The sequence below is a fragment of the Archangium primigenium genome, assembly GCF_016904885.1.
In the GTDB taxonomy this organism is placed as follows: domain Bacteria; phylum Myxococcota; class Myxococcia; order Myxococcales; family Myxococcaceae; genus Cystobacter; species Cystobacter primigenius.
This window is the reverse complement of sequence record NZ_JADWYI010000001.1, coordinates 2561265-2618935: the sequence shown is the minus strand read 5'-3', so window position 1 is coordinate 2618935 and position 57671 is coordinate 2561265. Positions and strand designations below refer to the sequence as shown.

The 57671-nt window shown below is 69.7% G+C and carries 41 protein-coding genes (2 of these 41 cut by a window edge); 22 read left to right on the top strand and 19 right to left on the bottom strand.

All coding sequences use genetic code 11. From position 1 onward, the window contains the following. Nucleotides 1-1039, top strand: partial view of an MXAN_5808 family serine peptidase gene (locus I3V78_RS11125; RefSeq protein ID WP_204486938.1) — the final stretch only. The gene continues 2177 nt to the left of window position 1, outside the view; the window shows 1039 of its 3216 coding nt (coding positions 2178-3216); its start codon lies off the left edge, out of view; it ends in the stop codon at nucleotides 1037-1039. A gap of 168 nt (nucleotides 1040-1207) precedes the next feature. Then, nucleotides 1208-2056, top strand: coding sequence for a hypothetical protein (locus I3V78_RS11120; protein ID WP_204496587.1), 849 nt, complete (start codon nucleotides 1208-1210; stop codon nucleotides 2054-2056). Here I3V78_RS11120 and I3V78_RS11115 read toward each other — a convergent pair. After that, on the bottom strand, nucleotides 2053-2769 hold the full coding sequence (locus I3V78_RS11115) for a glycerophosphodiester phosphodiesterase (RefSeq protein WP_204496586.1): 717 nt from the start codon (nucleotides 2767-2769) through the stop codon (nucleotides 2053-2055). The genes I3V78_RS11120 and I3V78_RS11115 overlap by 4 nt on opposite strands. Nucleotides 2770-2878: 109 nt before the next feature. Here I3V78_RS11115 and I3V78_RS11110 point away from each other — a divergent pair, with 109 nt between their 5' ends. Beyond that, nucleotides 2879-3109 (top strand): twin-arginine translocase TatA/TatE family subunit, encoded by a 231-nt coding sequence (locus I3V78_RS11110; RefSeq protein WP_204486937.1) that lies wholly within the window; start codon nucleotides 2879-2881, stop codon nucleotides 3107-3109. Nucleotides 3110-3130: 21 nt separating this feature from the next. Here I3V78_RS11110 and I3V78_RS11105 read toward each other — a convergent pair whose 3' ends face one another. Both I3V78_RS11105 and I3V78_RS11100 read right to left on the bottom strand, forming a co-directional pair. Further along, nucleotides 3131-3871, bottom strand: a complete 741-nt coding sequence (locus I3V78_RS11105; RefSeq protein WP_204486935.1) for a hypothetical protein — start codon at nucleotides 3869-3871, stop codon at nucleotides 3131-3133. After that, on the bottom strand, nucleotides 3858-6098 hold the full coding sequence (locus I3V78_RS11100; protein ID WP_204486933.1) for a zinc-ribbon domain-containing protein: 2241 nt from the start codon (nucleotides 6096-6098) through the stop codon (nucleotides 3858-3860). The genes I3V78_RS11105 and I3V78_RS11100 overlap by 14 nt, the downstream gene beginning before the upstream one ends. 154 nt (nucleotides 6099-6252) lie before the next feature. Here I3V78_RS11100 and I3V78_RS11095 point away from each other — a divergent pair, with 154 nt between their 5' ends. Next, nucleotides 6253-6933 (top strand): polyhydroxyalkanoate synthesis regulator DNA-binding domain-containing protein, encoded by a 681-nt coding sequence (locus I3V78_RS11095; RefSeq protein ID WP_204486931.1) that lies wholly within the window; start codon nucleotides 6253-6255, stop codon nucleotides 6931-6933. A gap of 79 nt (nucleotides 6934-7012) precedes the next feature. On the opposite strand, the gene I3V78_RS11090 is transcribed toward I3V78_RS11095, so the two are convergent. The 4 genes from I3V78_RS11090 to I3V78_RS11075 form a co-directional block, all read right to left on the bottom strand. Beyond that, nucleotides 7013-8923: an RICIN domain-containing protein gene (locus tag I3V78_RS11090; protein WP_239576386.1), complete on the bottom strand. Its 1911-nt coding sequence runs from the start codon at nucleotides 8921-8923 to the stop codon at nucleotides 7013-7015. Between the two features lie 103 nt (nucleotides 8924-9026). Continuing rightward, nucleotides 9027-10103 (bottom strand): beta-1,3-glucanase family protein, encoded by a 1077-nt coding sequence (locus tag I3V78_RS11085; protein WP_204486929.1) that lies wholly within the window; start codon nucleotides 10101-10103, stop codon nucleotides 9027-9029. Nucleotides 10104-10326: 223 nt separating this feature from the next. Then, a complete protein-coding gene (locus tag I3V78_RS11080; protein ID WP_204486927.1) occupies nucleotides 10327-10689 on the bottom strand; it encodes a VOC family protein in 363 nt (120 codons plus the stop codon). Between the two features lie 43 nt (nucleotides 10690-10732). Then, the gene (locus I3V78_RS11075) at nucleotides 10733-11032 is read right to left on the bottom strand and encodes a hypothetical protein (protein WP_204486925.1); all 300 of its coding nucleotides are present in this window, start codon (nucleotides 11030-11032) and stop codon (nucleotides 10733-10735) included. Between the two features lie 165 nt (nucleotides 11033-11197). On the opposite strand from I3V78_RS11075, the gene I3V78_RS11070 reads away from it, so the two are divergent. The 4 genes from I3V78_RS11070 (at nucleotide 11198) to I3V78_RS11055 (ending at nucleotide 15812) form a co-directional block, all read left to right on the top strand. After that, complete coding sequence (locus tag I3V78_RS11070) at nucleotides 11198-12118, top strand: ArsA family ATPase (protein WP_204486923.1); 921 nt, start codon at nucleotides 11198-11200, stop codon at nucleotides 12116-12118. Further along, nucleotides 12115-13254 (top strand): ArsA-related P-loop ATPase, encoded by a 1140-nt coding sequence (locus I3V78_RS11065; RefSeq protein WP_204486921.1) that lies wholly within the window; start codon nucleotides 12115-12117, stop codon nucleotides 13252-13254. Before I3V78_RS11070 ends, I3V78_RS11065 begins: the two co-directional genes overlap by 4 nt. Before the next feature lie 198 nt (nucleotides 13255-13452). Then, nucleotides 13453-14565: a tetratricopeptide repeat protein gene (locus I3V78_RS11060; protein WP_204486918.1), complete on the top strand. Its 1113-nt coding sequence runs from the start codon at nucleotides 13453-13455 to the stop codon at nucleotides 14563-14565. A 50-nt stretch (nucleotides 14566-14615) separates the two neighbouring features. Beyond that, nucleotides 14616-15812 carry a M48 family metalloprotease gene (locus tag I3V78_RS11055; RefSeq protein ID WP_204486916.1) on the top strand — a complete coding sequence of 399 codons (1197 nt, stop codon included), beginning with the start codon at nucleotides 14616-14618 and terminating at the stop codon, nucleotides 15810-15812. Nucleotides 15813-15825: 13 nt separating this feature from the next. On the opposite strand, the gene I3V78_RS11050 is transcribed toward I3V78_RS11055, so the two are convergent. Together I3V78_RS11050 and I3V78_RS11045 are read right to left on the bottom strand one after the other, a co-directional pair. Beyond that, complete coding sequence (locus I3V78_RS11050) at nucleotides 15826-16356, bottom strand: tetratricopeptide repeat protein (RefSeq protein ID WP_204486914.1); 531 nt, start codon at nucleotides 16354-16356, stop codon at nucleotides 15826-15828. A gap of 8 nt (nucleotides 16357-16364) precedes the next feature. Further along, entirely contained in the window at nucleotides 16365-17483 is a 1119-nt protein-coding gene (locus I3V78_RS11045) for a hypothetical protein (protein ID WP_204486912.1), read from the bottom strand. 204 nt (nucleotides 17484-17687) lie between these two features. On the opposite strand from I3V78_RS11045, the gene ruvX reads away from it, so the two are divergent. Beyond that, nucleotides 17688-18149 carry a Holliday junction resolvase RuvX gene (gene ruvX, locus I3V78_RS11040; protein WP_204486909.1) on the top strand — a complete coding sequence of 154 codons (462 nt, stop codon included), beginning with the start codon at nucleotides 17688-17690 and terminating at the stop codon, nucleotides 18147-18149. A gap of 199 nt (nucleotides 18150-18348) precedes the next feature. Then, a complete protein-coding gene (locus I3V78_RS11035) occupies nucleotides 18349-19245 on the top strand; it encodes a hypothetical protein (protein WP_338023525.1) in 897 nt (298 codons plus the stop codon). 19 nt (nucleotides 19246-19264) lie between these two features. On the opposite strand, the gene I3V78_RS11030 is transcribed toward I3V78_RS11035, so the two are convergent. After that, entirely contained in the window at nucleotides 19265-21730 is a 2466-nt protein-coding gene (locus tag I3V78_RS11030; RefSeq protein WP_204486907.1) for a PAS domain-containing protein, read from the bottom strand. A gap of 104 nt (nucleotides 21731-21834) precedes the next feature. After that, nucleotides 21835-23433: an ArnT family glycosyltransferase gene (locus I3V78_RS11025; protein WP_204486899.1), complete on the bottom strand. Its 1599-nt coding sequence runs from the start codon at nucleotides 23431-23433 to the stop codon at nucleotides 21835-21837. Between the two features lie 160 nt (nucleotides 23434-23593). Here I3V78_RS11025 and I3V78_RS11020 point away from each other — a divergent pair, with 160 nt between their 5' ends. From I3V78_RS11020 to I3V78_RS10990, 7 genes are all read left to right on the top strand, one after another. Continuing rightward, the gene (locus I3V78_RS11020) at nucleotides 23594-24487 is read left to right on the top strand and encodes a tetratricopeptide repeat protein (RefSeq protein WP_204486897.1); all 894 of its coding nucleotides are present in this window, start codon (nucleotides 23594-23596) and stop codon (nucleotides 24485-24487) included. Between the two features lie 205 nt (nucleotides 24488-24692). Next, nucleotides 24693-28202 (top strand): PAS domain S-box protein, encoded by a 3510-nt coding sequence (locus I3V78_RS11015; protein ID WP_239577551.1) that lies wholly within the window; start codon nucleotides 24693-24695, stop codon nucleotides 28200-28202. Between the two features lie 416 nt (nucleotides 28203-28618). Continuing rightward, nucleotides 28619-30688 carry a PrkA family serine protein kinase gene (locus I3V78_RS11010; RefSeq protein ID WP_204486893.1) on the top strand — a complete coding sequence of 690 codons (2070 nt, stop codon included), beginning with the start codon at nucleotides 28619-28621 and terminating at the stop codon, nucleotides 30686-30688. 11 nt (nucleotides 30689-30699) lie between these two features. Continuing rightward, entirely contained in the window at nucleotides 30700-31809 is a 1110-nt protein-coding gene (locus I3V78_RS11005) for a DUF444 family protein (protein ID WP_204486891.1), read from the top strand. A 40-nt stretch (nucleotides 31810-31849) separates the two neighbouring features. Continuing rightward, complete coding sequence (locus I3V78_RS11000; protein WP_204486888.1) at nucleotides 31850-33343, top strand: SpoVR family protein; 1494 nt, start codon at nucleotides 31850-31852, stop codon at nucleotides 33341-33343. 118 nt (nucleotides 33344-33461) lie between these two features. Then, nucleotides 33462-34634, top strand: coding sequence for a peptidoglycan DD-metalloendopeptidase family protein (locus I3V78_RS10995; RefSeq protein ID WP_204486886.1), 1173 nt, complete (start codon nucleotides 33462-33464; stop codon nucleotides 34632-34634). Nucleotides 34635-34805: 171 nt separating this feature from the next. After that, nucleotides 34806-35882 carry a class I SAM-dependent methyltransferase gene (locus I3V78_RS10990; protein ID WP_204486884.1) on the top strand — a complete coding sequence of 359 codons (1077 nt, stop codon included), beginning with the start codon at nucleotides 34806-34808 and terminating at the stop codon, nucleotides 35880-35882. Between the two features lie 18 nt (nucleotides 35883-35900). Here the strand turns inward: I3V78_RS10990 and I3V78_RS10985 are convergent, their stop codons facing one another. Next, nucleotides 35901-36488: a TIGR02265 family protein gene (locus I3V78_RS10985; protein ID WP_204486882.1), complete on the bottom strand. Its 588-nt coding sequence runs from the start codon at nucleotides 36486-36488 to the stop codon at nucleotides 35901-35903. 320 nt (nucleotides 36489-36808) lie between these two features. Between I3V78_RS10985 and I3V78_RS10980 the strand changes: the two genes are divergently transcribed. Continuing rightward, entirely contained in the window at nucleotides 36809-39316 is a 2508-nt protein-coding gene (locus tag I3V78_RS10980; protein ID WP_204486880.1) for a glycogen/starch/alpha-glucan phosphorylase, read from the top strand. 67 nt (nucleotides 39317-39383) lie between these two features. Here I3V78_RS10980 and I3V78_RS10975 read toward each other — a convergent pair whose 3' ends face one another. The 6 genes from I3V78_RS10975 to dnaE form a co-directional block, all read right to left on the bottom strand. Further along, nucleotides 39384-39836, bottom strand: coding sequence for a hypothetical protein (locus tag I3V78_RS10975; protein ID WP_204486878.1), 453 nt, complete (start codon nucleotides 39834-39836; stop codon nucleotides 39384-39386). Between the two features lie 235 nt (nucleotides 39837-40071). Then, nucleotides 40072-44736 (bottom strand): lamin tail domain-containing protein, encoded by a 4665-nt coding sequence (locus I3V78_RS10970; RefSeq protein ID WP_204486876.1) that lies wholly within the window; start codon nucleotides 44734-44736, stop codon nucleotides 40072-40074. A gap of 120 nt (nucleotides 44737-44856) precedes the next feature. Beyond that, nucleotides 44857-45660 (bottom strand): SDR family oxidoreductase, encoded by an 804-nt coding sequence (locus tag I3V78_RS10965; RefSeq protein ID WP_204486873.1) that lies wholly within the window; start codon nucleotides 45658-45660, stop codon nucleotides 44857-44859. Between the two features lie 22 nt (nucleotides 45661-45682). Then, nucleotides 45683-46309 carry a hypothetical protein gene (locus tag I3V78_RS10960; protein WP_204486871.1) on the bottom strand — a complete coding sequence of 209 codons (627 nt, stop codon included), beginning with the start codon at nucleotides 46307-46309 and terminating at the stop codon, nucleotides 45683-45685. After that, complete coding sequence (locus tag I3V78_RS10955) at nucleotides 46306-47811, bottom strand: AAA family ATPase (protein WP_204486869.1); 1506 nt, start codon at nucleotides 47809-47811, stop codon at nucleotides 46306-46308. Before I3V78_RS10955 ends, I3V78_RS10960 begins: the two co-directional genes overlap by 4 nt. Before the next feature lie 75 nt (nucleotides 47812-47886). Beyond that, nucleotides 47887-51453 (bottom strand): DNA polymerase III subunit alpha, encoded by a 3567-nt coding sequence (dnaE, locus tag I3V78_RS10950; protein ID WP_204486867.1) that lies wholly within the window; start codon nucleotides 51451-51453, stop codon nucleotides 47887-47889. A gap of 362 nt (nucleotides 51454-51815) precedes the next feature. On the opposite strand from dnaE, the gene I3V78_RS10945 reads away from it, so the two are divergent. From I3V78_RS10945 to I3V78_RS10930, 4 genes are all read left to right on the top strand, one after another. Continuing rightward, the gene (locus I3V78_RS10945) at nucleotides 51816-52265 is read left to right on the top strand and encodes a Spy/CpxP family protein refolding chaperone (RefSeq protein WP_204486864.1); all 450 of its coding nucleotides are present in this window, start codon (nucleotides 51816-51818) and stop codon (nucleotides 52263-52265) included. Nucleotides 52266-52370: 105 nt separating this feature from the next. Next, complete coding sequence (locus tag I3V78_RS10940) at nucleotides 52371-53150, top strand: M14 family metallopeptidase (protein ID WP_204486862.1); 780 nt, start codon at nucleotides 52371-52373, stop codon at nucleotides 53148-53150. A gap of 183 nt (nucleotides 53151-53333) precedes the next feature. Beyond that, the gene (locus I3V78_RS10935; RefSeq protein ID WP_204486859.1) at nucleotides 53334-54146 is read left to right on the top strand and encodes a hypothetical protein; all 813 of its coding nucleotides are present in this window, start codon (nucleotides 53334-53336) and stop codon (nucleotides 54144-54146) included. Between the two features lie 101 nt (nucleotides 54147-54247). Then, on the top strand, nucleotides 54248-57370 hold the full coding sequence (locus I3V78_RS10930) for a serine/threonine-protein kinase (protein ID WP_204486857.1): 3123 nt from the start codon (nucleotides 54248-54250) through the stop codon (nucleotides 57368-57370). Between the two features lie 57 nt (nucleotides 57371-57427). Here I3V78_RS10930 and I3V78_RS10925 read toward each other — a convergent pair whose 3' ends face one another. Beyond that, a protein-coding gene (locus I3V78_RS10925; RefSeq protein WP_239576384.1) for a Kelch repeat-containing protein crosses the window boundary here: on the bottom strand, nucleotides 57428-57671 show its 3' portion. Its footprint extends 2552 nt past the window's final position; only the last 244 of its 2796 coding nucleotides appear in the window; its start codon lies off the right edge, out of view; its stop codon occupies nucleotides 57428-57430.

The window sequence follows — 57671 nt, the reverse complement described above, 5'->3', positions numbered from 1 at the left end:
GCCGCTGCCCGGCACGGTCGTGAGCGAGCTCATCTTCACCGAGCTGCCCCGCCCCGCGTTCGCCTTCAACTGGCAGGTGGTGGATGACTGCGCCGCGTGCAACGGCGACGGCATCGCCCAGCGCGGCGAGGACGTGAGCGTGGTGCTGGACGTGACGAACACCGGCAAGGGCAAGGCGCTCGACTCGTTCGCGCAGATCAAGAACGTGGGCGAGCCGAACATCTTCATCGAGAAGGGCCGCTTCAAACTGGGTGAGATTGGCCCGGGCGAGACCAAGACGGCGCGCTTCCAGCTCGCGGTGAAGAAGGGCCTCAAGGAGGACCACTTCGCGCTCAAGCTCAACATCATCGACGAGCCGCTCGAGGAGTTCGCCGTGGAGAAGCTGGAGCTGCCGGTGACGGACGCGCCCGCGGTGAAGCTCGAGGCCAAGAAGGGCCTGGTGAAGGTGGCCGAGAAGGCGGAGCTGCTCGCCGAGCCGCGCGCCGACGCGACCGTCATCGCCCGGCTGCCGCGCCCGGCGACGATGACCGTGGAGGCCAGCACCAAGGGCTTCTACCGGGTGGAGCTGGACAAGGGTCGCTTCGCCTTCGTGAAGGCCCAGGACGCCAGCGAGACGCGGGGCAAGCCCAACACGTCCCAGGAGCTCACCTACGTGGCGCGCCGCTCGCCGCCGGACATCAAGCTCGACGTGGACCCGAGCCAGGGCGGCCTCGTGGCCAACGGCGACCGCTTCACCCTGAGCGGGGTGGTGGAGGACGCCCAGGGCCTCCTGGACATGTACGTCCTGGTGAACGACCAGAAGGTGTACTTCCAGGCCGTGGACCCCACCAAGGTCAAGGGCAACGCGCCCCAGCGGCTCAAGTTCTCCACCGAGTTCGCGCTCAAGGAGGGCAACAACAGCGTGCTGGTGGTGGCGCGCGAGAGCACCGACTTCGCCAGCCGCCGCACCCTGGTCATCCGCCGCCGTCCGGCCGAGATGGCCCAGAAGCTCACCGCGCCGGGCCAGGCCACCAAGCCGGCCAAGACCGTCACGCCGTGAGGCACTGAACAGGCCCCCTGAGGCCTGTTCCCGGGCGGCTTTCGTCGGGTCCATCCAGGACCCCTCGGAAGCCGCCCGTTTTATTGACGCTCCTCGCACGCCCACGCTAGCGTCCCCCCCGTTTGGCGCCGTCGCCAAGGGCGTGCGCCTCGGGAGGCGGTCGTGAGGATGCGGACGTTCAGCCGGTGGATGGCTCTCGCGGTGCTGGTGGGAGGTCCCACCGCATACGCGGATCGCAATGACATCGTGCTGTCACAGCTCGGCAACGGCAGCACCGCGAACGCGGACTTCCAGGCGTTCTCGCGCACGCTCGCGGCGGTGGTGACCTCGGCGACGCTCACCCCCCCGAAGTCCCTGGGCCACGCGGGCTTCGCCGTCAACGCGGAGCTGGGCGTGGTGGGCCTGCCCTCCGACACCTATCTGCCCACCGAGCGCGAGCAGACGGGCTCGGTGCTCGTGCCCTCCATCCACGTGCGCAAGGGCCTGCCCTTCTCCATCGACCTGGGCGCGCGCGTGGGCTGGTTGGATCGCAGCAGCCTGTTCGCCGCCACGGGGGAGATCCGCTGGGCCGTCAACGAGGGCTTCATCGCGTGGCTGCCGGACATCGCGCTGCGCCTGCACGCCACGCAGCTGCTCAACACGCGCAACATGCACCTGACGGCCACCGGCCTGGACGCGAGCGTGGGCAAGCAGTTCCCCATCGGCGGCATGGTCACCCTCACCCCCTATGGCGGCATCGATCTGACGGGCGTGCGCTCGCGCGCGGACGCCGTGCGCCTGGCGGACAACGCGGTCGTTACCTACGAGGAGCTCAAGGGCTTCTCGAACATCAACACGCGCTTCTACGCGGGCGGCCGTTTCATCGGCGGCGCGCTGCAGCTCGGCGCCGAGGTGTCCATGGCCACCCTGGGCTCCGTGGATGGCCCGCGCCGCGGCGTCGCCACGGGCTCGACCGAGCCGGCGGGCGCGCTGTCCTCGGTGCTGGCCTTCAACGCCACGCTCGGCCTGGACTTCTAGGCCAGGGCCTCGCGCACGGCGCGGGGCGTGTTGGTGATGAGGTAGGACACGCCCATCTCCCGCAGCGCGCGCGCGCGCTGGACGTCATCCACCGTCCACACCGCCACGCGCAGCCCCCGCTCGCGCCAGCCCTCCACGCGCTCGGGGGTGCACTGCGCGTGGTAGGGGTGCACCGAGTGCGAGGAGACGAGCGGCGTCACCGCGTGGGCCTGGAGCCCCCAGCCCTTGTCCGGGTCGATGAGAAAGCCCCGGCGCAGCGTGGGCGCGGCGGCGGCCATGCGAAAGAGGCACAGGGGGTTGAAGCTGGAGATGACCACCCGGTCCGCCATGTCCCGCTCCTCCACGAGCCGCGCCACCTTGCGCGCGAGGCCCAGGTCCTCGAAGTGGTCGCACTTGAGCTCGATGTTGACGAGGAAGTGCGTGGGCAGCGCGTCGAGCACGTCCGCGAGCAGGGGGATGCGCGCTGGGGCGAAGCCGAGCCGGGTGCCCACGTCCGCGCGCTGCAAGCGCCCCCACGGCGTGCGGCGCACCTCCCAGGGCTCGCCCGCGAGCCGGTCCAGGAAGTCGTCGTGGCACACCACCACCTCGCCCGAGCCACACACCATGGCGTCCAGCTCCACGCCGTCGGCGCCTTGCGCCACGGCCTCCTGGAAGGCGGCGAGGGTGTTCTCGGGGGCATGGGCGCTGGCACCACGGTGGGCGAGCAGGAGCATGAAGCCAGTGTGCGACAGCGCGGGCGCGGGAGCGAGCGTCCCGGCGGCCCCCGTCCAGGGGCCGACACGCGGCTTGCCTCCCTCCGGCCGTTGCCGCATTGTGCGCCGCATGTTGGGACTGCGGCCCGGAGAACTCCTCTTCATCGGCTTCATCCTGGTGGTGGTGTTCTCCGCCGCCCGGATGGGCCAGCTCGGCAACGCCGTGGGCCGGTTCGTCTATTCGTTCAAGAAGGCCTCCAAGGGCGGAGACCTGGTGGACGCCAAGACGCTGCCCCGGGCCCGGCGCGGCGCGGACGTCACCGACGCCGACTACACGGACTCCGGCCCCAAGCGCGGCTGAGTCCCGGGCGCCCGCCCTCCCCTACCCCTTGGACAACAGCCGCGCCGCCTGCTCGCGCAGGGACGGGTGCACGGACGCGTCCCCAGCGAGCTCCGCCAGGTCGTTCGCGTTGAGCAGGGGGACGATCTTCACGCCCACCTCGGGCGGCAGGTACGGGTTGAAGGCGAGCGCGCGGCGCACCGCGTGGCGCGAGGACCAGCGCGTGGCCTTCCAGATCTCCACCAGGGGCTCGGGCCGGGCGGGACGGCGCGCCGCCATGCGCACCACGAGCGGCTCGGTGAGCCGGGGGTTGAGCAGGGCGTTGCGCACCACGGAGGGATCGCTCACCGCGGCCAGCCGCGCCAGCACGTCCGGGTCGCGCGTGAGCCGGGCCTGCTGCTTGACGTGACCCAGGGACTGGCTGAAGGCCTTGGCGTCGGCGCGGGCCGCGGCCCCCTCGTCGAACTCCTTCTGCGCCGGGCCCGTCTCGAAGAGATCCGCCACGGACGTGAGCGACTGCACCTCCGCCATGCGGCGCATCGAGTCCGCGTAGGGAAGGCTCGCGGCCTCCAGGCCCAGGGCAGCCACCACCGAGCCGAGCACGCACGTGGCGGGCTCCCAGCCCCCGCGCGCCAGCAGGAGGATGTGGTGGAGCAGCTCGTTGGTGTCGAGCGGATCCCACCGGGCCAGCTCGCGCGCGGCCGCCTTGCGGACGATCTCCGGGCTCCCGCTCAGGGCGTGGAGCCGGCGCACGACACTCTTGGCCTCCTCACGGCTGGGCATCGCCGACACGTTCCTGCCGAGGCCCTCCCGCGGCGCGCGACCCATCCTGGGCGGAGAGCGAGACCTCGAGCCGCAGACGCCCCAGCTCCTGCGAGGGGTAGTCGGTGAAGAAGACGACGAAGGGGACTCGCGCGTTGGGTGCCACCTCGCGCGCGGAGGCGTCCAGCCGGGAGCGCAGCGCCTGGGCGTCCTCGGCGGAGCCCAGCGCGTTGAACTCCTCGGGGTTGGGCACGGCGCCGGCCAGGCCCTCCGCGCTCTTCACCCGCGTCTCCCCGTCATACAGGGCGACATCCACCTTCACCCGGATGGGCGAGGCGCCGCGGTTCTCCACCTCGCCCCGCACGAAGAACAGGGGCTGGGCGGCGCGCGTCTCGTAGAGGCCGTTGGACACCTCCTTGGCCACCAGGGGCATCGTGGGGGCCACCACCTCGCGCAGCTGCTCGGGCGACAGGTCGGACCACTGGAAGCGGCCCTCGTTCATCGAGGCCAGGGCCACGGCGGCCAGGGCGACCATGAGGATCGTCACCACCACGGCCTGCACGGCCGCCGCGGCGAGCCGCTGCACGAGCCGCGCGCCCCGGCGCTCCCCGGCGTCCTTGCGCACCACGGGCGCGGCGGGCTCCGACGCGGGCGGCGCGGCGGGCGCCTCGGGCGCGAGCGCCGGCAGATCCGGCAGCAGCTCACGCGTGGGCGCGCCCCCATCTCCCTCGCGGAAGTCGGGGAAGGGCGTGGGCGCGGCGCCCGCGGGAGGCGCTTGAGCGGGCGCGCCCCAATCCGGGATGCCCGAGGGCAGCCCCTGTGCTTGAGCGGGCGCGCCCCAGTCCGGGATGCCCGAGGGCATCGCCTCGGCGGCGGGCGCTGGAGCGGGCGCGCCCCAGTCCGGGATGCCCGAGGGCATCGCCTCGGCGGCATCCGGCGGAGGCAGCGCGGCCGTGGGATCGAACGCGTCGAAGGGGTTGTCCTCGAACGCCGCGGGCGCGGGCGCGGGCACGGGCGCCGGCTGAGGCGCCGCGATCCGGGCCGCGGGCGGCGCGGGCGCGGGAGCCGGCCGGGGCGCGGGCGCGGGGACCGGCTTGGGCGCGGGCGGCGGGGGCGGCTCGAAGGAGACGAACGGGTTGTTGCCCTCCAGGCCCTCCATCTCCTCGTAGACGGGCGCGGGGGCCGAGAACACCGGCGCCGGGGCCGGCGCCGCGAACACGGGCGCGGGGGCCGGAGCGGGCGTGGACGGCAGCGAGAAGGGATCGTCCGCGTCGAACGAGGCCGGAGCCCCGAACAGGGACGCGGGCGCGGGGGCCGGCTCGGGCGGCAGCGAGAACGGATCCTCCGCGCCAAGCGCCGCGGGGGCCGGGTCGAACGCCTGGAACACCGGGGCGGGAGCGGGAGCGGGAGCGCGCGGCGCCGGGGCGGGCCGGGGCACGGGCGCCGGGGTGGGCCGGGGCGCGGGCGCGGCGCTCGCGGGCGGCGGGCCCCGAGGGGGGGCCACCGGCGCGGGGGCACGGGCCTGAGCGGGCGGCGCCGCGGCGGGCTTGGGCGCCGGCATCGGCCGGGGGGCGGCGGCCTTGGGCGCCTCTTCCTGGGCGAAGGGGTTGCTCTCGTCGAAGGACAGGGACAGCGCGGGCGTCAGGGGACGCGCCGACTCCTGCACCCCGCCGAGCGCGAGCGCGCCCGCGGGGGCCTGGGGCACTGGGCTCCGGGCCGCCTGCCGGAGCGACTCCACGGGCGAGGGCGGCGGCGGCGCCTCGCCCATGAACTCCATCAAGGGGTCCAGGTCGATGGTCGCCGGCGTCTTGGGGAAGTCCGTGCCCGGAGGCACGCGCGGCACCACCCCGGGGGGGCGGGGGTTGCGCGACGCGGCCACGCCGGGCGGCGCCGAGGGGACTCCCGGCGCGCCGAACAGCGAGTCGAGCGCGGAGGCCGCGCCCGGCCCCGCCGGCTTGACGCCGGGCGGAGCCGCCTTGCTGAAGGAGACCGGCGGCACGGACACGGGCGCGACGGCGCGGGGTCCTTCCGGGGGAGGCGTCACCGGACGCGCCACAGCGGGAGGCCGCGCGGCGGGCGCCGGCTCGGCGATGGGCGCACCCGGGTCGGCGGCGACGGAGGGGGCCCCCTCGCGCACGACCCGGAAGGTATGCTGACACTTGGTGCAGCGGACCTTGACTCCCCTTTCCGTCACCTTCTCGTCGGGGATCTTGAACCGCGTCTGACACCGCTCACAGTTGACAATCATTCGGGAGGCTCGACCAGTCCGGCAGTATAGGCCCAGGTCCACACCCACCGCGAGCTTGCCTTCGCATGGCTTGCCCGCCCCCCCGCCCTCTTGCTACAGGCTGCCCATCCACACCCATGTGCGCGAGCGCCTCTAATGTGGCGGAGACAATGACATGAGCGAGCCAGAGCAGGCAGGCGTGCCCGGTCCAGCCAAGGACCCCAAGATCATCAAGCGCTACACGAACCGGAAGCTCTACGACACCGTGGAGAGCCGGTACGTCACCCTTGACGAGATCGCCGCGATGATCAAGGACGGGGTCGAGGTCCAGATTGTCGACAACAAGACAAAAGAGGATCTCACCTCGGTCACGCTCGCGCAGATCATCTTCGAGGAGGAGAAGAAGCGTAACCGCATGCCCCTCACGGTGCTCCGGGAGATCATCCGGCACCCGGGTGACTCGCTCACCGACTTCATCCAGAAGGCGGTGACCCCGCGCGTCGCCTCCATCCGCGAGGAGGCCGAGTCGCGCATCAACACCCTGCTGCGGCGCGAGGACAAGCGCGAGGAGGGCGCCGAGGCCCCCGCGGGCGAGGCCCCGGTCAGCCCCGACGAGGCCAGCGCGGCGGCGGCGGCGGCCGGTGGCCCGGCGGACCTGCTCAAGGCGAGCCAGCGCGCCCTGGAGGAGTGGCAGCGCCGGGTGGACGAGCGGGTCAAGCAGGTGGTGGAGAACCTGGCGGGCAACCTGCCGGCGCTCGGCCGCGACATGCAGACGCTCTCCCAGCGCCTGGAGGAGCTCGAGAAGAAGCTCGACGCCCAGGACAAGAAGAACACCGGCGGCTCCGAGCAGGGCTGAGCCGCCCCGCCCCCGCGTCCCCCCGTTCAACCGGAGGGACCCGGGGGCCCGGAAGGCCCTTGGAGGGCCCCTGGAGGGGCTAGAGGGCCTCGAGCCGGAACTGCTGGCAGTCGTTGCCGCTGGCCCACGTCCACTGCTGCAGCCGCGCCCCGTCACCCACGCCGCTCTTAGTGCAGTCCGCCACGTCCAGCACCTTGCCGCTGTGGCGCGCCTCCAGCTTGTAGTAGCCGTTGCCCGTGGACACGGCCTTGAACTGCTGGTTGCTGCCGTTGGCCCAGTCCCACTGGTACACGACGCCGCCGTCCGCGGTGCTCACGCTCGCCACGTCCAGCACCTTGCCGCTGTAGCGCGACACGAGCCGCGCGTAGCCGTTGTCCGTCGGCTCCAGGGTCCACTGCTGGCTCGAGCCGGTGTGGCACGTCCACTGGTGGATGCCCGTGCCGTTGTTGGCGTCCGGGCCGACGATGTCCAGGCACTTGTTGGACCACTTGTTCACCAGCCGGTAGGTGGGGCTCGGGGTGCCGCCCCCGGTGGTGCCCGGCTTCCACTTGAACGACGCCACCGAGCGCGGCGGCAGCGAGTAGTCGAACGACTGGCCCCCCCAGCGCACCTTGAAGGTGAGGGTCGAGCCGCCGTTGGAGTTGAGCGCCACGAGCGCCAGCGTGCCGTCCGGGTTCTTGAAGGCCACGGTCTCGATGTTGTTGTTGCCCAGGCTCGTGGAGCCCACGCGCACCGCGCCCGTGCGCACCACCTTCGCGAAGTGGCCCCAGGCGTAGTACTCCGCGTTCTTCGTGTACGTGCCGTTGCTGTTGTTCACCGTGAGCATGCCGCGGCAGTTGGAGCAGCCGCCCGTGTAGGGGCCGTTGTTCTGATCCAGCGCGATGTTCCAGTACAGCGAGGTGCGCGCCCAGTTGCGCACCGGGCCGATGACGAGGTTGCGCACGTTCCAGGTGAGGTTGTTGGCCTGATCCGTGGACCACTCGCCGCCCGAGCACTCCGTGAAGTGGATCTCCTCGTTCGGGTAGGCGTTGTGGAAGTTGTTCTGCACGCTGTAGGAGCCCTCGGCGCTCTCGTAGCAGTGGTAGGCCACGCCGGCGACGGCCGCCTGGGCCTGGCCCCCGTTGTGCGCCATCACGTCATAGGGAAAGCGCGCCTCCGAGCCGTTCTCCTGCCAGTTGTGATCCCACGCGATGATCTTCACGCCGCCCAGGCCCGCGTTGTTGAGCGCCGGCCGCAGGTTCTGCGTCGCGAAGTTGGACTGGTCCGCGGGCTCCATCTGCATGGTGGCGTAGGTGCTGTTGCCGTTGTGCGGCTCGTTCTGCATGCTCACCGAGTGGATGGGCAGCCCCGCGCCCTGGTAGCCCTGGATGAACTTCACGAAGTAGTTGGCGTACATCCCGTACAGGTCGTTGCGCAGGTAGCCGCCGCCCGTGAAGGAGTTGTTGAACTTCATCCAGCCCGGCGCGCTCCACGGCACGCCGTGCAGCTTGACCTCGGAGTTGATCTGCCGCGCCTGCTGCAGGATGGGGATGATGTACGCCTTGTCGTGGTTGATGGAGAAGTCGTTCAGGTCACAGCACGTGTCGTCGTAGCTGTAGTTGTTGCGCGCGAAGTCGCTCGCGGCCATGGGCACGCGCACGAAGTTGAAGCCCGCCCCGCCCCCCACGTTGAACAGGTCGTTCATGATGGTGTTGCGCTGGGGCGAGTTGAAGATGAGCCACGCGGACGAGTCCGTCATCGCCGCGCCGAAGCCGTCGATGGTCTGGTAGGTCGTCGAGTCCGTGATGTCGATCACCGTCGAGGTGCCGCTCTGCGCCCCGAACGTCTTGTTCGCCTCGACGTTCAAGCGCTTGGACAGGGCACTGCCCGAGGAGGTGGTGAGCCACACCTGCACGGACTCGTTGGCCGCGAGCGCGAGCGAGGGCGTGAGGCCCAACAGCGCCAGCGCGAGGGAACAGCCCATCTTCATGCCGGGGGGGGAGGTCTTCATGCGTGGACGACTTTCTCGTGGGGGGTAAGGGGAGACGACACGACGCCCGGCCCCCTTGGCGACAGGGGACCGGGCGTCGGAACCGGGAGCGAGACGGGAGCGACTAGCCCGCGGGGCAGAACGTCACGTTGAGCTGACGGCCGCCGTTGCAGGTGTAGAAGCCGGCCTGGTTGGCCGCCATGGGGTAGTCGTCGTAGGCGAACGAGTACACCGCGCCGCACTGGTCATGCACCCACTTGGCGTACAGGTTGAAGGGCTTGCCGGTGTTGTAATACTGGCTCACCGTCGTGCTGTCGGGGTTGTCCAGCATGCCGCGCGTGATGGCCGAGCACCACTTGGCGCTCTCGTTGAAGAACGGCGGCGAGCAGGCGTAGACCTGGGGCGTCTTGGCCGTGCCCGGGTTGCACTGGCCGGGGTACTTGCTCGCGCACCGGGCGATCTCGCCATCCAGGCGGTTGCACACCGAGGCGCGGCGCGAGTCACCCGCGTACTCGCCATCCAGACAGAAGGAGCGCGGCGCGAGGCAGATGGTGCCGCCGCCCATCTGGTAGCGCAGCCCGTCCGGACACCCATTGGTCACGGCCGTGGCCAGGGCGCTCTGGGTCTTGTTGCAGCGCACGTCCTTACAGCCCGCGCCCGAGCCGATGCCGGTGATCTGCATGGGCAGACCCACGTGATCCACGTAGGTGAGGTTGTAGTAGAGGTTCTGCGCGCCGTTGCCCGGGTCGATGCCCAGGGTGAACTCGGCCTTCTCCAGCTCGCGCGGCGAGGTGGCCGTGGGCTTGGTCTTGTACGCGCTCACGCGCCCGCTCGGGTAGTTGCTCGGCGCGGAGTAGGTGTAGCTGGCGCCAGTGGCCAGGCTGCGGAAGGGCTTGGCGCCGTTGACCAGGGGCTCCAGGGGAATGTCCCCCACGCCCGAGAGGATGACCTGCAGCGCGAAGGGGCACTTGTTGGTCACCACCACGGGCACGTTGGCCGCCAGGGGCTGCGCCAGGGGGACGTGGCTCACCGCGCCCGCCGAGGCCTTCTGCACCAGCTCCTCGTGGCTGTTCGTCTCCGGCACGGCGTCCATGCCGCAGCCCAGCGACGAGGCGAACAGGAGCGCGGCACCGCCGGCCCACAACATGGGGGTGGAACGCGTCCGGGACGCCCGGGCGCGCGAGGGATTCGAGGGGGACATGTCTGCTCCAAAGGAAGAGACGGAGACTCGAAACGTCTGTGACCCTCGAATTCCTACTTTCAGGACTTCACCCTGAAGGTCCGCGTTCCTTGTTTATCCGCTTAAGGGGGATAATACAGAAAACGCGTTTTACCTCCAACGCTGAATCGTGTCCCAGCTCCGAATTCCGGGAATAAAATGTTCAATCCCAGATGGTGGAGCTGAAAGGGATTGCCGCGAGGCGTTACGGCTCGGTCCACACGGCGAGCTCGTTGCCGCTCGGGTCCGTGAAGTGGAAGCGGCGCCCGCCCGGGAAGGAGAAGACATCCTTCACCACCTGGCCGCCCGCCTCGCGCACCCGGGCGAGCGTGGCCTCCAGGTCCTTGGAGTAGAGGACGACGAGCACCCCGCCGGAGCCCCGGGGCAGCTCGGTGGTGAAGCCCCCGGCGAGCCGACCATCGTGGAAGCTCGTGTAGTCGGGCCCGTAGTCCTCGAAGCGCCAGCCGAAGACGGCGGCGTAGAAGCGCTTCACGGCGGAGAGGTCCGTGGCGGGCAGTTCGATGTAGTCGATGCGGTGGTGGTGCTCGGCCTGAGGGGAGGAGGACATGCCCCCCACCCTACGCCACGCGCTCCGCCGCGATGACGCCCAGCTACTTTTTCTTGGCCGCCACCAGCGCGTCCACCTTCGCCTCCACCGAGCCGAGCAGCCGCTCGAGGTCCTCCACCTTGGCGCGCAGCTGCTCCACGTCCGAGGTGGACGGCAGGTTCATGGCCGCCAGCGCCGTGCGCAGCGCGCCGTCCAGCGTGCCCTTGGCGGCGAGGGTGCGCGTCACCAGCGTCTGCACCGTGGCCACGAACTTCTCGTTGGACATGAGCTGCTGGGCGAGCTTGCCCACGCGCTCCTCGCCGGTCTCGACGATGCGCTTCACCATGGGGTTGTCTTTGAGCATCGGGGTCTCCGTGAATCCGCGAATTGTCGGGGGGACGCGGGGGACCCCAGGGGAAAAACGCGCGGACTCTGGAAGCACGCAACGCGACGTGTCAAGCACGAGGCGGAGGCATGACGGCACGCGTTGACAGGTGGGGGGGCCATCCCTAGGGTTCGCCGCTCTCGAATGGCGGCGCTGCTCGACAAGAGGTTGTGGATCGTCACTGGCAAGGGCGGCGTGGGCAAGAGCACCATCGCCGCCGCGCTCGCGCTGCGCTCGGCGCGCGCGGGCCGGCGCACCCTGGTGTGCGAGGTGAACACCCAGGAGCGCATCAGCCGCATGCTGGGGCATGAGCCCGTGGGCCCGGAGGTGACGGCCCTGGAGGACAACCTGTGGGCCGTGGACGTGCGCCCCCAGGAGGCCATGCGCGAGTACGCCCTCATGGTCCTGCGCTTCGAGACCCTCTACAAGACGGTCTTCGAGAACAAGGTGGTGCGCTACTTCCTGCGCTTCATCCCCTCGCTGCAGGAGCTGGTGCTGCTCGGGAAGATCCTCTTCCACGCCCAGGAGAAGCGGCCGGACGGCCAGCCGCTCTGGGACACCATCGTCATGGACGCGCCCGCCACGGGCCACGCCATCACCTTCCTGAGCGTGCCCCAGGTGCTGCTGCAGACGGTGCCCCCGGGCCCCATGGCGCGCGAGGCCCTCAAGATGAAGGACGTGCTGGAGGACCCGGCGGTGACGGCGGCGGTGCTGGTGTCCCTGCCCGAGGAGCTGCCGGTGAACGAGACGCTGGAGCTGCACACGGCGCTGCGCACCCGGGTGCGGGTGCGCACGCACGCCGCGGTGCTCAACGCCACCTTCCCCGAGCGCTTCAGCGAGGATGACCTGGAGGCCCTGGTGGACCAGCCCGGCCTCTTGCAGGTGGCGCACGCCCACCACGCCCGGGCGGCGCAGACGGTGCTCGCGCAGGTGAAGCTCGAGCGCAACCTGAACGTGCCCGTGCACCGCGTGCCGCGCATCTTCACCCCCAACTTCGACCGCTCGGCCATCGAGCAGGTCATGCACCACCTGGAGTCCCTGGTGACGGGCAAGGAGGGCGCGTGAACGCCCTGTCGCGGGCCCTGGCCCACAAGCGCGTGCTCGTGTCGGTGGGCTCCGGCGGCGTGGGCAAGACGACCGTCTCGGCCACCCTCGCCCTGCGCGCCGCGGTGGACGGACGCAGCAGCCTCGTGTGCACCATCGATCCCGCCAAGCGCCTGGCCAACGCGCTCGGGCTCAACGCCCTGGGCAACGTGGAGGCCGAGGTGCCCGCGAGCGCCGTGGCGCCGCTGGGCCTCACCCCGCGCGCCTCCCTGCACGCGATGATGCTGGACATGAAGCAGACGTGGGACGACCTCATCCTGCGCCATGCCCCGGCGGACAAGCGCGAGAAGATCCTCTCCAACCGCTTCTACCAGTCGCTGTCCAGCGCGCTCGCCGGCAGCCAGGAGTACGTCGCCCTGGAGAAGCTCTGGGAGCTGCGCAACCAGCGCGACTACGAGCTCATCGTCCTGGACACCCCGCCCACCGCGCACGCGCTCGACTTCCTGGAGGCGCCCAACCGCGTGCTGGACTTCCTGGACAACGAGGCGGCCCGGTGGCTGCTCACCCCGGCGCTCGCCGCGGGCAAGGTGGGCCTGTCCCTGTTCAACCTGGGCAGCAGCTACATGGCCAAGACCATCTCCAGGTTCACCGGCACGGAGACGCTCCAGGAGCTGGCCAACTTCATGCTCTCCATCGCGCCCATGAACGAGAGCTTCCGCGAGCGCGCGCGCAGCGTGCGCGAGCTGCTCAAGGCCGAGCAGACCGGCTTCGTGCTGGTGACGAGCCCCGGGCGCGAGCGGCTGGACGAGGTCATGCACTTCCACCGGCTGCTGCAGCAGAGCCGCATGGAGGTGGTGGCCGTGGTCGTCAACCGCGTCCACCCCCTGCCCGACCCCGCCCTGCGCCAGGAGGCCCGGGGCCTCATCTCCACCCGGCGCGCCAAGGTGGAGACGACCCTGGACGAGATGACGCTCCTGGCCGAGCAGGACGCGCGCGGCATCGCCGAGCTGCAGGCCGCCTGCGGCGACACGCCCCTCATCCAGGTGCCCCGCTTCGAGATGGACGTGCACGAGATTGGCGCCCTGTGGCGCACCGGCCGCTTCCTCATGGGCGAGGAGCTCATCCCCACGCCTCCCTCCCCGCCCTCCCCGGCCTGAGCGCTCCCGAGACGTTCACCGCCGTACGTTCGCCCCGCCCCATGGCCCCCATTCCCGGGCCTTCTCCTGGCGGGCGGACGGCGCGGGGCGAGATTAGACTCCCCCCGCCCCGGGAACCCGGCGTCGCGTGACGCTGTCTGGGGCGGAGTGCATCGGGTCCGCACGCGCGGGCCCCGGACGCGAACGCGGAGGACACGGATGTCGGCCACCTGGCGTACATGGGTGTGGGTGGGAATCGTTGGCCTGGTGGGTTGCCGGACGACGGGCTCGGCGGGGCGGGACACGCCCGAGCCTCCCCGGCAGGAGGTGCGCTTCGACGGGGAGACGGTGACGGGCAACCCGGAGCTCGCCTCGCTCAACGACGAGGAGCTGTTCGCCGGCGGCACCTCCGCCTTCGCCGCCCAGGACTACGCCCAGGCGGCGGGCTACTTCGACCGGCTGGTGGACTTCCACCCCCAGAGCCCGCACCGCAGCGCGGCGCTCTACCAGTCGGGGCTCGCCCACGAGCGGCTGGAGCAGTGGGACGCCGCCGCCCAGCGCTTCGCCGAGATCGCCGATGCCCAGAAGGGCACCGGGGACGCGCTGGAGGCCACCTTCCGCCTCGCGGAGACGCACTACCACCAGGAGCGCTACGCGGACGCCGCGCGGCTGCTCTCCACGCTCGCGGGACGCGCGGACCTGCCCGTCGGCCAGCGCCTGCGGGCCCAGGTGCAGCGCGGCGTGTGCGAGCTGGAGGCGGGACAGCCCGAGCAGGCGGAGGCCACCTTCCGTCAGGCCGTCTCCACCTACGAGGCGCTCGCGGACAAGGACGAGGTGGAGAACTACTACCCCGCCCAGGCCCACTTCTTCATCGGCGAGCTCTACCGGCTGCGCTACGCCGACGTGAAGCTCGACCCGGCCCGGGGCGCCGAGGCGCTGGCCGAGGACCTCAACCACAAGGCCGAGGTGCTCCTGTCCGCCCAGGGCCACTACCTGCGGACCATCCGCGTGGGCAACGGCCACTGGGCCACGGCCGCCGGCGCCCAGATTGGCGCGCTCTACGAGGACCTCTACGAGCAGCTCGTCCACTCCCCCGCCCCCCGCGAGCTGGATGCCGAGCAGGCGGAGGTCTACCGCGAGGAGCTGCGCAAGCGCGTCCACGTGCTGCTCACCAAGGCCATCGACGTCTACGAGCGCACCCTCGAGGCCGCCGAGCGCATCGGCTCGCACAACACCTTCGTCGACAAGACGCGCCAGAGCCTGGAGAAGATGAAGGCCCTGCTGCTCCAGGACGAGGCCCCCACGCCCGTCCAGGCGCGGCCCCACTCCTGAGCCTCGGCGCTGGGAGTCCGGGGCTCCGTGGCGCTACGCTCGCGGGCGCCATGGAGCCCCTCTTCACGCCCGAACAGCTCGCCGAGATCAAGGCCTACCACCTGCCGATCTACATCCGCGGTGCGGTGAGCCCCCTGATCTACCTGGGCATCTTCGCCCTCATCCTCGGCGTCCTGGTCCAGCCCTTCCACCGCGGCGCCCAGCGGAGCGCGGCCTGGCTCTCGCGCCACCTGGCCCCCCTGCGCACCGCCCCCGTGCTGCGCGTCGTGGTGAGCGCCCTGGACAGGATGTGGGGCGAGTCCGGCTGGGGCGCCGCCCTGCTCTTCGCCCTGTTCGTGGACCTCTTCCTCGAGCTCGTCTACTCCCCGGCGAACATCTACTTCGGGTACGTGCTGGAGCACCGCTACGGCATGTCCAACTACACCCCCTGGCGCTACGCGCTGGACACCCTCAAGGACCTGTCCCTGGAGGCCATCGCCTCGGCCATGCTCGTGCTCGGGCTGTACGGCCTGGCCCGGCGGGTGCGGCGCTGGTGGCTCGTGCTCGGCGTGCCCTCGGCGCTGCTCTTGCTGGGGGCCTCGGTGCTCGATCCCTACCGCGCGCAGATCTACTTCCAGCAGACGCCCCTGGAGCAGGGCCCGCTGCGCGAGCGCATCACCGCCCTGATGGCCCAGGCCGGCGTGTCGTTCCAGGACGTGCGGGTGGAGAAGACGTCGGTGGTGAGCAAGCGCCTGCAGGCGTACTTCGCGGGCCAGGGCCCCACGCGCACCATCGTGCTCAACGACGTGATGCTGCGCGAGCTGTCCCCCGAGGAGGTCCTCGCCGCCGTCGCGCACGAGGCCGGCCATGTCCACGAGTCCAAATGGCCCGGGCGCATCGCCGCGTCGTTCGCGCTCGTCGCCTTCCTCTTCGCCATCGACCGGCTGCTGCGGCTCGCCGCGGCGCGCGGCTGGTTCGGCACCACGCGCTTCGCGGACATCCGCACCCTGCCCCTGCTCTGGCTGCTGTCCTTCCTCGTCTTCACGCTCTCGGCCCCCGTGTCCGCCGCCTTCTCCCGCGAGCGCGAGCGCGAGGCGGACCGCTATGCCCTGCGCCTCACCCAGGACCCCGCCGCCTTCCGCCGCATGCTCGTGAAGGCCGCCCGGGTCAACAAGATGGACCCGGAGCCGCCGCGCTGGATCGTCCTCAAGGGGCACAGCCATCCGCCCATCGGCGAGCGGCTGGCCGCCCTCCCCCCTCCCCCTTGAGGACCCCCGGGGCTCACGCCCGGGCCGGGGCCTCCTTCGCCGGGGTGTCCTTCATCGTCTCCACCGCCGCCAGCGCGATGGCCCGCACCAGCGCCCGGGCCCGTCGGCCCGCCGAGGTCACCCCCTCCGGATCCGCCTCCGCCGCGCGCGCGAGGTCCGTGAAGCCCTGCCGGTTGCCCTGCCGCAGGTACAGCTCGCCGCGGTTGACGAGCGCCACGGGATTGGTCGGATCCCCCTCCAGCGCCGCGCAGTACTCGGTCACCGCCTCCGGCAGCCGGCCCAGCTTCTGGTACACCGTGCCGAGCGCCGCCCGGCTCGCCGTGTCCCGGGGATTGCCCTCCACCAGCCCCTCGAACAGGATGCGCGCCTCCTCGAGCCGCCCCGCGCCCGCCAGCTCACACCCCACCTGGGCGATCGCCTTGGCCTCCTCGAAGGTCATCCCCTCCACCTCCGCCCACGTGGCCTCCCCGCGCGCGAACGCCTTGAGCCGCCCCACCGTCGCCGTGTCCATCGCCGCTCCCTCGTATTTGATGACGCGTCCCATGGGCCGACTCACGCCCCCCGCATGTTGTTGAGGGCCGTCTTGGCCATCTCGTTGAACTTCATCGACAGCGTGCTCATCATCTCGAACATCGTCTTGCGCTTCTCCACGAGCTGCTGCAGCCGCATGGACAGCCGGTCGATGTCCCGCTGCGACTCGGTGAGCGCCTTCTCGCTGCCCTTGTCGTTGGAGATGCCCGCCTTCCTGTCCTGCGCCGCGGCGAGGTTGTCCATCGTCTGGAGGATCTCGTCGTCCATCTTCTCCGTGAGGCTCGTGAGGATGGCGTTGATCTTCTCCTCCAGGCTCATGCGCGGATCATTGATGATGCCCTTCGCGCTCGAGCCCGCCCCGGACGCGCCGCCCCCCCCACCCGGAGACGAGGCGGGAGGCCCCGCGTCGCCCGTCGGCGGCGGGGACACGCCTCCCGGCGCGCGCGTCCGCTCGGGCGCGCCGTACTGGGCGAGGTCCGCCTTCACCTTGAGGATCTCCCCGCGCACGTCGTCCAGGCTCACGCGGTCGTCGTTCTTCATCCCCTGGACCACCCGGCCCAGCATGCCGCCCAGGCTCGTCGACGCGTCGAGCCGCTCGAAGTAGCCCGGGTTGTCCACGAGGAAGCGCGCCGACTGGCGCAGCTCCGGCGACACCCGCGCGTCCCCCGCGATGCGCTGCAGGTCCGTGCGCGACAGCGCGCCATCCAGCCGCCCGTCCGTCGCGTCCAGGTACTGGAAGTTCTGCTCCAGCGTCCGCAGGGAATGCAGGTAGTCGTTCAGCTTGGGATCCAGGTGGCTGTGCCCGGGCGGAGCACACGGCCCCCGCGCGCCGCCCGTCCCAGGGGAAGCGGTCGGCGGAGGTGGCTTCGCGTAGCCGGCGCCCGCCTTCGAGGGCTCCCGCGGCGCGCAGTACTCGGTGGCCGCCGGGGGATTGCGCGTCAACTCCTGGGCGAGCCCCCGGGCGCCATCGGCCGCCAGCATCACGTTGCCCGTCATCGCGCCGACCACCGTCTTGGCCGCCTGGGTGATGACCGGAGGCAGGCCGAGGGCATTGCCCGCCGCATCGAGCAGCGCCCCTCCCGACAACAGGTTGGTCACCCCACCCAGGGCACTGCCCAGTCCCTTCAGCAAATCACTCATGGCTCCTCCCGCGCGGAGGGAGGGCGTCGTGCCCCCCGTCGCCGCGCCATGCGCCACGCGGGGGGATTGCAGCGCGGGTGCCGGGGCCGGGAGGGCACACGCCTCAACGAATTCAACGGGTTGGACGCCCCGCCCCGCCGAAGGCGTCTGGGCGCGCGGACGGAGCGGTCCCCTGCCGGGGATTGCGGCTAGATTGCGCCGCGCATGCGCACCCTGGGCCTGGACGTGGGCACCAAAACGATTGGCGTCGCCGTGTCGGACGCGTTGGGGCTCACCGCCCAGACGGTCACCACCGTGCGGCGCACGAACCTCAAGGCGGACTTGGCCGCCCTCCAGAAGCTGATCGACGAGTACGAGGCCCAGGGCTTCGTGGTCGGCCTGCCGCTCAACATGGACGGCAGCGAGGGGCCTCGCGCCGAGGCCACGCGCCGCTTCGTGGAGGTGCTCCTGCAGGCCTTCTCGCTGCCCGTGGACTTCTGGGACGAGCGCCTGTCCACCGTGGCCGCCCAACGCACCCTGCTGGAAGCGGACCTGTCACGCGCCAAGCGCCGCGGGGTCATCGACCAGATGGCCGCCCAGTTCATCCTCCAGGGCTGGCTCGACGCGCGGCATGTCGCCCAGGCGCGAGCGGTTCGAGAAGCGGAGGAGGACGCCTCGGAGGAATGAGGGAGGGACGGGTCGAGCGCTCGTGCTTCCTCCCTCTTCCCGGGCAGGGAGTTTGCGCCTCTGTGTGGGGAGACCTCGTCCAGTGTCCCCCGTGGCCATTGTCCGGAGACGAAGGGGAAAACCCCCTTTTCTCGGGAGGTGGCACATGGCCGTGGCATCGCACAACAATCGGAATGTAGGCATCCTGGCGGGCGGTCCCGTGAAGATTAGTTGGGGCGCCATCTTCGCGGGCACGGTGACCGCGCTGGGGTTGTGGATCCTGCTCTACACGTTGGGGCTGGCGCTGGGCCTGTCGTCCATCAACCCCCAGGACGCCGCGAGCGCGAAGTCCTCGGGAGCCTTCACGGGCATCTGGGGCATCCTCTCGCCGCTCATCGCCCTGTTCGTGGGCGGCATCGTCGCGGGTCGGGGCGCGGGCGCGCAGACCAAGGCGAGCGGCGGCATCCACGGCTTGACGATGTGGGCGGTCACCACGCTTGTGGGCATCTGGCTGCTGGGCAGCGTGCTGTCGTCGGTGGCCGGTGGCGTGTTCTCCGTGGGCAAGACGGCCGTCCAGGCGACGGGCGTGGCCGCCGCGGCGGGCGCCTCGCAGGCCGGCAACCTGGGCCAGGTGGCGCGCAACTTCGGGTTGGATGCCAATGACGCCCTGCGTCCCGTCAACGAGCGCCTCGCGTCCGAGGGCAAGCCCGCGGTGACGGCCGCGCAGCTCGAGGCGGCGACCCGGGACGCGGTCCGCACCGCCGTGAAGGACGGCAAGCTGGACCGCCAGTCGCTCGTGAGCTCGGTCGCGGACAACACCGCCCTCTCGCGCGCCGATGCCGAGCAGGTGGCCGAGCGCATCGAGACCCAGTTCAACGCCTTCCAGGGCAAGGTGTCGCAGACGGCCCAGACGGTCCAGACCGGCGCGCTCAAGGCGGCGGACGCCACGGGCAAGGTGTTCTGGGGCGTGTTCGGCGCGCTCTTCCTCGGCCTGATCTCCGCCATCCTCGGTGGCGCCGCGGGCGTGAACCGGCGCCAGCAGCTCTACGCGGGCACGCCGCTCGTCACGCCGCCCGAGACGAGCCTGCCGCCCACGCGCCGTGAGGTGTACCCGTAGGCCTCACCGCGACGTGCACTCAGGACGGGGCGCCGCCGGAGTCCGGGGGCGCCCCGTCCTGCGTCCGGGGCAGGCACAGGGTGAAGGTCGTGCCCGCCTCCGCCGAGGAGCGCACGCGGATCTCCCCGCCGTGGGCCTGGGCGATGCGCTCGACGATGAAGAGGCCCAACCCCAGGCCCGAGCTCGGATTCGCATCGCCCGGCACCGCCCGGCGAAAGGGCTCGAAGATGCCGGACAGCATCTCCGGGGGAATCGGCGGCCCCCCGTTGTGGACCTCCACGCGCACGCGCCCCCCCTCGTCATGGAGCGAGAAGTCCACGGGCGAGCCCGGCGGACTGTAGTCGAGGGCGTTCTTGCCCAGATTGCCCAGCAGCTGCGCGAGCCGGTCCGGGTCCCACTCGCCCTGGAACTGGCCCTCCGCCGCGAGCCGCAGCTCCCGTCCGGGATGGCTGCTCTCCAGTTCCTCCAGGACCTGCTGACACAACACGCGCAGGTTGCAGGCGCGCGGCTGGATGGGGATGCCACCGCCGAGCCGACCCCGGGTGAAGTCCAGCAGCTCGCCGATCATGCGCCCCATGCGCTCGGCGCTGGTGACGATGCGGCGCGCCAGCCGCGTGTGCGTGGGGGGCAGTCCGTCCGCGCGCAAGAGGCCGTTGGCGGACAGGAGGATGGCGTTGAGGGGGTTGCGCAGGTCGTGGGAGACGACGCCGAGGAAGCGCTCGCGGAACTCGGCCGTCTGGCGCATGTGCTCCTCCTGCCGCGTGCGCTCGGTGACATCCACCACGACGCAGCCCACGCCGAGCATCCGCCCGTCCGGCGCGCGCACCGGGAAGTAGTCCCCCACCCAGTGCCGGGACACGCCGGGCTCGCGCGCCGTGGCGCCGGAGAACTCATGGCCCTTGTGCACCTCGCCCGTCTCCAGCACGCGGCGCAAGAGGGGCTCCAGGTCCTCGGCCCGGGCGCCGAACAGCGCGTCCACCGTCTTGCCCCGGTGCTGCTCCAGGGACAGGCCGTTGATCTCCGCGAGCGCCTCGTTGATGCGCACGCAGCGCAGCGCGGGATCCAGGAAGGCCAGCCCCACCGGCGCCGTGGCCAGCAGCGAGTCGAGCAAGGCGAGCGTCTCGGTCTGCTCGCGCTCCCGGTCGAGCCGCTCGGTCTCGTCCCGGGCGTTGAGCACGGCGCCCGCCAGCGAGCCATCCGGCCGCCACAGGGGCGCCGCCGTCCCGCTCAAGGTGCGCACCGAGCCATCCAACCGCCGCACCTTCCACCGGTCCTCCGTCACCACCTCGTTGCGCAGGGCCCGGTAGAGGCACACGTCCTCGAGCTTCATGGGCTGCTCGTCCAGGGTGAGCAACCCATAGGTGTCGCTCCACTCCGTGGACGGCACTTCCTTGAGCCCGAAGCCGTGCAGTTGCTCGGCCGCGGTGTTGAACACGCGCATCACGCCCTGCGCGTCCGCCATGATGATGGCGTCACTGCTCTGCTGGATGATGAGCTGCAGCTGCTGCTTGCGCTCCTCGGCCTCCGCGCGCGCCGCGTGCTCGCGCGCCGCGAGCCACGCCTGGATGATGAGCATGGTGGCCCGGCTCACCATGGCCCGGAAGAGCAGCTTGTCCTCCTGGGAGAACTCCAGCGCGGTGCGGCTGCCCATGTGCGCGACGCCGATGACCTCGCCGCCGTACATCAGCGGCACCCCATAGAGGGCCCGCGTGCCGCGCGCCCGGACCGCCTCGTCGCGCACGCGGGGATCCGTCGCCGCCGCGCGCAGCTCGAAGGGGCGCTGCTCCGCCGCGATGACGCCGCTGAAGCCCTCCCCCACCCGCTCGCGAAAGGGCGGCAGCGCGCCGTCCCCCAGGCCCACCGAGGCCCGCACCCGCAGCCACTCCCCCTCGCGCAGGAGCAGCGTGACGGAGTCCACCGCCTCGGTCGTCTCCAACATGACGCGCAGCAGCCGGGGCAGGAACGCGTCCAGCTCCTCCGTGCCGAGCGCCGCCTCGGAGATGCGATCCAACGCCACCAGCGTGCGCTCGCGCGCCCGGGTGTAGCGCGTCACCGCCGCGGACACCGCCTCGTCGAAGGTGCGGTTGAAGGACACCACCTCGCGCATGGCCACCGCCATGGACGAGTCCCCCCGGGCCTCCACGTACTCGCCGTAGCGCTGGAGGATGCACGCGCGCAGCAGCGCGTATTCCTCGGCCACCGCGTCCAGGTCATAGCCGGAGTCCAAGCGCTCGAGCGCATGCACCTCGGGCATCCGGTCGAGCGAGCCATGGCCACCCGTGTGCACGGTGTCCACCACGTTGGCGACCCGCTCCAGGAGGTCCGGCAGGTGGTCCAGCAGGCGGGGTCGCGAGAGCCCCTGGGTGTAGGGCAGCCCCCGCACGGACTCCTCCCAATCCTCCAGGATGCGCGTGCGGTGGGCACGAATGAACGTGCCCAGACGGAAGTGCTCGGCTTCAACCCCAAGGGCGGTGTGATGGACCATGGTCGAATGGGGGAACGTCGGTCAGACGCCGCTTCCAACGGCCTGCCCAAGGAGCCTCGCCCCCCCGCCCGGTGCCCCCCCGACAAGCCATGCGCCCGCCCACTCTACCGCGAATGGCGACGGTACACGTGCAGCGGCGGAGCGAAGCCGTCGAGTTCTCCATACTCCACGCCGTCGAGCACGAGCGTCTTGCCCTCCAGGGTCACGCCGCTGTCCTTCACCAACGATCCCTCGTCGAAGCGCACGAGATATTCCGGCTGGGCCTCGCGCAGGTGCTTGCGGAACGTCTCCCAGCGCACGCGGGCGAGTCGCTCGTCGGGCAGCCCGGAGAAGAAGGCCAATTGCAGGTCCATGTAGCGCGGGTCGTCGTCCACCACCGCGGCGCCGCCGTGCGCGGCGACCTCCTCCTTGAGGAAGCGCGCCACCTGCATGAGCGGCACGGGGTTGGTGGAGGTGGGGCTCACCGGACGCATCGTGTCCCGGCGGCCCCCGTCCGCGCGGAAGGTGTACAGCCCCATGCCCACCGGCACGGCCACCGCCAGCACGCCGCACACGACCGCCAGGGCCTTGCGCGCCCCCGGGCCCCACGCGCCCGTGCAGGCCTCGAAGCCGGGGACCACGAAGGGCAGCAGGACCGCCAGCTGGGTGACCGTGAAGCGCCCGAGCGGCTGGAAGTCCAGGAGCACCGCGCCCCGGAAGGTGAAGTAGGCGGTGGGCACCAGCGCCGCGAGCGTCAGCCAGCGCACGTCGGGCCGCGTGCGCCACGTGCGCCACATGCCCACCATGCCCAGCAGCGCCACGCCGGGCGACAGGGTGAGCAGCGCCATGCCCGGCCAGAAGCCCAGGCTCTGCAGCCGGAAGAGCGGCGTGCCCAGCCAGGCGATGCCGTCCTTCACCCACTGCGCGTGGAACTGCTCCACGATGCGCACGGGGTAGAAGGGGTCGCCATGGGCCATCTCGTTGCCCTGCATCCACAAGAGCGGGAAGGGCAGGCACATGAAGCCAAAGCCCACCGCGCGCGTGAGCCCGGCGAGCCGGTCCGGGCCCCAGAGCAGGAGCAGCACGCACAACAGGGGCATGTAGAGCCAGGCGTCGTAGCGCGTGGCGCACGCCAGGTTGAGCACCAGCGCCGCCTTGAAGAGCGGCCCCATGCGGTTGTCGTCCAGGCCCTCGGCCAGCAGCGCGAACACCCACAGCATGAGGAAGAGCGACAGGGACTCGCTCGCGGCGGTGGTGGACATCTGCAGGTGCATGCCCCAGACGCCGAGGCCCAGCCCGGCCACCACCCCCGCGCGCCAGCCGAACAGCCGCCGGGTGAGCGCGAAGAGCGGCACCACCGCCAGCACGCCGAACACCAGGCTCACCAGCCGCCCCGCCAACGCCCGGTCCGGCACCACCTTGAGCGCGACCCCCACCAGGTACAGGTGCAGCGGGCCGAACTGGAAGGCCCCGTCCGCATAGGAGGTGATGAGGTGCGGCGCCCGCGCCCAGCGCTCGGCGAGCTCCGTGCGCGCCACCGCGTCACCGTAGTAGTTCTCGTTGACGGGCATGAGCAGCAGCCGGGGCAGCAGCGCCGCGGCGAGCAGCAGGGCCATCAACAGCCGGGTGTCGGGCTCCGGCGCCAGTTCACGCACGGCGGAGAGGGCGGAGGGAGGGCTCGGTTCAACCGAGGACGGAGCGGGGGCGGGCGAGGCGGACGACATTGGGCGGCGGAGAATACGCAGGCGCGGCCCAAAGCCAAGAGCGCGTCCCGCAGGACAGTCCCGCGAGCCCTCGCCCTCCTCTCCCCCCTCCTGTCAAGCCTCCGTGTTAAAATCGCGCCGCCCTGTTCCAGGGCCGTCTCACCCGGGGGGAACCATCCACATGCTGTCCCTGCGCGCCAAGCGCCACGTCGTGCTGGCCTTCGCCACCACGCTGGCCACCAGCTGTGCACCGCAGTTGACCATCCACGTCCTCAAGCCCGCGCCGGTCAACCTGGGCGCCTCGCGCCTGTTGACGGTGGTCCAGACGGAGGGCCGCCCCGGAGCCCGGGACTTCCTCCTCCAGGAGTTGAGCCACCAGGCGCGGGCGCAGGGCCACTTCCAGGTGGCGGACCGGACCCACGAGGGGCGCGTGGTGAAGGTGGCCGGCGACTCGGTGCGCCTGCTCGCGCCGGGCCCCGCGCCGCTCGGCGCCCCCGGCGAGGTGGGCCTGCGCCTGGACGTGCACGAGTGGAGCGCGGCGCGCAAGACGGAGCGCCCCAAGCCGCGCGCGAGCAAGGGCGGCACGGACGAGCGGCCCGTGTCCTTCTACGAGGGCCGCGCCCTGGTGACGCTCACGGCCTTCACCGCCTCGGGGGACACCCTGCTCGCCGAGCAGGAGTACACGGCGAGCGGACGGGGCCTGGACGCGAACGAGGCCCTGGACAACGCGGGCCGCGAGGTGGTGCGCCACATCCTCGCGCACATCACGCCCCACTACGAGACGCGCTCCTTGCGCATGGATGACGAGGACCGGGCCCAGCAGCCCATCCTCCAGGCGGCGCGCACGGGGGACATGCCCGGCGCCGTCACCCAGATGGAGGCCTACGTGCGCGCCCACCCGGACAACGCCCCCGCCCTCTACAACCTGGGCGTGCTGCTCGACGCCACGGGCCGCTACCCCGAGGCCCTGGAGCGCTACACCCAGGCCATCTCCCTGTCCACCAAGGGGTACTACGTGGACATGAAGAACGCGTGCACCCGACAGCTCGCCGACCAGCGCGCGTTGTCCGAGTAGCCCCCACGCGCCGCCCGGGAACACGGCCGCTCTGTTCCCTGGTGCGCACCGGCGGGCCCCTCCCCGTTTTTCGGCGGGGCGTTGTGTTACGCCCGGAACGCACGCCATGGACCCCCGCCCCCCCGCTCCTGGAGCGTCCCCCGCCGATGAATCCCCGCTCCGCGCGCGCTCCGCGCGGCCAGTGCTCCTGGGACACGCCGTGGCGATGCTGGCCGTGGGGGTCATCGCCCTGCTCTTCCTGGACGCCACCCAGCGCCTCGTCGACACGTCGCGCGAGCTGGCCCGGTCCCTCGACTTCCTCAACGAAGCGGACCACCTGCTCTACCTGGTGAAGGAGGCGGAGACCCAGCAGCGCGGGCTGCTGTTCATGCGCGAGGCCCCCGACGCGCCCCCCCTGGAGGAGTCACGGCGGCACATCACCGGCTCGCTCGCGCGGCTGAGGGCGCTCGCCCCGGAGGACCCGCTCCAGCGCGAGCGGCTCGACCGCCTGGAGACGCTCGTGCACCGGGAGCTCGCGCAGCTCGAGCGCAACCTCACCCTCACCCGCTCCGGACAGCCCGACGTGGCGCTCGCCTCCCTGCGCACGGGCGATGGCCAGCGGCTGATGACCGAGCTGCGCGAGCTGGAGGAGCGCATGGACGCCGAGGAGCAACGGCGGCTGGACACGCGCAACACGCGGCTGGAGCGCACCTCGTGGCACTCGCGGCTCACCGTGCTCCTGGGCAGCGGCTTCGTCATGGCCTTCATCGGCCTGTCCTGGGTGACCGTCCTGCGCGACACCCGGACACGCGAGCGCGAGCGGCTCGCCGACGAGCGCCAGCGCGACGAGCGACAGCGCCTGCTGCTCGCGGTCGAGGGCGAGCGCCAGCGCCAGCGCTACCTCCACGTGCTCACCCAGGTGCCCGCCGGGGTGGGCGTCTACCAGGCCCGGGAGCGCCGGCTGGAGTTCGCCAACCCCATGCTCGTCAAGCTGCTGGGCGGCGGAGACCCGGACGCGCGCATGCCCGCGCACGGCCGGGAACTGCTGGACGAGGTCATCCAGAGCGGCCGGGGCCGCTCGGGCACCGACCGTCACTGGGTCGCCGACCCCGCCGTGCCCGGCACCGGGCAGGAGTTCTTCATCGACTACACGCTCGAGCCCATCCTCGACGCGAGCGGCCAGGTGGAGGCGGTGCTGATCTTCGCCGCGGACGTGACGGAGCAGGCGCGCGCGCGCCGGAGCGCCGAGGAGGCCCTGGCCCATCGCCAACGCGCCGAGCTCGCGCTGCGCGAGAACGAGGCCCACCTGCGCCGGACCTTGAAGGCCTCGGAGGTGGGCGCCTGGGAGGCGGACCTGCGCACCCGGCGCCTGACGTGGTCGTCCCACATCGAGGTGATGTCCGGCATGGCGCACCACGCCTTTCCCACCACGCTCGAGGCCTTCCTCACGCTCCTGCACCCCGAGGATCGCCCCCGCATGGCGGAGCGGCTCTCGCGCTCGCTGGGCGCCAGCACCGAGTTCCGGCTGGAGTACCGCATCCTGCGCGCGGAGGGCGGCGTGCGCTGGCACGAGAACCGGGGCCGGGTCCTGCTCGACGACGCGGGACAGCCCACGCGGCTGGCGGGCGTGGTGCTGGACATCACCTCGCGCAAGCGCGCCGAGCAGTCCCAGCGCGAGTCCGAGGAGCGCTTCCGGCTGCTCACGGAGATGCTGCCCCAGCTCATCTGGATGACCCGGCCGGACGGCACCGCCGAGTACTTCAACCCACGCTGGTACGAGTACACGGGGCAGACGCCCGAGCGGGCCCTGGGCCAGGGCTGGCTCCAGGCGCTGCACCCGGACGACGTGGCGGCCACGCACGAGGCCATGCGCCTGGCCCTGTCCGCCGGCCAGCCCTTCCGCATGGAGTTCCGCCTGCGCCGGGCCGGCGAGGACACCTTCCGCTGGTTCCTCGCCCAGGGCCTGGCGCTGCGCGATGCCACGGGCGCCATCACCCACGGCTTCTGCGCCTGCACGGACATCGATGACCAGAAGCGCGGCATCGACGCCCTGCGCTTCATCTCCGAGGTGAGCGAGGCCCTGACGAGCTCGCTCGAGCCCCAGGCCACCCTGGAGCAGGTGGTGCGTCTCACGGTGCCGTCGCTCGCGGACTGGTGCGTGGTGGACCGGGTGGACGAGGCGGGCCACATGCAGCGGGCGCTCGTGGCGCACGCGGACCCCGCCCTGGCGCCGGCCGCCGACGTGCTGCGCCACCATCCCCCCGAGGACAAGAACGAGCACCCTCCCGTGCGCGCCGCCCGCCTGGACCAGACCGTCTTCGTGCCCGAGGTGACGGGCGCGCTCCTCGAGCGCATCACCCGGAGCGAAGCGCACCTGCGCACCGCGCTCGACCTGCGGCTGCTGTCGCTCGTGTCCGTGCCCCTGCGCGCCCGGGGCCGCACGCTCGGCGTGCTCACCTTCTTCACCACGGCCGCCTCGGGCCGCCGCTACGGGCGCGAGGACGTGCTGCGCTTCGAGCAGGTGACCCACCGCGCCGCCCTGGCGCTCGACAACGCCCTGCTCTACTCGCTCGCCCGGGAGGAGCGCGCGCGCGCCGAGGACGCCAACCGCCTCAAGGACGAATTCCTGGCCACCGTGAGCCACGAATTGCGCACGCCCCTCACCGCGATGATCGGCTGGCTCAAGCTCTTGCGCGACGGCCGGCTGCCGCCCGCCAAGCAGGCGCGCGCGCTGGAGACCGTGGACCGCAACGCCCACGCCCAGGCCCAGCTCGTGGAGGACTTGCTGGACGTCAGCCGCATCGTCTCCGGCAAGCTGCGGCTGGACACCCAGGTCGTCCCCCTGGAGGGCGTCATCCTCGGCGCCATGGAGTCGGTGCGTCCGGCCGCGGAGGCCAAGGGCATGCGCCTGCACGCCGACCTCGGCGCCCGGGAGGCGCGGGTGATGGGCGACGCGAGCCGCCTGCAACAGGTGGTGTGGAACCTCGTGGCCAACGCGGTGAAGTTCTCGCCCGGCGGCGGCGCCGTCCAGGTGCGGCTGCGCGCCGAGGACGCGGCCGTGGAGCTGACGGTCCAGGACGAGGGGCCCGGCATTCCCGAGGCCTTCCTGCCCCACCTCTTCGAGCGCTTCCGCCAGCTCGACGGCGGCACCACGCGCCAGCACGGCGGCCTGGGGCTGGGGCTCGCCATCGTGCGCCACCTCGTGGAGCTGCACGGCGGCTCGGTGCACGCCTCGAACAACACGCCCGCGCCCGGCGCCCGGTTCACCGTGCGGCTGCCGCTCGCGCAGGCGCGCGCCCCCGGCGCGACACAGGCCGACCTCGTGCCCTCGCGCCCGCCCGCCGTGCTCGAGGGCCGGCGCCTGCTCGTGGTGGATGACGAGGAGGACAGCCGGGAGATGCTCAAGCTGCTGCTCGAGGATCACGGCGCGCACGTCACCACCGCCGCCTCCGTGGCCGAGGCCCTCGCGCTGTTCGACACGGCGCGGCCCGACCTGCTCCTGTCGGACATCGGCATGCCGGGCGAGGACGGCTACGCGCTCATCGCCCGGGTGCGCGCGCGGCCCCCCGCCGAGGGCGGCCACGTCACCGCCGTGGCGCTCACCGCCTACGCGCGGGTGGAGGATCGCACCCGCGCGCTCGACGCGGGCTTCGACATGCACGTGCCCAAGCCCATCGCGCCCGAGGAATTGCTCTCCGTGCTCACCACCCTCGTCGCCCTGCCGCCGCGCAACTAGGCACGCCCCCGCGCTGTCCGACAGCCGACAGCGCCCGCGACCGACATGTAGAGCAGGCGAAGACCCGGCCCCACAGCCGACCGTTCAATTTCCATTCATCCCTTCGTCCAGCCGTTCACTGATGACCGGCCGGTGGGCGCGGCCCTGCTGCGCGCGAGGCGCTCGTTTATACTGAGAAGAGCCTTTTCACCCCGTGGAAGGTGGAGCGCGCCGCACCGGCGACGCGCCCTCCCGACACGAGCTGGCCACGCGGTCCCACCCCGCGGCGGGGTCCCGAAAAGGGCGGTCGAACGCTGCTGCCGTGCTGGGGACCCATGACGGGTGGGAATTGGAATGGCCCAGTAGCCCCCCAGGTTCATTTTCAGGCCCTCTGCTAACGCGGGATTCCGCGTATCCAGGGCGCCCGAGGGAGAGTCATGAAGGACTTGGAAAACAAGGGTTCGTGGGTCGCGAAGATCGCCGCGCTCCAGGACGCGAAGACCTACGCGGAACTCCACTGGGAGGGCTCCTTCGAGGACTACCTCGAGATCGTGCGCAAGAACCCCAAGGTGACCCGCACGGCGTTCCAGAGGATCTACGACATGATCCTCTCGCACGGGAAGAGCGAGTACATCGACAACAAGAAGAAGCTCATCCGCTACCACTTCTTCTCCGACGAGAAGTTCGGCGGCCGGGACGCCATCTTCGGCCTGGACGTGCCGCTGATGAAGCTCGTCAACGTCTTCAAGTCCGCGGCCCAGGGCTACGGCACGGAAAAGCGCGTCATCCTGCTGCACGGCCCCGTGGGCTCCTCCAAGTCCACCATCGCGCGCCTGCTCAAGAAGGGCCTGGAGGAGTACTCCAAGACGCCCGAGGGCGCCTCCTACACGTTCAGCTGGACGCTGGAGAAGAAGAACGCGGACGGCACGGGCACCGTGCGCGAGAAGATGAAGTGCCCGATGAACGAGGAGCCCCTCAACCTCATCCCGCGCGAGTGGCGCCAGAAGGCGCTCGGGGAGCTGTCCCCCGCGGAGAGCGGCTACTCCATTCCCACCGGCAGCGAGCTGTGCCCCGCCTGCCGCTACGTCTTCAAGGACCTGATGACCCAGTACAAGGGCGACTTCGCCCGGGTCATCGAGCACGTCTCGGTCAACCGCCTCATCTTCAGCGAGAAGGACCGCGTGGGCATCGGCACCTTCCAGCCCAAGGACGAGAAGAACCAGGACTCCACCGAGCTCACCGGCGACATCAACTACCGCAAGATCGCCGAGTACGGCTCGGACTCCGACCCGCGCGCCTTCAACTTCGATGGCGAGTTCAACATCGCCAACCGCGGCCTCATCGAGTTCGTCGAGGTGCTCAAGCTCGACGTGGCCTTCCTCTACGACCTCCTGGGCGCCTCGCAAGAGCACAAGATCAAGCCCAAGAAGTTCCCCCAGACGGACATCGACGAGGTCATCATCGGGCACACCAACGAGCCCGAGTTCAAGAAGCTCGAGACCAACGAGTTCATGGAGGCCTTGCGTGACCGTACGGTGAAGATCGACATCCCGTACATCACCAAGCTGTCCGAGGAGGTGAAGATCTACGAGAAGGACTTCAACTCCCGCGCCATCAAGGGCAAGCACATCGCCCCGCACACGCTGGAGATGGCCGCCATGTGGGCCGTGCTCACGCGCCTGGAGGAGCCCAAGAAGCACAACCTGTCGCTCCTGCAGAAGCTCAAGCTCTACAACGGCAAGACGTTGCCCAACTTCACCGAGGACAACATCAAGGAGCTGCGCAAGGAGTCCAGCCGCGAGGGCCTCGAGGGCATCAGCGCCCGCTACATCCAGGACAAGATCTCCAACGCCCTGGTGAGCGACAAGGGCGAGGGCTGCATCAACCCCTTCATGGTGCTCAACGAGCTGGAGGCGGGCCTCAAGGCGCACTCGCTCATCAACAGCGAGGACGCGCGCAAGCGCTTCCGCGAGATGCTCACCAGCGTGAAGCAGGAGTACGAGGACATCGTCAAGAACGAGGTCCAGCGCGCCATCAGCGCCGACGAGGACGCCATCGGCAAGCTGTGCGGCAACTACATCGACAACATCAAGGCCTACACCCAGAAGGAGAAGGTCAAGAACAAGTACACCGGCCTCTACGAGGAGCCGGATGAGCGCCTGATGCGGTCCATCGAGGAGAAGATCGACATCCCCGACACCCGCAAGGAAGACTTCCGCCGGGAGATCATGAACTACATCGGCGCGCTCGCCGTGGACGGCAAGACGTTCAACTACCGGACCAACGAGCGGCTGCACAAGGCGCTCGAGCTCAAGCTGTTCGAGGACCAGAAGGACAGCATCAAGCTCAAGAACCTGGTGTCCACGGTGGTGGACAAGGAGACGCAGGAGAAGATCGATCTGGTGAAGGACCGGTTGATGAAGAACTACGGCTACTGCGAGATCTGCTCCACGGACGTGCTCAACTTCGTGGCCAGCATCTTCGCTCGCGGCGACGCCAAGGAATAAGGGGCCCGATCGTGTCTTTGCGCATCCACCAGGACCACTCACGCTTCAAACAGATCGTCCGCGGGAAGATCAAATCCAACCTGCGCAAGTACGTGCAGAAGGGGGAGATGATCGGCAAGAAGGGCAAGGACACGATCTCCATCCCCATTCCCTTCATCGACATCCCCCACTTCAAGTACGGCCACAAGGAGCAGGGCGGTGTGGGCCAGGGGGATGGCGAGGTGGGCCAGCAGCTGTCTCCGGGCGCCGTGCAGCCCGGGGACGGGCACCAGGCCGGCCAGGGTGAGGGCGACCACACCCTGGAGGTCGACGTCACGCTCGACGAGCTGGCGCAGATCTTGGGCGAGGAGTTGCGCCTGCCCAACATCGAGCGGCGGCACAACGAGAAGATCGTCACCCAGAAGATCAAGTACACCGGGGTCAACACCACGGGCCCCGAGTCGCTGCGCCACTTCAAGCGCACCTACAAGCAGGCCCTGCGGCGGCAGATCGCCATGGGCACGTACGACCCCGCCCGCCCCGTCATCATCCCCACGCGCGAGGACCGGCGCTACCGCAGCTACAAGCTGCAGGAGCTGCCGGAGACCAACGCCGTCATCATCTACATGATGGACGTGTCGGGCTCCATGGGGGACGAGCAGAAGGAGATCGTCCGCATCGAGAGCTTCTGGCTCGATACGTGGCTGCGCCACCAGTACAAGGGCCTGGAGTCGCGCTACATCATCCACGACGCCGTGGCGCGCGAGGTGGACCGCGACACCTTCTTCCACACCCGCGAGTCCGGCGGCACGATGATCTCCAGCGCCTACAAGCTGTGCCGGGACATCATCAAGGCGGACTACCCCAAGAGCGCGTGGAACGTGTACCCGTTCCACTTCTCCGACGGGGACAACTGGAGCGCGGACGACACGCGCCAGTGCATCGAGATGCTGCGCGAGGACATCCTGCCCGGGGTGAACCAGTTCGCGTACGGCCAGGTGGAGAGCCCCTACGGCAGCGGCCAGTTCATCAAGGATCTGCGCGAGGCCGTGGGCGACTCGAACAACGTCGCCCTGAGCGAGATCGCCGACAAGGACGCCATCTACCCCTCCATCAAGGACTTCCTCGGCAAGGGCCGCTGACGCACGGCCCCCCCGCCCCCCCGCTTTCCCGGAGTACGCGATGCCCAAGAGCCTCACCCCGCCGCTGCGCACGTTGAAGGAGGAGATCGAGGGTCACGCCCGGGAGTTCGGTCTGGACTTCTTCGACACCCGCTTCGAGGTCGTCAGCTACGACGAGCTCAACATGGTGGCCGCCTACGGCGGCTTCCCCACGCGCTACCCGCACTGGCGCTGGGGCATGGAGTACGAGCAGCTCTCCAAGGGCTACGAGTACGGCCTGTCGAAGATCTACGAGCTCGTCATCAACAACGACCCCTGCTACGCCTACCTCCTGGAGAGCAACTCGGACGTCGATCAGAAGCTCGTGATGGCGCACGTGTACGGGCACTGCGACTTCTTCAAGAACAACTTCTCCTTCCGGCACACCAACCGCCGGATGATCGACGACATGGCCAACCACGCCACGCGCGTGCGCCGGTGGGTGGACAAGATTGGCGTGGAGAAGGTGGAGGACTTCATCGACCGGACGCTGTCGCTCGAGAACCTCATCGACCAGCACGCGCCCCACATCCGCCGCAACCCGGACCCCCGGCGCGCCGAGGACGAGATGAAGTCCAACGAGCGCGTGGAGGGCTTCAAGGTGGACCGCGAGTACATGCGCGGCTTCATCAACCCCTCCGAGTTCCTCGACAGCCAGAAGAAGCGCGTGGAGGACGAGAAGCAGAAGTCCAAGAAGTTCCCCGAGCGCCCCCAGCGCGACGTGCTCCAGTTCCTCCTGGAGAACGCCCCCCTGGAGCCGTGGGAGGCGGACATCCTCGCCATCATCCGCGACGAGGCCTACTACTTCGCGCCCCAGGGCCAGACGAAGATCATGAACGAGGGCTGGGCCAGCTACTGGCACTCCACCATCATGACCCGGCGCGCGCTCAAGGACGACGAGGTCATCGACTACGCGGACCGGCACTCGGGCACCATGGGCACCCGCCCCGGCTCGCTCAACCCGTACAAGCTCGGCATCGAGCTGTGGCGCGACATCGAGGACCGCTGGAACAAGGGCCGCTTCGGCAAGGAGTGGGACGAGTGCGATGACCTGCGCGCGCGCCGCTCCTGGGACAAGAAGACGGGCCTGGGGCGCGAGAAGATCTTCGAGGTGCGCAAGCACTACAACGACATCACCTTCATCGACACGTTCCTCACCGCCGAGTTCGCCATCGAGCAGAAGCTCTTCGTCTACGGCTTCAACGACAAGCGCAACTCCTGGGAGATCCTCGACCGGGAGTTCCGCAAGGTGAAGAACAAGCTCTTGCAGCAGCTCACCAACTTCGGCCAGCCCATCATCGAGGTGGTGGACGGCAACCACGAGAACCGGGGCGAGCTGCTCATCGCGCACAAGCACGACGGGCAGGACCTCAAGGGCGACTACGCCCGCGAGACGCTGCGCAACGTGCAGTCGCTCTGGCGCCGCCCCACGAGCATCATCACCCGCTACGACAACAAGGGCGTGCTCCTGCGCTTCGACGGGCAGAACCACACCGAGAAGAAGATCGACCTGTAGTCCGTCTGTAGTCCGGGCGGAAAAAACCACCCCGCTCCCCGGACGCACCCAGGCGTCCGGGCGAGCCCGGGCGGGAAGTTGGGCACAGGCCTGTAGCTCCCCTACACTGCGCCGGCCCATGAAAGCCGCTCCCGCCCTGCTCTGCCTGGCCCTGCTGCTCGCCGTGACGGCCGCCCCCGCGGCCCCGACGCGCTACACCGTCAAGAACCGCCGCATCGAGCCCAACCAACCCCTGGCCGTGGCCCTGCAGGGCGCGGGACTGCCGCCCGAGCAGGTGGGCGCGGTGGTGGCCGCGCTGGAGGGCGTGTTCGACTTCCGCAAGTCGCGCGTGGGCGACCAGTTCCGCCTGGTGCTGCGCGAGGGGGAGCTGGACTTCTTCGGCTACCGCCAGAGCGCCGTGGACGAGTGGCAGGTGCGCCGCGATGGCGAGCGCTACGTGGGCAGCAAGCGCACCATCGAGGTGGAGAAGCAGGTGGCGCTCGTCACCCTGGACATCACCCACTCGCTCTACATGGCGGCGGTGACGGCGGGGGAGGATCCCGCCATCGGCATGGCGCTCGCGGACGTGTTCGCCTGGGACATCGACTTCTACCGGGACGTGCGCCAGGGGGACCGGGCGCGCGCGCTGGTGGAGAAGTTCGTCTCCAAGGGGCGGCTGTTGCGCTACGGCGAGGTGCTGGCGGCCAGCTACCAGGGCGGCGCGGTGGGCACCAAGCGCGTCTTCCGCTACGAGCTGCCGGACGGCCGCCCCAGCTTCTTCCAGGAGGACGGCGCGAGCGCGCGCAAGGCCTTCCTCAAGAGCCCGCTCAAGTACGCCCACGTCACCAGCAGCTTCGGCAGCCGCTTCCACCCGGTGCTCCAGTACGTGAAGGCGCACAACGGCGTGGACTACGCGGCGAGCATCGGCACCCCCGTGTGGGCCGTGGCCGATGGCCTCGTCACCGTGGCGGCCAACACCGGCGCCGGCGGCAACACCGTGTGCCTGCGCCACACCAACGGCTTCGAGACGTGCTACCTGCACCTGTCCAAGTTCGGCCAGGGCGTGCGCTCCGGCGCCCGGGTGAGCCAGAAGCAGGTGATCGCCCTGTCGGGCAACACCGGCCGCAGCACCGGCCCGCACCTGCACTACGCCCTCAAACGGAACGGCCAGTACGTCAACCCGCTCAACCAGAACTTCCCGCGCACCGAGCCCCTGCCCAAGCACCTGCTCGCGGACTTCCGGGGCAAGGTTTCCTCTCTGGCGAGCCAGCTCGACGCGGTCTCCGTGGCCAACGCCCACGCGGGGAATTGAACGCTTCCGGGATAGTCGGCCTACTCTATATGTAGGGTCACCGCGCACCGGTACGGGAGAAAAAGCCGCTCGCCCTACAGTCCGGGGCGATGCGCGCGAGGAGACCTGTCTGATAGGATGGGAGGGGCCGCGCCGGCGCCTCGGCGTCTCCCCCAACCCCCCCCATCCCGTATGCCCGCTATCAATGACTTCATCCAGACCGCCGAGGAGATCCGCAAGGGTCTCACCGAGCTGAGCGACGAACTGCAGCATGGTCTGCCCGAGCGGCTGGCCCGCTTCCCGCGAGATCCCGCGCAGCGCGCGGTGATGCAGCAGGAGCAGCAGGAGCTCTTGCGCAAGCGCACGCCCGAGGTGACGCTCTGGCTGGACAAGCAGTACGCGCGGCTCACCGAGCTGGACAAGGCGATGACGCCCGACGAGCGCGAGGGCGCCATGGAGCATCACCGCGCCGCGGTGCAGCCCTTCTTCCTGCAGTGCCCGCTCATCCGCCGCTGCGTGGACAAGCCCCTGGGCTACCCGGGGGACTACGTGATGGTGGACATGATCTTCGGCACCGAGGAGCTCGGCGTCTCCACCATGGCGCGCATCCTGTCCAACTACGCGCTCAACGTGGGCCCGGCCCAGGCGCACCGCGCCCGCGCGCCGTGGATCATGGATCACCTGAACAAGAAGGAGGAGGAGCTGGGCCGGCCCCTGCGCGTGCTGTCCTTCGCCTGCGGCCCCGAGCACGCGCTGCGCGAGCACACCAGCATGGGCGGCTCGGGGCAGTTCACGCTGTGCGACTTCGACCCGGCGCCCCTGGACTTCTGCCGCCGGCAGTTCGAGAAGCTCGCGCGCATGCCCCGCGGCGGCATCCCCGCCCCCGAGCTGCGCTTCGTGCAGGTGTCCACCTACCAGCTCCTGCGCTACCGGGACACGCTCGAGCAGCTGCGCCACCCGGACGGGCCCATGGACGTGGTGATCGCCGCGGGCATCCTCGACTACCTCAAGGAGAACGTCATCCACCGCTTCCTGGACATGATGAGCTCGCAGCTCGCGCCCGGAGGCCTGCTGCTGCTCACCAACCTGCACGACAACAATCCGTGGCGCTCGGTCATGGAGTACGTCTGTGATTGGAACGTCATCCACCGCAGCAAGGCGCAGTTCCAGAGCATCTGCGAGGGCACCCCGGAGCGCGGCATGACGACGCTGGAGACCATCACCGACGCCACGGACACGAACATCTTCTGGGCGGGCCGGCGGCGCTGAGCGGCGGCGGGCGCGTGCTCAGGTCCACTCGAGCACGTACTGCCCGTAGTTGAGGGCCACGGCCGTGCCCTTGGCCGTGCCGTTGCCCCGGAGCACGACGAGCGCCTCGCGCAGGGCGCCCTCGTGGAAGGCGATGGGCTGCATGTCGCCGCGGTAGTGCAACCGCAGGCGCTTGTCGCCCAGCTCCTCCGAGGTGCGCTTTCCGTAGCTCACCAGCGTCGAGTAGATGGTGTCCACCGAGGCGAAGACGCGCTTGGGATCCCCAATGCCCACCAGCCGCATGAGCGTGTTGCCCACGTAGGACTTGAAGAAGCCCGTCACCGTGGCCCCGCCGCACGCGCGGATGGCGTCCTCCACCGAGGCGTAGTGGGGCTCCAGCACGTCGGCCGCCGTGTAGAGCATGCGCAGGAAGTCCGCCGCCGGATACGAGAAGAAGTCGACTGGCATCTTGTTGATGCGCAGCTGCTGCAGCATGCGATCCGTGCCGGAGGAACCCACGCGCTGCTCCACCAGCGTGTAGACGGACTTGAACAGGAATCCGCGCACGGTGTCGTCGGGTTTGCAGATGGCGACCCGCTGCACGAGATCATTCTTGTCGCTCGGCATGAAAAAAGAACCTTCTGGGTCTCAAGTCGAGAGCACGACCTGACGCCCCGCTTCCTACCAGACTCCTCGTCCGCTCCGCGAGCGTGCTCCATTGTCGCTCGCGTGGGGGGGCGCCGTCGAGGAGGGGCGGGAAAGCGTCCGTCCCGCCCGCGACTCCCAGGCCTGGAGGGCGAGGAGAGGGCCGGATTGACGGCATCCGCCGTTTTCTTTCGGTGCGAGGAGCGTCCGCCCGGTCTACCCTCGCCCGGCCCCGTGGGGCCCTGGGGTTTGGGGCCCCACTTCATCCTCTTCCTCTCTGGAACAACCGAGGAGCCCGTCGAATGTCCCACCGAGTCCCCGCCACCGCCGTGCCGCCCACCTCCGAGTCCGACACCGGACGTGAGCCGAGCCGCACCGGCCTGGACGCACCCAACGTGCACCGCGGCGTGCGCGAGCACGTGCGCTACTCGCGCGGCAAGAACCCGGAAAACGCCACGCCTCACGATCAGTTCATGGCCCTCGCCCTGGCCGTGCGGGATCGGCTCACCGACCGCTGGGTGCGCACGGCGCGCACGTACTACGAGCAGGACGTGAAGCGCGCCTACTACCTGTCGGCCGAGTACCTGCTCGGCCGCGCCTTGGGCAACAACCTCATCAACCTGGGCATGTACGAGGCCGCCGAGCAGGCCATGCGCGAGCTGGGTGTGGACCTGAGCGCGCTCGTGGAGATGGAGCCGGACGCGGGTCTGGGCAACGGCGGTCTGGGTCGCCTCGCCGCGTGCTTCCTCGACTCGCTGGCCACGCTCGGCTACCCGGGCATGGGCTACGGCATCCGCTACGAGTTCGGCATCTTCACCCAGGACATCATCGACGGCTACCAGGTGGAGCGCGCCGACGAGTGGCTCAAGTTCGGCAACCCCTGGGAGATCGTCCGCCCGGAGAAGGCCGTGCCGGTGCGCTTCTACGGCCGGGTGGAGCACCACCAGGGCCCGGACGGCAAGACGCAGGCGCGCTGGGTGGGCGCCAAGACGGTCATCGGCGTGCCGTATGACACACCCATCGCCGGCTACGGCAACCAGACCGTCAACACCCTGCGCCTGTGGCAGGCGCGCGCCAGCGAGGAGTTCGACCTCAAGCTCTTCAACGCCGGCGACTACGAGCGCTCGGTGGTGGAGAAGAACGACTCGGAGGTCATCTCCAAGGTCCTCTACCCCAACGACGCCTTCCAGGCCGGCAAGGAGCTGCGGCTCAAGCAGCAGTACTTCTTCGTCGCCTGCTCCATCGCGGACATCGTGCGCCGCTACCTCAAGACGCACTCGGACTTCCGCGACTTCCCCAAGAAGGTCGCCATCCAGCTCAACGACACCCACCCGGCCATCGCCGTGGCGGAGCTGATGCGCGTGCTCGTGGACGAGAAGCACCTGCCCTGGGAGGAGGCCGCCGCCATCACCCAGGCCACCTTCGGCTACACCAACCACACGCTCCTGGCCGAGGCCATGGAGAAGTGGCCCGCCTCGCTCTTCGAGCGCCTGTTGCCGCGCCACCTGGAGATCATCTTCGAGATCAACCAGCGCTTCCTGCGCCAGGTGCAGATCCGCTACCCCTTCGACACCGAGCGCATCCGCCGCATGAGCCTGGTGGAGGAGGGCCCGGAGAAGAAGATCCGCATGGCGCACCTGGCGGTGGTGGGCAGCCACAGCATCAACGGCGTGGCCGAGCTGCACACCAACCTGCTGCGCCGCGACGTGCTGCCGGAGTTCGCGGAGATGTACCCGGAGCGCTTCAACAACAAGACCAACGGCGTGACGCCCCGCCGCTGGCTCCTGTGGAGCAACCCGCGCCTGTCCCAGCTCATCACCCGCAACATCGGGGACGGCTGGACCACCAACCTGGACAAGCTGCGGGAGCTGGAGCCCCTGGCCCAGAACGCCGGCTTCCGCGAGGCCTTCGCCCAGGTGAAGCGGCAGAACAAGCAGGACCTGTCCCAGCACCTCAGCCAGCTGTGCGGCGTGAACCTCAACCCGGACGCCATCTTCGACGTGCAGATCAAGCGCCTGCACGAGTACAAGCGCCAGCTGCTGGACGCCATCCACATCGTATCCCTGTGGATGAAGGCGCGCCGGGACCCGAGCACCATCGTCGCCCCGCGCGTGTTCCTCTTCGGCGCCAAGGCGGCCCCGGGCTACGTGCAGGCCAAGCTCATCATCCGCCTCATCAACGGCATCGCCGAGGTGGTCAACAGCGACGCGGGCACCACGGGCCTCCAGGTGCTCTTCATCCCCAACTACCGGGTGAGCCTCGCCGAGCGCATCATCCCGGCGGCGGACGTGTCCGAGCAGATCTCCACCGCGGGCTGGGAGGCCTCGGGCACCGGCAACATGAAGTTCATGCTCAACGGCGCGCTCACCCTGGGCACGCTCGACGGCGCCAACGTGGAGATCCGCCAGGCGGTGGGTGACGACAACTTCTTCCTCTTCGGCCTCACCGCCGACGAGGTCATCGCCCGCAAGCGCGCCGGCTACCGGCCGCGCGAGGAGTACGAGAAGAACCAGGACCTGCGCGAGGCCCTGGAGCTCATCTCCTCCGGCTTCTTCTCGCCCGAGGATCGCCACCTCTTCAAGCCGCTCATCGACGGGCTCCTGGAGGAGGACCGCTACCTGGTGCTCGCCGACTTCGCCGCCTACGCGGCCCGGCAGCGCGACGTGGCGCACGCCTACAAGGACACCGAGCGCTGGACGCGCATGGCCATCCACAACGTGGCGCACGCGGGCATCTTCTCCTCGGACCGCACCATCACGCAGTACGCCGAGGAAATCTGGCGCGTGAAGCGCATCCCCGTGGGCCCCTGAAAACACCGGAGGCCGCGGTCTCCCGCGGCCTCCCGGTGACGCACAGGACGCTGGCGCGGCGAGCGGCTCAGCCCGCCTGGCGGATGCGCAGCCCGAAGCGGTGCCGGATGCGCTCGGCCTGGGCCAGGCAGCCCTCGCCTTCCAGCCGGCCCGCCACGTAGCGCAGCGCCGCGTCCATGTCGGGCACCGCCGCGTTGGGCACCGGCAGGGGCTTCACGTAGTTGAGCATGCTGCGCGACAGCCGCATGTGCGCGGACGTCATGATCGAGGACTGGCCCAGCAGCAGCTCGCGCAGCCGGTCCTCGTTCTTGTGGATCCACGCCGCGTGCATGTAGCGCTGGGCCACCGAGTGCACGGAGCACTGGCTCACGTCCACGATGCACACGAAGCGCTCCCCCCGCTGCAGGTAGCCCTCCAGGGTGGTGAGGTACTGGGCGTACTGCGTATCCGACACGTTCCCGCTGAGCCGCACGGACAACAACGGCCACTGCGAGTCGTCGAAAGTAATCACGGCGTCCATGCATCCCCCCGATGCGTAAACTGCTCGGCGCTGGGGGGAGGGACGATGCGGGACGGATCGGTGCGGACACGCCGCAGTCACTTGTTCCCGCCGCTCCCCCCCCGGAAGCGTCGTCGTTCGCCCACCGTACCAGAACCCATACGCCACGTCACGGGGTTTGCGGGGAGCCACGAAAAAGGCCGCTCCGGACCCTTGCCGGAGCGGCCTCGTGGCCACGGGGACCCGCGATGACGCGCTACGGCGTCTCGGTGGGGCTCGACGCGTTCTGCGGGTCGCGCACCGCGCGCGTCACGAAGTTCGTCGAGTTGTCATCAGTGTCGTAGCCATTGCCGCGCAGGGCATCCGCGCCGCCCGTGGCCATGCTCGTCGAGTCGGACGTGGACACGGCCTTGCGCTCCAGGCTGCCTCCCGCCGCCGGGTGGGAGGGCGCGGCCTTGCCGCCCTCGGCGCTGTTCGCGGTGCCGTAGCCCAGCACGTCCACCGCCACCGTGGCGATCTTGTCGTCCAGGTTGGGCCCGATGCGGATGTGGCCGCCGCCGCTCGTCGAGGCCGAGGAGTCGAAGGAGTACTCCGCGTTCTTGGCCACCGAGCCCGAGTAGGCGGTGCCCCCGAGCAGGTAGTAGCCCTTGGGCTGGATGACCGCGCCAGCGGGAATCACGTCCGCCGCGTTGTTGCTGTAGGCCGTGCCCGTGGCGGACTTGTACTGCACCTTCCAGCCGCCGATGGCCACCGGGCTGTTGGTGGGGTTGTACAGCTCGATGAACTCGTCCTTGGCGGCGCTGCCGTTGCCGCCGCTGAACTCACTGATGACCACGTGGTTGGTGAGCGGCGGCGTGACGGCGGACTCGATGGTCACCGTGCCGAAGATGCCGTTGGTGGGGTCGGCCACGCCGTTCTGGTCGCAGTAGACCCAGGGCGTCGCGGTGCCGGTGGCGGCATCCTGGAAGGCGTAGCGGAAGCCGTACTTGTACGAGCCCGCCGTGGGGATGCGCAGCGTGCCCATCATCTCGTCGTCGTTGCTCACCGTGGCCGAGTACTCCGCGTTGAAGGAGATGGCCTTCCAGGTCCACTCCGTGGCGGAGGTGCCCACCGGGCCGTAGCCCAGCTGCGCGGACACGTACGGGTAGCCGTCGTTGCCCGCCGTGTTGCGGTCCGTGATGCTCGGCTCGTAGAAGCGGCTGTAGATGACGAGCGCCGTGTTGGCGGGCGTGGTGGGGATCGTCTTGGGGTGCTGCACGTTGCAGAAGTCCACCGGCGGCGCGGCCGCCACCCCACACGTGCCATTGGGCGCGTTGGGCGAGCCGAAGTCCCCCCCGCTCAGGGCCGTCGTCGCGTCACACCAGTACCAGGGCGAGGCATCCGCGTAGGAGCCCACCACGGCCGACGACAGGCTCATCGCCTTGCCCGACGTCTGCGGGAAGGCCGACGTGTAGAGGAAGTCCGTCACCGGCGTGGACTCATGGGCGACGCTGAACTGACCCGCGCCATCCAGGACGATCGCGTCCGGGTACTGGTAGTCCGCCGACACGCCGCCGTTGGTGGCGCGGTCCTTGTTGTGCGCCAGCACGAAGGTGCCCCGGCGCCCCACCACCACGGGCACGCTTCCCTGGCCCACCTGGAAGGAGCGCGTCACCTTGGCGCTGTTGCGGTAGGTGACGGTGACCCCGTTGAGGTTGAGCAGCTGGCCCGTGGTGTTGGTCAGCTCGAAGTACTCGGTGGTGGTGCCCGTGGGCGAGTGCATCAGCTCGGAGAAGGCGAGCTGGTTGCCCGTGGGCCGCGCCGCCGTCTCACACGCCGCCTGGTAGCACACGGCATTGGCGCCCGCGCACGCGGTGACCGTCTCCGACTGCTGGCAGACCGGCTGGTTGTCCTCGTCGACGCACGCGGCCGTGTAGCTGATGCGCGAGACGCCATCCGCGCCGCAGACCGTCGGCTGGGCCGTGCAGGCCGGCGCGCCGATGCAGGGATCCTTCTGGGTGGTGGCGCTCGCGAAGGCCAGCACGGAGTTGCCCGCGTCGTCCTCCACCTTCAGGGCCAGGTAGTAGCGGGTGCTGGGCGTCAGGCCGGTGATCTCCACCGCCTCGGCCGAGCCCGGAGGCAGCGGCGGATCCGTGAGCACCTGGGTCGCGGACGCGAAGTTCGCCGCGTCGATGGGGCTCGTGGAGTAGCGCAGGTCGTAGGCACTGGCCAGACCGAGCATTCCGTCATCACCCACCGCCGACCAGGCCAGGGGGATGCGGGTGCTGGTGATCGTGCCCTCCACCCGGAGCGTCACGGCGGCCGGCGACAGGTCGTCCACGATGGTGAACGGGTTGCTGCTCGCGCCGTTGAGCGTGCCCGCCGTGGCCTCGAAGCGGAAGCCCGTGCCCTGCTGGTCGATCTTCAGGCCGGAGAAGGTGGCCACGCCCGCCGAGGGGGTCGCGGTCAGCGTGCCCTCGAGCGTGGCCGAGGCATTGCCGCCCACCAGGTGCAGGGAGATGGTCGGCGCGCTCACGTCGAGCACGTTGCCGGACGCGTCCGCGATGGCCACGGACACCGCGCCGAGCGCCGCGCGCACGGTGCCGTGGGTCGGCTGGGTCTGGAACACGAGCTTGGCGGGCGTGCCCTGGTTCACCACCGTCGAGGCCGTGGCGGTCAGCTCGCCGCGCACCACGTCCTTCACCGTCACCGACTGGCTGTTCACCGAGTTGAGCGTCACCGACAGGGTCTTGCGGCCCGCGTCCGTGGCGGAGAACGTGGCGTCCGCGGGGAGGACCGCCTTCGTGTCGCTCGAGGTGAAGCGGACGGTGCCCGTGTAGCCCGCCGCGAGGTTGTTGAAGGCGTCACGCACCTCCACGGTCAGGCTCTGGGCGCTGCCCGCGGTCACCGTGGCGGGCAGTCCCGTCAGCGTCAGGGACGCCGCGGCCGCGGACGCGATGTCGAAGGGCGTGCTGGTGGCCTCGGTGAGCGAGCCCGCCGTGGCCTTGAGCGTGTAGCCCTTGCCCGCGGTGTCGATGCGCACCGCGGAGAAGGTCGCCACGCCGTTGACCGCGGACACGGTGAAGGGACCATACCCGGAGGTGCCCACCACCGTCAGCGTCACCGCCGAGGTCGCCGTGTCCACGAGCGCGCCCGCCGCGTCCCGGATCTCCACCTTGATGGGGGCCAGCGTCACGCCCGCCGTGCCACTCTGGGGCTGGACGCTGAAGGCGAGCCGCGAGGCGTTGAGCGCCAGCGTGGACACCAGCCGCGTCGCCGAGCGCGCGGAGTTGCCCGCGTTGTCCGTCACCTTCAGGGCCACGTAGTAGTCCCGGCCCTGCTGCAGGCCGGAGATCACCGCCGACTCGGCGCTGCCCGCCGCCTTGGGCGCGCCCGTGGTCACCAGGGTGGCCGCCGCGAAGCTCGCCTCCGAGGTGATGTCCGTCGTGGCGTAGCGCAGCTCCTGACGGGTGGCCGTGCCCGCCGTTCCGTCGTCCCCCACCGCCGTCCAGGCCACGGTGACCGACGCGGCGGTGGAGCCGGACTGGGTCACCACGGGCACCGCGGGCGGCACGTCATCGACGATGGTGAAGGCGGTGCTCGTCGCCGGCTCCAGACCCGAGGCGGTGGCCGTCAGCACGTAGCCCTCGGCCTCCTGCGCGATGGACAGGCCCGGGAAGGAGGCCTCGCCCGCCACCGGCGCCACCGAGACCGTCCCCGCGAGCGTGCCGCCCTTGTTGACGGCCAGCGTCACCCCGGGCGAGGACACGGACACCGGGTTGCCCAGGGCATCCACCACGCCCACCCGCACGGCGAAGGGCGCGCGCACGGACGTGGTGGCCGGCTGCTGGGTGAAGACGAGCTTGCGGGCCGTGCCCGGCCGCACGGTGAAGGTCACCGAGCCGGTGAGGGCCGCGTTGTCCCGGTCCGTCACCGTCACCTGGCGCGACGTGCCCACGGTGCGCGGCGTGAAGCCGTTGGAGAAGTCGTGGCGACCCTGGGCCGCCGGGGTGAAGGTGTAGTCCGCGGGCAGCGAGGCCGCGCCATCATCGGACGAGAAGCGCACGGTGCCCGTGTACGGGGTCACCGTGTTGCCGAACCCATCCACCACCGTCAGGCCCAGGCTCACCGGCGTGCCCACCACCACGTCCGTCTGGGACGCCGTCAGCGCCAGCGCGGAGGGCGCGGCGGGCTGGACGTCGAACGCGGGGCTCTTCGCCTCGGGCAGGCCGTCCACCCGGGCCACGAGCGTGTAGTTCGTCCCGGCCTTCTCGATCACCAGCGAGGGGAAGCGCGCCACCCCGTTCACCGCCGCCACCGACACCTCGCCCTTGAGCGTGGCGCCCGCCGGAGCGTCTCCGAGCGACAGCGTCACCGTGTCCCCCGCGCCCGCGACCGTCCCGCCCGCCGCGTTCTGGATGACCACCTCGAACGCGTCCAGGGGCGCGCCCGCGGTGCCGAAGCCCGGCGCCGAGGTGAAGGCCAGCCGCGTGGCGGGCTCCCGCACGAACTCCACGGTGGGCTGGGAGGCCAGCACCACCGCGCCGCCCTCCGTGGCCACCGACACCGTCACCGTCTTCACGCCCGCGGCCGTGGAGGTGAGCCGCGCGCTCGCCGCGCCCTCCGCGTCCGTGGGCCCCGCGGGCTGCTGGAGCGTGTTGCCCACGCCCGAGGCCGCCACCGTCACCGCGTGACCCGCCAGCGGCGTGCCGTCCGCCGCGCGCACCGTCACCTGGATGTCGACACCATCCACGCCATTGGCACGAGCCCCCGTCGCCGGGTTCACCTCCACCGTGGAGCGCTCCGCGTCCGGGAGCGCCCGCGCGGGCGGTGGCGGCGTGGGCGGGTTGTCCTCGCGGCAGCCCGTGCCAGTGAGGGTGAGACCGAGCAACAACACGCTGCACGCGAGCCAGCGTGACAGCGGGGGGAGGCCATGCGTCATGGGGCGACTCCAAGGGAGGGGGAAAGCAGCACCCGTCAACCAGGAGGGCTCCACGGGCACGGAGTGCTTTCTATCAGACACCCCGTGGGCGGAAAAACGCAGTGGCGGAAGAACGCTCGCCTAGACGCCCATCGCGCGCAGCATCAACCCCGAGCCCAGCAGGGACTGGCCGCCGTCACACACCATGAGCGAACCGGTGACGTACGTGGCGGCATCCGAGACCAGGAAAAGCGCGAGTTGCGCGATGTCCTGCTTCGTCCCGAAGCGACCCAGGGGCAGCGAGCCGATCAGCTTCTCGCGCACGTCGTCGCCGGGGGCGAGCCGGCGCATGCCCTCGGTGTCGTCGATGGGGCCGGGGACGATGGAGTTGACGCGCACGCCCGCCCCGCCCCACTCGATGGCGAGCGTGCGGGTGAGCATGTCCACGCCGGCCTTGGCGGCGCACACGTGGGCCTGCAGGGCCATGGGCAGGTAGGCCTGGGGCGCGGAGATGTTGATCACGCTGGCGCCCGGCTTGCGCAGATGCTCGAAGGCGGCGCGGCAGGTGTTGAAGGTGCCCAGCACGTCGATCTCCATGACCGAGCGGAAGGCGTTGGAGGACATGCCCACCGCGGGCGCGGGGAAGTTGCCGGCCGCGCCGCACACGAGGATGTCGATCTCCCCGTGCGCGTCGCGCGTGCCCTGGAGCGCCTGGGCCATGGCGTCGTACTGGCGCACGTCGGCGGCGACGCCCCGGGCGGAGCCGTGGGCCTGGAGCCCCTTCACCGCCGCCTCGAGCTTCTCCACGTTGCGCCCGTTGATGGTGACGTGGGCGCCCGCCTTCACGAAGGCCTCGGCGATGCCGAGGTTGATGCCACTGCTGCCCCCGGTGATGAACGCCACCTTGCCCGCCAGCAACCCGTCCCGGAACACGCTCTGCGTCATGCCACTCCCCTAAAACTTGAGTTCACGCCCAGCCATTTTCCTTAATTGTTTTCCGCACATCCTCGTCTAACTCCTTGAACGCTGGAACCTGAAGGAGAGGCAAGTAATCTGTCAAAATCTGTGCGAGCCGGTAAGTTCTTGCATGAGCATCGAAGTTCTTCAAACGACGCCCAGAATGGCCGCTAGCCACCCTCAGTAAGTCTCGAAGAACCTCTTTAGGGTCTAACACACCTTCCAAAAAGGACAACCCAGGCAGAACCAGTCGCTCTTGACCATTTGGGTTATCAGCAGCTTCGCGTATTGCAGACTCATTGAATAACAGCCAAGCTTCCTGCATACGCACAGGAACAACATGAATTGCCGGTGGCGCATCAACAAGAGCTAGCGCTTGTGATATTTCTTCGACCCTATCCACTCGACTGGCCGATTCCGCATCCCGATGCACAAATAACAGCTCACAGGGATACAATTCCAAACACATCTGAATCCGCTCACCCAGAGTGCGCGGTGGGCGAGGCAGCCGGCGAAGTTCAGCCCACTCTCCCACAAAAGAATGCCGCGAGTGCCGCTGAAGCAACCAATCCAGCGCTGGCATCAACATTCGATCCGAAGGGCCATCACTCAGCAGAGAGTAGCGGAAACACTTCATGAGGAATCCGCCGCAGAAGTAATTGGCAACGGCAACAACAACTGAACATCCAGTCGGTCCATAACTCGCCGAGTCGGCTTGCGCGCCACATCCCCCACCTGCTGCTCATGCGCGATAACTCCCAACGGATTAAGATAAGCCAGCAGTTTACCTTTAGGTACTGCTTCCGTTTCATGATCAGCTTGAGATCTCCACGTTTTGGGCAACCATCTAAAGGAAGCAATAGAACACCGCTGTTCCTCCAGCACGACAGGCTCAGAGGCAGCTACGACCAAGCTCTCATCCGGAACAATACTCACAACTGCCGGCGAATGCGTATTGATGATAACCTGCCGCAAAGGGTTGTCATCATCGACTGGCTCGTTCGCATCAACAGCCAAATCTCGCATAAGCCTAATAATAGCTGGAATTCTTTCTGGATGAATCCCGTTTTCGGGCTCCTCCAGACAAAGCAACCCTTGAGATTGAGGGTCACTTTCCAAAACGCACAGGGCGAGAAATCTGAGCGTACCATCCGACAACCCCTTAGCTTCGTGCTCAGTTCCGTCTCGATCTCGAACAACAAGAGTAAGCAATTCTCGCCGCTCGTCCGCATCAACTCGAACCGAACGAACCCCTTCAACCAATTGGGCCAAACGGTTTGCAATTCGCGTATATATTTGCTGAGAAGTTGGAGTCCTCTCACGTCGTCCGCGATGAATTTGCGCCAACCGGCCTAAAGTCGCAGGCAAATGCGCACCGTTTGAACCTAGTTTACTCGGTGCACTAAAAGGATCGGGCGACCTAAGAGCGGAAGGCTCCAATTGTAAAAGTCGCCACGACTGCATCTCTCTTCGCGCAAGCAAAGCCGTTGGGCTTTCAGCAGCGGTAGCACTCGACAATACTGTTCGCGGAAGACTTTCCGCCAAAAACTGGCGGGTTCTTCCAACCTTTCCCCCATCGCCGTGCAGCTTAATGTATATCTTTTCTCCCGCTTGTTCGGTAGAAATGAATGGACTAGTCCTGCGACCCGTCACCACCGAGCGACGCCAGTGCGAGCTATGCGCAAACGGGAGATGAGCTTTCGCTTCACCCAAACTAATGTGCTTGAGGGATTCGTGCGTAATTTGTAAACCGCCTAGTGACTGTCCACGCTCTTCTTCTCGATACTCCAAATGCAAAGAGTACTGCAGGAAGGTAATACTAGCCTCAGCATCTTGTCCTAAATCATCAATTCCTTTTTTAGGGACTAACATTTCCGCCATGAATGACAAGGTACGTCCATACCGTTCACCCACATGGTGGAAAATACTGCGTAAATCGCCGCCAACGCCTCCTTCATTACGCACCGACAAAGCCGCATCCAGCAGAGGTTGATCAGCGAGTGCACTTAGAAACCGAATGGCATCGAAGAGATTTGATTTCCCCACTCCATTGCCACCCGCCACACAAGTAAACGGACCAAAACGAATATCAACAGCATTCATATTCTTGAAGCCGTCAATCTTTAGTCGAGTCAGCATGTCCTAGCTCGCTCATTGCTCGTCAGCATTCGACATCCCCGCTCTGCCCAAAGTATGTGAGGTCAACACAAACACTCAGCCGAACTCGACCACCTTCATGCCGAACAGCCGCTCCACGGACTGGATGAGGTCATCGCTCACCTGGACCTTGAGGGCGAAGTTGCCCAGGAGCGCCTCGCCCTCGTTGGCGAACAGGAGGCTGAGCGCCATGGGGGTCGCGCCCTCGTACTTCTTCACGATCTCCGCGAGCTTCACCAGGCGCTCGTCCGTGGCCAGGTCCACCGGCACGCGCAACTCCAGCCGCTTGGTGCGCTTTTCCCGCACCGCCTTGAGGCTCTGGATGTCCTCCACGATGAGCTCCGCCACCGGCGTGTCCTCGTCGCGCTGGTTGATCTGCACCGTGCCCGTCACCAGGATGGGATCGTCGTTCTTGAGCAGGGTCTCCCAGTGCTCGAAGCCCGGCTTGGGCCCGGACTTGCTCCACTTGCCGTCCTTGCCCATCACGTTGCGCGTGCCGTCCTTGCCCGGGAAGCACACGAGCTCCAAGGAGCCGCTCAGGTCCTCCAGCGTCACCCACGCCATGCGCTTGCCCGTCTTGGTGGGCCGCTCGCGCAGCGCCGCCACCACGCCGGCGATGGTGAGCCGCTCGTCCTTGCGCGCGCGCTGCACCGCGGTGATGGGCCGCGCGTAGCGCTTGAGCTCCTTGTCGTACTGGTGCAGCGGGTGGCCCGACACGTAGAAGCCGATGGCCTCCTTCTCCAGCGCCAGCCGCTCCTTCTCCGCCCACTCCTCCACCTGGGCGTAGTCGTCCTTCACGCCCCCGCCCGGCCCCCCGCCCCCGAGCATCCCGAAGAGCGAGCTCTGGCCCGCGGCCTTGTCCTTCTGGCTGCTGGAGCCGCGGTTCATCGCGCGCTCGATGCTCTCGAAGATCTGCCGGCGCGGCCGCTTCTCGAAGTCGAAGGAGCCCGCCTTCACCAGCGCCTCGAGCACCTTGCGGTTGACGCGCCGCGAGTCCACGCGCTCGCAGAAGTCGAACAGGCTCTTGAAGGGCCCCTCCTGGCGCGCCTCCACGATGGACTCGATGGCGCCCTCGCCCACGCCCTTGATGGCGCCCAGGCCGAAGCGGATCTTCCCCTCCACGGCGCCGAACGCCATGTCCGACTGGTTCACGTCCGGCGGCAGCACCTGCACGCCCGACTGGCGCGCCTCACCGATGTGCAGCACCACCTTGTCGGTGTTGTCCTTCTCGCTGGTGAGAAGGGCCGCCATGAACTCCACGCGGTAGTGCGCCTTGAGCCACGCGGTGTGCAGGGTGACCAGGCCGTAGGCCGCCGAGTGGCTCTTGTTGAAGCCGTACTCGGCGAACTTCTCCATCAGGTCGAAGATTTCCCCCGCGACCTTCAGGTCCACGTTGTTCGTCTTGCAGCCCTCGAGGAAGCCGGCGCGCTCGGCCTGCATGACCTCGGCCTTCTTCTTGCCCATGGCGCGGCGCAAGAGGTCGGCACGGCCCAGGGTGTAGCCTCCCAGCACCTGGGAGATCTGCATCACCTGTTCCTGGTAGACGATGACGCCGTAGGTGTCCTTGAGGACGGGCTCGAGCAGCGGGTGCGGATAGAGCACGGGCTCGCGGCCGTGCTTGCGGTTGATGAACACGTCCACCATGCCCGAGTCGAGCGGACCCGGGCGGTAGAGCGCGCCGGCGGCGATGACGTCCTCGAAGCAGCTCGGCTTGAGCTTCATCACCATTTCGGTGAAGCCGCTGGACTCCATCTGGAACACGCCGGCGGTGTCCCCCTCCGCCATGAGCTTCCAGACCTCCACGTCGTCCAGCGGGATGTCCTCGCGCTCGATCTTCTTGCCGCCCGGCGGATTGCGGTTGACCAGGTTGAGCGCGTTCTGGATGACCGTGAGCGTCTTGAGGCCGAGGAAGTCGAACTTCACCAGGCCCGCGGCCTCCACCTCGTCCTTGGCGAACTGGGTGATGAGGGTGTCCTGGCCCGGGGGCTGGTAGGTGGGCACGAACTCCCACAAGGGCTTGTCCGCGATCACCACGCCGGCCGCGTGCATGCCGGGCTGGCGGTGCAGGCCCTCGAGCGCCATGGCGATCTCCAGCACGTCCTTGGTGGTGACGTCCTTGCCGTCCACCTGGCCGATGGGGCTCGGCTTCTCCATCATCTCCTTGAGCCGGGGCTCCTGCTCGATGGCCTCCTTGAGCGTGATGCCGAGCACCTCGGGCACCAGCTTGGAGATGCGGTCGCCCTCGCTGAAGGGCAGCGCGAACACGCGGCACACGTCGCGCAGCACGCTCTTGGCCTTGAGCGAGCCGAACGTGATGATCTGCCCCACGTTGTTCTCGCCGTACTTCTTGCCCACGTACTTGATGACCTCGTCGCGCCGGTCCTGGCAGAAATCGACGTCGAAGTCGGGCATCGACACGCGCTCGGGGTTGAGGAAGCGCTCGAAGAGCAGGTTGTACGGGAGCGGATCCAGGTCGGTGATGCGCAGGCAGTACGCCACGAGGCTGCCCGCGCCCGAGCCACGGCCCGGGCCCACCGGAATCCCGTGCTGCTTGGCCCAGTTGATGAAGTCCTGCACGATGAGGAAGTAGCCGCTGAACCCCATCTTCAGGATGACGCCGATCTCCAGCTCCAGCCGGGCCTTGTAGGGCTCGCGGTCCACGGGCGGCTGGCCCGCGCGGAAGCGCGCGGTGTCGATCTCCATGAAGCGCTCTTCCAGGTTCTTGCGCGCCAGGTCCGCCATGTAGCTGTCGGCGGTGGAGCCCTCGGGCACCTGGAAGGTGGGCAGCATGGGCTTGCCCAGCTTCAGCTCCAGGTCGATCTGCTCCACGATCCGCTGGGTGTTGTGCACCGCCTCGGGCGTGTCGTGGAAGTAGGCGAGCATCTCCTGGGGGCTCGTGACGTAGAGCTTGTCCGTGGAGTGCTTCATGCGCTTGCCGTCCGCGAGCGTCTTGCCGCTGGCGATGCACATGAGCAGCTCGTGCGCGCGCGCATCCTCCTTCTTGATGTAGTGCGCGTCGGCCGTGGCGCACAGCGGGATGTCCAGGTCGCGGCTGAGCTGCTTGAGGTTGGTGTTGGCCGTCTCCTGCTCGGGCATCCCGTTGGACTGCACCTCGAGGAAGAACTGGCCGGGCTCGAAGATGTTCTTGTACTCGAGCGCCGCGCGGCGCGCGTGGTCCATGTCCCCGCGGAACGCCGCGCCCGTCACCTCGCCGCCCAGGCACGCGGTGAGCGCGAACAGGCCCTTGCTGTGGTCGGCCAGGATCTTCTTGTCGATGCGCGGGTGGTAGTAGAAGCCCTGGCGGTAGGCCATGGACGACAGGTACTTGAGGTTGTCGTAGCCCTCCTTGTTCTTGGCCAGGAGGATGAGGTGGTGGCCCACCTTCTCGGTCCGGTCCTCGCGCCCCTTGGGCCCGGCGACGTAGGTCTCCATGCCGATGATGGGCTTGATGCCCGCGTCCTTCGCCTTCTTGTAGAAGTCGATGGTGGCGAACATGTTGCCGTGATCCGTCACGGCCACGCTCGACATCCCCTTCTCCTTCACCGTCTTGATGAGATCCTTCATCCGGATCGCCCCATCGAGCAGCGAGTAGAGGGAGTGCAGGTGGAGGTGGGTAAAGGACATGGCGGATAAGTAGTCGATGGGGGCGACAGCTGCCCGGGTTTGTCTGCACCAAAGTTCAGGTCCGGTCCGCCCGCCAGTTCCCGGCCGCGCATCCCGTCCGCTCCCGGAAACCCCGTGAAGCCGGGCCCGGAAAACCGGGGGGTTTGTGTCATGGCCCGTACGGCTCGTGAAGGAGCCAATGGGTTGGGCGAGGGGCACGGGCCCTTGGCCGCACGCTCACCCCAGGTGCCCCGCCTTCACGTTTCTTCACGCCCCGCTCAAACACGCCCAATGCGCGGCGCGCAGAGTGTGTCCTGTCACCGGATGACCGGTGTGCAGTCCCCCCACCGCGCGGGGTTCGCCCCCGCGCCCAGGAGCCACCCATGAAGACCCGGAACAAGTACGTCCTCGCCGGCACCGCCGTCCTCGCCTTCGTCCTGCTCACGGGCTTCCGGGGCGGGCCCTGGGGCGGCGGCGCGCGCGACCCCGAGCGCGTCAAGCAGATGATCACCTGGCGTCTGGACGACCGGCTCGAGCAGCTCAAGGCCACGGACGCGCAGAAGCGGACGATCCAGGGCCTCAAGGACGGGCTGTTCGAGGACGGCAAGCAGCTGATGGAGGGCAACAAGGACGCGCGGGAGCAGGCCCTGGCGCAGTGGGACGCCGAGCGGCCGGATGCCACGCGGGTGCACGCGCTGGTGGACGCGCGCGTGGACGCCCTGCGCGGCTTCGCCCACAAGGTGGCCGACGCCTTCCTGCGCGCCCACGAGACGCTGACGCCCGCGCAGCGCCAGCAGGTGTCCTCGCAGATCCGCGAGCACCACGCGCGCTGAGCGCCGCGGTGTGCTCACGGCTGGACACAGTTCCTCCCTTTGGCCACTTCGGTCCACCCGGACCGTGAGTAGGTTGAGGGGGTGACCCAGAGCTACCAAGAGTTCATGCGCCGCATCCGGAACTACTCGCACCTGGCCGAGGTGAACGAGTACGCCCGGGTCGTCGAGGGGGGCGTGGAGTACCCCCTCTTCCGCCTCACCGTGCCGGGGGATCGCTGGCTCGTCATCACCTCGGGCTTCCACGGCGAGGAGCCGGCGGGGCCGCTCACGCTCAGCCACCACTTCGAGCAGATCGCCGCGTACGCGCGCGAGCGCGGCGTGGGCCTGCGCGTCTACCCGTGCATCAATCCCTCGGGCTTCGAGGACGGCACGCGGTACAACCGCGGCGGCGAGCGCGTCAACAACGACTTCCTGCGCTACGAGACGGCCCCCGGGGTGTGGAAGGGCGAGCTGGCGCGCGGCGAGTCCTTCCAGCGCTGGGTGCTCTTCGACGGCGGCCCCCGCGAGACCCGCGCCGTGCGCGCGGACATCACGCGCCACCCCGCCCCCGCCGCCGCGCTCGACATCCACCAGGACGACTACCTGCCGGGCGCCGGCACCTACGCCTACGTGTTCGGGGAGCGCGCGCCGCACCGGGCCCTGATGACCGCCGCGTCCCAGTACGCCCGCGTCCTGCGCGACTCGCACGTGGACGACAACAACGACACCGACGGCGACGGCCTCATCGAGTACAACGACGGCAGCGTCAGCGACTACTTCCTGCGCATGGGCGTGCCCAACGTCGCCACGCTGGAGACCACCACCCAGACGCCCCTGGAAGCCTGCCACGCCATCAACCTCATCTGGGTGCGCGGCTACATCGACCTCGCCGCCCGGGGCCCCTGAAGCCCGCCCGCCCGCCTGGCCACACTCCGCGTGGGGCGTTCTCCCCGCATCCGCGCCTTGCAAGCGGCCGCCATCCCTGTCACGACACCCCTTGCTCCCCGGGACAGGCCTCCTGTCCCGGCGGGATGTCTTGACGTCAAACCAGTTCAGTGGGACGGGCCCCGTCCGTTAGAGTGGTGAGCCATGAATTTCACGAGCCGGAAGCAATGGATCCTCGGGGGTATGGGCCTGGTGCTGGGCGCCTGTGCGTCCACGCCGGTGCCGGTGCAGCCCTATGCGCTGGCCGGAGGGCGCGCGGAGTACCGGGACTACGTCGGAGCCAAGGCGAACATCTGCGACACCGCCGAGCCGCGCTGGCTGCTCGATGAATTGAGCGGCGTCAACGGCCTGCTGGCGCGCTTCCTGTCGTCCACGGAGCAGGTCAACAACCCGGCGTCCAGCGAGCGGGCCCAGCAGACGGCGCTGCTCAAGGACGCCGCGGACTCGCTGCCCAAGGTGCTCGTCGTGCACGAGTCCAACCTCAAGGCGCTGCAGAGCTGCGGCTTCGCGCGCTCGGGGGCGTTTCCGGAGCTGACGCGGCGCGGGCAGGAGCTCGTGGAGCTGTCGCGCGGGCGGCTCAAGGAGGGCGAGCAGCTGCTCGTGGCCCAGGAGGAGCGCTCCAAGTGGAAGGAGGAGGGCCCCCAGCGCGAGCAGAAGGCCCGCGAGACGTGGTGCGCCAAGCAGCCCGAGGTGGGCAGCACGGACCTGTTCTACGCACGCCGCTTCGCCAATGGCCGCACCGAGTGGCTCTTCTGCGACGGCCACATGGTCTCGGCGGCCTCGCCCGACGCGGAGCCCACGCTCTCCGGCCCCGAGCTGAGCGCCAAGGAGCGCCGCAAGGTGAAGCCCGCGCGCTACCTCGAGGCCGCCCGGGGCTACCCCGCGGAGGAGATCGACAAGCAGCCCTCGGGCACCGTGGCGCAGCCCGCGTCCGGCTCGGCCACGCCCACCCCCTGAGCGTGAGCGGCGGCCAGGCGCCCGCCCGCCTCCCTGGCGTCCAGAAGCCGACGCGGCGAGGTCCGACCCCGGCGTAACATGGCCGGGTGGAGAGAGGCGCCATGCCGCAGCCCGTGGATGACGACGAGCGCCGCACCCAACGCACGGACGAGCGGCGCACGGACGAGCGGCGCACGGTCGAGCTTGGAGGCGAGCTCGGAGGCGAGGCCCGGGCGCCCGCCTCCGTGGCGCCCCTGGGCCGCGGCACGGCGCTGGACCGGTACGTGGTGCTCGAGCCCCTGGGCGAGGGCGGCATGGGCATGGTGTACGCGGCCTATGACACGGTGCTCGACCGCAAGGTGGCGCTCAAGCTGCTGCCGCCCGGCGACCCGGAGACGGCCGGCGAGGCGAACTCGGGACGGGCCCGGCTGCTGCGCGAGGCGCAGGCCATGGCCCGGCTGTCCCACCCCCACGTGGTGGCCGTCTACGACGTGCACCAGCACGGCGCCCAGGTCTTCATGGCCATGGAGCTGGTGGAGGGCCGCACGCTCCTGCAATGGCAGCAGCAGCGCGCGCGCGCCTGGAAGGAAATCCTCGCCGCCTTCCTCGACGCGGGCCGGGGGCTCGCCGCGGCCCACGACGCGGGCCTGGTGCACCGCGACTTCAAGCCCACCAACGTGCTGGTGGGCGAGAACGGCCGCGTGCGGGTGACGGACTTCGGCCTCGCGCGCGAGCGCCATGCCCCGCCCGACGCCCCCCCCGCCGCCCCCGCGCCCTCCCGGGACACCGGCCCCGTCAAGGCGCACAGCCTGCTGGAGCTGGAGCTCACCCAGCACGGCGCGGTGCTCGGCACCCCGGCCTACATGGCCCCCGAGCAGTTCCTCGGCGCCGTGGCGGATGCCCGGAGCGATCAATTCTCCTTCGCCGTGTCCCTGTGGGAGGCGCTCCACGGCGAGCGCCCCTTCGAGGGCACCACCCCGGCCGAGCGCCGGCAGAACGTGCTGGACGGCCGCGTGCGCGCGCCGCCCTCGTCCTCCAAGGTGCCCCCCTGGGTGAGCCGCGCCCTGCTCCGGGCCCTGCACCGCGAGCCCGCCGCGCGCTACCCCTCCATCCACGCGCTGCTCGCGGTGCTCGGCCGCGATCCCGCCCAGGTGCGCCGCAGGCGGCTGACGGCGTCGGCGCTGCTCCTGCTCGTGGTGGGCTCGGGAACGCTGGCGGCGGCCTCCTGGCACGAGCGCCGGGAGCTCCTGTGCAGCGGGGCCCCCGAGCGGCTGGAGGGCATCTGGGACGAGCGGCGCCAGGCGAGCATCTCCCAGGCCTTCCTCGCCACCGGCCGCGCCTACGCGGGAGACACCTGGCAGCGCGTGCGCGACGCGCTCGACACGTACACCACCGCCTGGAAGCAGATGCACGTGGAGACGTGCGAGGCCACGCGGCTGAGGGGCGAGCAGTCCGAGGCCGTCCTGTCCCTGCGCATGGCGTGCCTGGATGGGCGGCTGCAGGAAGTGGCCGCGCTCACCGAGGTCTTCACCGAGGCCGATGGCACGGTGGTGGAGAAGGCCATCTCCGCCACGAGCGCGCTGCGCGGCCTGCGAGGCTGCGCGGACGTGAGCGCCCTGCTCTCCGAGGTGAAGCCGCCGGAGGACCCCGCCACCCGGCGCGAGGTGGACGCCTCGCGGGCCCGGCTCGCCCGCGTCAAGGCGCTCACCGAGGCGGGCAAGCTCCAGGACGCGTTGAAGCTCGCCGCCGACGAGAGCCAGCGCACGCGGGATCTCGGCTACCGCCCCGTGCGCGCCGAGGCCCTGCTCCTGCGCGCCTGGACGCAGAACCTCGCCGGGGAGAAGCAGGGCGTGCCCGAGCTGCTCACCGAGGCGCTGTGGCTCGCGCACGCCTCGCGGCACGACTGGATCGCCGCCAGCGCCAGCGTGCGCCTCATGGGCTACTACGACGACAACGGCCCGCCCGAGGAGGCCGCCCGGTGGGAGCCCTTCGCCCGCGCGGCGCTCGACCGGCTGGGGGAGAACGGGGAGCTGCGCGCCATCTACCACAACAACCGCGGCCTCTCCCTCTACGCCCAGGGCCACTTCGCCGAGGCGCACGAGGCCTTCGACGAGGCCTTCGCCCTGGCCGAGCGACAGCTGGGGCCGGCCAACGCCATGACGCTGCGCTACGGCTCCAACGCCGTGGCGGCGCTGGGCAACCTGGACCGGCTCGAGGAGAGCCAGCGCGCCTACGAGACGCTCGTGCGCCTGGGGGAGACCAACCTCGGGCCCTTCCACCCCTTCCTCACCCAGCCCCTGACGAACCTGGCCAACATGTACGCCTTCCAGGGCCGGCTCGCCGACGCGCGCCGGCTGTTGGATCGGGTGCGCATCATCGGCCAGCAGGCCTACGGCGAGCGCTCCGAGGAGTGGGCCCAGTTCCACATCGCCTATGGCGACCTCGAGGCCGCCGAGGGCCATGACGCCGCGGCGCTCGGGCACTACGAGGAGGCCGAGCGCCAGCTGCGCGCGCTCACCGGCGCCGACAGCCTGGAGCTGCTGGAGGCCCTGGTGAAGGTGGCCGACGCGCGGGCCGCCCTGGAGCGGCTGGAGCTCGCCCTGCGCACCTACCAGCAGGTGCTGGACGTCTCCCAGAAGGATCCCGAGCGCTACGAGCGCGTGCACACCCAGGCGCTCGGCGGCCTCGCGGACCTGTACGACACGCGGGGCGAGTACGCCCGGGCCCTGGGCCTGCGCCAACAGGCGCTGGAGCTGCGCGAGCGCACCCTCGGCAAGGAGCACATCAACACCGCGCTGATGCGGGTGGCGCTGGGCACGAGCTACCTGGAGCTGGGACAGGGCGAGCGCGCCCTGGCCCTCTTCGAGCGGGAACGGGAAGTTTTCGAGAAGACGCTGGGCCCGGACACCGCCGCGGGGGTGCTGCCGCTCGCGGGCAAGGGCGAGGCCCTGCAGAAGCTCGGCCGCGCGGCGGAGGCCATTCCCGTGCTGGAGCACGTGCTGGACGTCGTCGAGCGCCATCCCCTGCGCCCCGTGTACACCGCCTCGGTGCGCTTCGCGCTCGCGCGCGCGCTCTGGGACGCCCGGCGCCAGCCGGAGCGAGCCTGGACGCTCGCCCAGTCCGCGCGCGCCACCTACGCCCGGGCGCCGCTGCGCCACGCGAGCGAGCTGGCCGAGCTGGACCGGCTGTTCGCCCGTCATGGCGGGCACGAGCCGGACCCCCTGGCGAGTCCCACGCCGCCTTGAAAAAACGGGAGGGCGGCTCGCACCGCCCTCCCGTTCACGTCTCATCCGCGCCGCGGACTACAGCTTGCGCAGGTCGTAGTACTCGGCCGAGGCCTGGTCGTGGTTGCTGGCGCCGCCCACCGCGAGCACCGTGCCGTTGGGCAGCAGCGTCGCCGTGTGACGGTAGCGGTCCACGTTCATGTTCACCGTGGCCGTCCACTTGCCCGTGGCCGGGTTGTAGCGCTCGGACGCCACCTGGATGCCGGTGAGCTGGTGGTAGCCGCCGGCCACCAGCACCTCGCCGCTCTCCATGAGCGTCGCC

Excerpts from the sequence above, each read along its gene's own strand:
- I3V78_RS10985 (WP_204486882.1), bottom strand. The coding sequence starts at position 36,488 with ATGCCGAGCGACAAGAATGATCTCGTGCAGCGGGTCGCCATCTGCAAA.
- I3V78_RS10980 (WP_204486880.1), top strand. The coding sequence starts at position 36,809 with ATGTCCCACCGAGTCCCCGCCACCGCCGTGCCGCCCACCTCCGAGTCC.
- I3V78_RS11110 (WP_204486937.1), top strand. The coding sequence starts at position 2,879 with ATGTTGGGACTGCGGCCCGGAGAACTCCTCTTCATCGGCTTCATCCTG.
- I3V78_RS11050 (WP_204486914.1), bottom strand. The coding sequence starts at position 16,356 with ATGGGACGCGTCATCAAATACGAGGGAGCGGCGATGGACACGGCGACG.
- I3V78_RS11025 (WP_204486899.1), bottom strand. The coding sequence starts at position 23,433 with ATGTCGTCCGCCTCGCCCGCCCCCGCTCCGTCCTCGGTTGAACCGAGC.
- I3V78_RS10955 (WP_204486869.1), bottom strand. The coding sequence starts at position 47,811 with ATGCTGACTCGACTAAAGATTGACGGCTTCAAGAATATGAATGCTGTT.
- I3V78_RS11070 (WP_204486923.1), top strand. The coding sequence starts at position 11,198 with ATGGCGGCGCTGCTCGACAAGAGGTTGTGGATCGTCACTGGCAAGGGC.
- I3V78_RS11075 (WP_204486925.1), bottom strand. The coding sequence starts at position 11,032 with ATGCTCAAAGACAACCCCATGGTGAAGCGCATCGTCGAGACCGGCGAG.
- I3V78_RS10995 (WP_204486886.1), top strand. The coding sequence starts at position 33,462 with ATGAAAGCCGCTCCCGCCCTGCTCTGCCTGGCCCTGCTGCTCGCCGTG.
- I3V78_RS11120 (WP_204496587.1), top strand. The coding sequence starts at position 1,208 with ATGCGGACGTTCAGCCGGTGGATGGCTCTCGCGGTGCTGGTGGGAGGT.
- I3V78_RS11105 (WP_204486935.1), bottom strand. The coding sequence starts at position 3,871 with ATGCCCAGCCGTGAGGAGGCCAAGAGTGTCGTGCGCCGGCTCCACGCC.
- I3V78_RS11055 (WP_204486916.1), top strand. The coding sequence starts at position 14,616 with ATGGAGCCCCTCTTCACGCCCGAACAGCTCGCCGAGATCAAGGCCTAC.
- I3V78_RS11080 (WP_204486927.1), bottom strand. The coding sequence starts at position 10,689 with ATGTCCTCCTCCCCTCAGGCCGAGCACCACCACCGCATCGACTACATC.
- I3V78_RS11095 (WP_204486931.1), top strand. The coding sequence starts at position 6,253 with ATGAGCGAGCCAGAGCAGGCAGGCGTGCCCGGTCCAGCCAAGGACCCC.
- I3V78_RS11015 (WP_239577551.1), top strand. The coding sequence starts at position 24,693 with ATGCTGGCCGTGGGGGTCATCGCCCTGCTCTTCCTGGACGCCACCCAG.
- I3V78_RS11060 (WP_204486918.1), top strand. The coding sequence starts at position 13,453 with ATGTCGGCCACCTGGCGTACATGGGTGTGGGTGGGAATCGTTGGCCTG.
- dnaE (WP_204486867.1), bottom strand. The coding sequence starts at position 51,453 with ATGTCCTTTACCCACCTCCACCTGCACTCCCTCTACTCGCTGCTCGAT.
- I3V78_RS11085 (WP_204486929.1), bottom strand. The coding sequence starts at position 10,103 with ATGTCCCCCTCGAATCCCTCGCGCGCCCGGGCGTCCCGGACGCGTTCC.
- I3V78_RS11100 (WP_204486933.1), bottom strand. The coding sequence starts at position 6,098 with ATGATTGTCAACTGTGAGCGGTGTCAGACGCGGTTCAAGATCCCCGAC.
- I3V78_RS10960 (WP_204486871.1), bottom strand. The coding sequence starts at position 46,309 with ATGAAGTGTTTCCGCTACTCTCTGCTGAGTGATGGCCCTTCGGATCGA.
- I3V78_RS10970 (WP_204486876.1), bottom strand. The coding sequence starts at position 44,736 with ATGACGCATGGCCTCCCCCCGCTGTCACGCTGGCTCGCGTGCAGCGTG.
- I3V78_RS11090 (WP_239576386.1), bottom strand. The coding sequence starts at position 8,923 with ATGAAGACCTCCCCCCCCGGCATGAAGATGGGCTGTTCCCTCGCGCTG.
- I3V78_RS11030 (WP_204486907.1), bottom strand. The coding sequence starts at position 21,730 with ATGGTCCATCACACCGCCCTTGGGGTTGAAGCCGAGCACTTCCGTCTG.
- I3V78_RS10935 (WP_204486859.1), top strand. The coding sequence starts at position 53,334 with ATGAATTTCACGAGCCGGAAGCAATGGATCCTCGGGGGTATGGGCCTG.
- I3V78_RS10965 (WP_204486873.1), bottom strand. The coding sequence starts at position 45,660 with ATGACGCAGAGCGTGTTCCGGGACGGGTTGCTGGCGGGCAAGGTGGCG.
- I3V78_RS10940 (WP_204486862.1), top strand. The coding sequence starts at position 52,371 with ATGCGCCGCATCCGGAACTACTCGCACCTGGCCGAGGTGAACGAGTAC.
- I3V78_RS10930 (WP_204486857.1), top strand. The coding sequence starts at position 54,248 with ATGCCGCAGCCCGTGGATGACGACGAGCGCCGCACCCAACGCACGGAC.
- I3V78_RS11115 (WP_204496586.1), bottom strand. The coding sequence starts at position 2,769 with ATGCTCCTGCTCGCCCACCGTGGTGCCAGCGCCCATGCCCCCGAGAAC.
- I3V78_RS11020 (WP_204486897.1), top strand. The coding sequence starts at position 23,594 with ATGCTGTCCCTGCGCGCCAAGCGCCACGTCGTGCTGGCCTTCGCCACC.
- I3V78_RS11000 (WP_204486888.1), top strand. The coding sequence starts at position 31,850 with ATGCCCAAGAGCCTCACCCCGCCGCTGCGCACGTTGAAGGAGGAGATC.
- I3V78_RS11010 (WP_204486893.1), top strand. The coding sequence starts at position 28,619 with ATGAAGGACTTGGAAAACAAGGGTTCGTGGGTCGCGAAGATCGCCGCG.
- ruvX (WP_204486909.1), top strand. The coding sequence starts at position 17,688 with ATGCGCACCCTGGGCCTGGACGTGGGCACCAAAACGATTGGCGTCGCC.
- I3V78_RS10945 (WP_204486864.1), top strand. The coding sequence starts at position 51,816 with ATGAAGACCCGGAACAAGTACGTCCTCGCCGGCACCGCCGTCCTCGCC.
- I3V78_RS10990 (WP_204486884.1), top strand. The coding sequence starts at position 34,806 with ATGCCCGCTATCAATGACTTCATCCAGACCGCCGAGGAGATCCGCAAG.
- I3V78_RS10975 (WP_204486878.1), bottom strand. The coding sequence starts at position 39,836 with ATGGACGCCGTGATTACTTTCGACGACTCGCAGTGGCCGTTGTTGTCC.
- I3V78_RS11045 (WP_204486912.1), bottom strand. The coding sequence starts at position 17,483 with ATGAGTGATTTGCTGAAGGGACTGGGCAGTGCCCTGGGTGGGGTGACC.